Source organism: endosymbiont of Galathealinum brachiosum, assembly GCA_003349885.1.
Classification (GTDB): domain Bacteria; phylum Pseudomonadota; class Gammaproteobacteria; order SZUA-229; family SZUA-229; genus SZUA-229.
The window spans coordinates 184,489-242,159 of the sequence record QFXC01000007.1 but is presented as its reverse complement, the minus strand read 5'-3'; the positions used below and the strand labels follow the sequence as shown (position 1 = coordinate 242,159).

The window sequence follows — 57,671 nt, the reverse complement described above, 5'->3', positions numbered from 1 at the left end:
ACAGCATAATGACAGCAATAGGTCGTTGAATTGACCAGTTGGCGAGACCGCCTGTGCGTTGTAATTTACTCATGATTTATTAGAGATGATTTTTACACTCATGTCATCTTTCAGTCCAAAAAAACCTTTACTGATAATTTGTTGTTTATCGATAAGGCCATCAAGCACCTCAATTGATTCGTCCTGCTGTATACCTGTTGTAATATTAATGCGTTTAGCCCTGTTCTGGGTAAAAGCATAAACATAAGCTCCCTGTTTATCATGTCTTACAGCAGTATATGGAATCATCAGGCGGGATCTGCTCATCGTGTGAATGCTAACACGACAGAACTGACCTGCAATTGCACCATCGGGTACAGGGTTTAAAATAACTTCTACTGTACCCCTGCGAGTGTCTTTGTTAATTATGGGGTGGATACGTTTTATTTTTCCGTTAAATGACTGTTCACCTAAAGCGTCAATTGTTATATCAACCTGATTGCCAACCTCTATTAACGGTAGAAGTAATTCGCTTAAATTGATTTCTGCTTTCAGGCTGGATGTATCAATCAGTGTGAGCAAGTGGTTATGTAAAGGAATAACATCACCTGGTTCAACTAAACGTTCTGAGATAATGCCTGATAATGGAGCTTTGATTCGGCTATGTGATAATTCTGTCTGTTTTAAGCGTAAATTGGCAACAGCAATATCATTCAGCGTTTGTGCCTGAGCGACTTCACTTTCTGATGCCAGTTTACGTGGAGCCAGATCTTTAAGGCGACGATAATCAACTTTTGCCTGATTGAGTGTTGCTTCCGCTTTCTCAACTTCAGCTTTGAGTAAACTATCTTCCAGTTGAACTAATAACTGGCCCTTTTTAATGATATCACCAGGATAAGCAGGTAAAGCCGTTAATAAACCCGGCACCTGATTTATAATTCGTACTTTACGTATAGCCTGTAGAGTGCCTGTAATGGTTTGTTTAACTGCAATAGTCTGAATACTGGCAGATACTGTTTCTATCAGGTGTACCGGGGCTTTGCGTGAAGGTCTTTGCGAAGAAGAATCGCTGCAGGCTATTAATGTAAAACAAAAGCAGGTTAACCACAATGTTCGAGTAATTGATATAAACGAGTGAGAAATCAAGGGAATACCTTTAGAGAGCAATGTATGTTGATTATATCATCTGAGGCTGGTAGTAAAAGAGCTCATAATCGATAAAAAATAACTTAATTTCAGCTGTCAATTTTTACTCATGAGTAAAAATTTGCTATTTATGACTGATAATTTTTCAGCCATTGAATAAACTCATCCTGTGGCATTGGTTTTGCCAGAAAATATCCCTGGGCAATATCACAACCTAATTCTTTTAATGAGTTGTAAGTTTCTTCATTTTCGATGCCTTCAGCGACAACTTTAATATCAAAACCATGTGCCATTTCAATTACAGTTTTTACAATATGCTGATCCATTTCATTGTCTAGCATATAACGTATAAATGACTGATCAATTTTTAGTTCATTTGCGGGGATGTATTTAAAATAGGCCATTGATGAATAACCTGTACCAAAATCATCTATTGATATATTCAAGCCGAATGATCTTAGCTCATCGAGTGTGATAAAACTGGTATCCATGTCTTCCATCAATGCACTTTCTGTTACTTCAAGTGTTAACTGCTCTGGTTTGGCTCCCCAGATACTCAGAGCACTTCTTACAGAATGAACCAGTTCAGGGTCACTTAAAACTTTTGCGGATAGATTAACCGAGACCTGCAGGGGTGGAAGTGTTTCTGGCCAGTCTTTTATTAATCGAAGGGCAGCATTAATTGTCCACCAGGTTATGCTATGAATTTGTCCGCTTTCTTCAGCGATGGGAATAAACAGGTCTGGTCTTATCCTGCCTTTTTCGCGATTGTTCCAGCGAATTAATGCTTCTGCACCAAATAGCTTGCCTGTTTGCAGGTTTACCTGTGGCTGGAAAAAAAGTTCGAATTCGTCACGTTCCTGAGCGTTGCGAAGTTCATCTTCTATATCCCAGTTATAAAAATCTACCTGTTGTGATTTTTTCTTATAAATTGAATATGACTTAGCGCTACTTCTAGCGTCTAATAGTGCAAGTTCAGCTTTTTGAATTAACCCCTGAATATCAATTGCATGATCAGGGAACAGGGCTATTCCCATATCAGCAATGACTTTGTGGTTGCTATCACCAAAGCTAAAAGGAGTGTTAAGGCAACTAAGTAATTTATTCGCGGCTAATGTGACATGCCCTTCATTTAGAATTTCAGGCAATACCATTATAAATTCAGAGTTACCGACACGCGCTATATAATCCTGTTCACGAGAAAGTTTTTTTAATCGGTGTACAAATTCTTCAAGTAGGATATCTGCAGACTGGTAACCGTAGATAACATTAATCTGTCTGAAGTGATTAATATTAATAAGCAGGATGGCAAGTTTTTTGCCTTCAGACAGGTGATCATTAATAAAATGCTCAAGATCTTTTAACAGGGAATTTCTGTCGGCAACATATGCGGGTGTGTCATTCATACAAAGGTGTGTTCCTAAAGATAAAACTGTTCCGGGTCTATGCCGTACATTCCCGGTTCAATGCTTTTTACAATTTCCAGTGTGTTACCATCATCATCGTTTTCTTTAGTGTATAGATCAATAGTATCAAAATGATTGTAATAATCTTTGTTTTCATCCAGCAATAACATTATTTTAGGTCTGAGACGCCATACTCTGTGTTGAGCAATAATCACGCCCACTGTGCCGTTGCTTAATTCAACAATGGTTCCGACAGGGTAAATTCCAACAACCTGTATAAACTGTTCAATTAACTCAGCCTGAAAATCAATGTCGCGCCATTCATAGAATTTTTTAATTGCATCGTGTGGTGACATGGCAGAAGCAAATGGGCGCTCTGATATAATGGCATCATAACAATCCACAATGCCTGCTATTTTACCAAATATAGGTATCTTGTTTCCACTTAGGCCATTAGGGTAACCACTGCCATTGTGCCGCTCATGGTGAGTATTTACCATTTCAATAATATCTTTATTGATGTCATTTATAGTGCTTATGATATCTGCACTGTGTTTAACATGTAATTTTACTAACTTGAACTCATACTGATTAAATCGTTTGGTATTGTTGATTAATTTATCAGGTAGTTTCATTTTGCCTACATCAAATAGTAGGGCGCCTATAGCCAGAGATTGCAGATCTTTTTTTGGCATACCCAGATGACGGCCAAATGCAACTGCCCAGACAGAACAGCTAACTGAATGGTTATAAATGTAGTTATTTTTATATTTCATTCGAGTTAACCAGGAAAAAGCATCAGGGTTACGAATAACACTATCAACCATTGGGGTAATGGCTTTTTTTAGAGCGGGTAGATCCAGACTTTTGTTGTTGGTGATATCAACCATAATGTTTTCAGCAACATTTGATAACATGTTATGGCTTTCACGAGCGGTTTCCAGCTCATCATTTAAATCTGTTTTTTCCTCATAATGTTTGGGTTTCATATTGATGAGAGATTCTTTTCTCTCATCATCTGATAAGTCTTTCGGGTGTTTTAATTTTTCAACCGTATCAGCGGCAACGCTTAATTCGACATCAACAAACACGTATTTACAATATTTGAATAATTCATCTACATCATCAAGTGAATTTATAATAAAACCCTGTAACTGGTACGGGGTTTCAGTCCATGGTCTGTCAAGGTGGGCTACGTACATGCCTGGCTCAAGATCGCCAATTCTGACTTTTATTTCTTTTATTGACATTAATAGATGTGCCCTTATTAAATAACCTGCTGTGCAGGCCCGGATTACTAATTAAACCCAAAAATTTTTATTCTATATTGAATATAGCAGAATATAACCATAATGGGTCTGTTCAGCTGGGTAATGTACGTGCTTAATCCCTTTGATATTAGGTATATTAGCCCATTGGCTGCGAAGAGAATCTGTTATTAGTTATGTCCTTTAAGTATAATGTGATCCAATTATTCTAACCTTCAAGATTCCCCCTAAATTATATGCATACAATTCATCGTGCAACCGAGGCGCCTCATACTGAGCGTACTGACCTTATTAACCTTAAACGGATGTTACCCTTCTTATGGAGCTATAAGGGAAGAGTGCTTGTAGCGCTTGTTTCGTTGATGTTAGCCAAAGTAGCAACAGTCAGTATTCCGCTTGTATTAAAAGATATAGTTGATGCTTTGAATGTATCTGTGAGCAGCATTAGCTCTATCCCTCAACAACTCCCCATAGAACTGCCTCTTATTTTGTTACTTGGTTATGGTGCCTTACGTTTAATGAATGTGTTATTCAATGAACTGCGGGATGCTATTTTCGCCCGGGTGAGATATCGGGCAATGAGAGATATTTCAAAAAAAGTAGTAACACATTTATATGATCTGTCGCTTAGTTTTCATCTGGAGCGTAAAACAGGTGGTATTTCCCGTGACCTCGATCGGGGTGCTCGTAGCCTGTCTTCAATTTTAAATTACCTGACCTTTAATATTATTCCGACTCTTGCCGAGTTTGTACTGGTTGCCGTTATTTTATTTAGTCAATATGATGCTGAATTTGCGTTAATTACATTTGGTACGGTGGTTATATACCTTGCTTATACAATGGCGCTAACTGAGTGGCGTATGCATTTTCGTCATGAAATGAATGCTCATGATTCAGAAGCTAATTCACGGGCAATAGACGGTTTGATAAATTATGAAACGGTTAAGTATTTCAATAATGAAGAATACGAAGTAAATCGTTATAACGATACATTAGAAAAATGGGAAGAATCTGCTGTTAAAAGTACCAGTTCGATGGCGCTTTTAAATTTTGGTCAGGGTTCAATTATTGCTGTTGGTGTCACGCTGGTTATGGTGTTTGCAGCTAAGGGCGTTGTCGCTGGAGAAATGACAATCGGTGATCTGGTGCTGGTAAACGCCATGATGTTGCAGTTATTTATACCATTAGGTTTTCTCGGCATAATTTATCGCTCGATGAAACATTCACTTGCTGATATGGATTTGATGTTTAAATTGCTTGATAACAGGCCACAAATTCAGGATGCAGATGATTCAAAAGATCTACTTGTTGATCAGGCAAATATAACATTTAACAATATTAATTTTTCATACAATAAAGAAAGACAGATATTGCATGATGTGAGTTTTGATATACCCAGTGGGCACAAAGTTGCCGTGGTAGGTCCGTCCGGTGCGGGTAAATCAACACTGGCCCGATTACTGTTTCGTTTTTATGATACGAATCAGGGTGAAATTCAGATAGATGGACAGAATATACAGGATGTTAGCCAGGCTAGTTTACGTAAGAATATAGGAATTGTGCCACAGGATACCGTGTTATTTAACGAAAGTGTTTTTCACAATATTCAATATGCTCGCCCCGACTCAACAATGGGCGAAGTGAGAAGTGCCGCGAAAATTGCGAATATAGATGAGTTCATAGAATCTTTGCCAGATGGCTATGACACTATTGTTGGTGAACGTGGGTTAAAGCTCTCCGGTGGTGAAAAACAACGTATTGCTATTGCTAGAGTTATTCTTAAAAATCCGAGAATTTTGATATTTGATGAGGCAACATCATCATTAGATTCGCATTCGGAACAGACTATTCTTAAATCATTAAAAAAGGTGGCAGAAGAGCATACGACTTTAGTTATCGCTCATCGCTTGTCAACTATTGTCGATGCGAATAATATTATTGTTTTGCAGCAAGGCAGAATAGAAGAGCAGGGAACGCATCAGCAGTTACTGGATAAAAATGGTTTATATGCAAGTTTGTGGAAAATGCAGCAGGATGAAGAAGCTGCGCTTTGATGTAATAGATAAATGCACACACATATACGCCTGCTTTGACTGAGGATGGACCGCTGCTTTTTGCGCTCCGTCCCCTGTTGTAATGCCATCAAGAACTTTACGAAGTCTGATGCCTGCACTGTCAGTGTATAGCGGTATGGGTTAAGAGGGGGTGGGCGCAAAAAAAAACGCGACCTTTCTCCAGAGGGGGGATGTTTCGCAGCAGCGTTTACATTTACTCTGCTTAACAGGGAAAAGTTATTCTCTAAGAGTATCATTCCACTTTTGTTTAAGTGCCTCATCATAATATTGAGAGATATCAGGTGCTGCAGGTCTGATGTTAAAGTAGTGAATTATTTTTTCAGCCAGTGCATCGCTATCACCCGCTTTGTAACGAAATTCTTCAGCATATTGTTCCTGATAACATAAATCATCCGGTACAGCCGGTATGGCACCTGCACTAACCGCTTCGAGCATCGATAACCCCTGAAATTCATGTATCGCGGTACTGACAACAATTGAAGATAGTTGTAGATATTTCTGGTAATTTAGTTTTGACACTTTCTCGTTAATAATAATCTGATCATTAAACTCATTTTCTATCTGCATTAAATAAGATGGTTTTTTTTCAGCTCGAACACCTAGTAATGCGAGTTGAAAATCAATATTCAGCTTTTTTAATTTGACCAGTGCATCGGCGAACACCTGCGGAGCTTTATCGTATTCCCAGCGGTGGTTCCATAAAATAAGTTGTGGATTTTTTTCACCCTGAGATTCAATTCTTTTTATTGCAACCGGCAAAACTTCAGTTTTAATGCTTAGTCGGCTGGTAATATTACCGGGTACTTCATCAGGTAATCGTTTTAAAAGTTGATCGACACCTTTTAAAAAAGAATCACGGTTATAAGCTGAATTAAACAGAAGTTTACTGGCGGCTAATGCACCATATAACTGTACCATTTGCGGGTCTACAGACTGATGTTGTTGTTTGCTTATAGGGTAAGCAAACTGATTCTCGTGAAAATAATAAAGGCAGGGGGTATTAGCCAGCTGAGGGTGAAGCCCTTTGAGTGTGGCTAGATCAACCATTGATGTAGCCAGTATTAAATCAGGTTGTTCTGCCGGTATCTTGTCTATCCAGGATAAAGGGTTGCCGCGAATTCTCCAACGAAAATGACGACCGCTTAATTCGAGCTTAAACCAGTCAAAATTTCTAAAAGATGCTATTAACCCGTCTGCCCAGGCTGCATGACTATCAGATCGGTAGGCTGAGAGTAGCCAGATTACTTTTTTTTTGTCCACAATTTGCCTGTATTAAGTGCTGTAAATACCCTGAAATCTGGTTTGGGGCTGATAATTAGTCATTATACATGTGATATTTTGCAGATGATTAATAGATGTAATCCCGTTAATTGTGAATATCATCAAATGATGAAACTGATGAAATTGACAAAAATGACGATTTGTACTATAACCTTGTATATTGTGAGTATATACTGAGATAATTATGTCAGGCAAAGAAAAAAATTATTACACCAGCCGAGAGGCTGCAGAGTTGTTGGGTGTAGCGGTGAGCACTATTCAGTTATGGACCAGCAATGGTTCCTTAAGTGCGTGGACAACTGATGGTGGGCACAGGCGAATAGCTCGAATATCTGTAGAAGAGATGTTAAATGAACAGAAGGCTGCTACAGCGGGAAAGAGTGCACCAGAGCACAAATTGTCGGTTGTAATTGTTGAGGATAATGAGCAACAGCTTCGTTTATATATTAAACAGTTTGAATCATGGGGCATTAATGCGCAGGTAGTTACTGCCAGAGATGGTTACCAGGGACTAGTTAAAATAGGGAATACCATTCCCGATATTATTATTACTGATTTAAAAATGCCTAATATGGATGGGTTTCAGATGGTAAGGGCTCTACAGGTAATGCCGGAATTACAGGATAGTTTGATTATTGTCATCACTGGTCTTAGAGGCGATGAGGTTGAGGAAAAAGGAGGGTTACCAGAAAGTGTACATCAGTTAACTAAGCCTGTTCCTTATAAAGAGCTGGAAGCTCTTGTACGTGAAAAATTAAAGTAAAGGTTGCTTAAGTCGATGAATATAGAAACTGTTAAAGAACAGCAAGATGTTCAGTATATTTATCTAACAGGGAGTGATGAGTTAATTATAGAAAATATTATTAAACTGCTTCAGCAGGATAATTTTATTGTGAATGTGTTTTCTAATTTAAGTGAGATGAAACAGGCATGTGAATATAAAATGCCAGCCTGTCTTGTTATAGAAAAGGACTTTAAAGAAGATAAAGAAATTTTGAATGAAATTTCAGGAATAAATAATCGATTTAAATCCTGTCTTCCAATTGTATTAATTTCACAGAACAATACTATGAAAACTCGTTTGGCATCTGCTAGAGCGGGTGTAAGCCGATTTTTCTGTAAGCCATTAGATTGTGAAAAATTTCTTCTAACCATAATAGAGTTAACTGATCAGTTAAATGTTAATCCTTATCGTGTGTTGTGTATTGATGATAATGAACTCATGCTCGAGTTTTATGAATCGGTATTAAAAGAAGCCAACATTGAATGTGAAATGCTTAGTAAACCGTTACAGGCGTTAGATGTTTTAGAAAAATTTAATCCAGATATTATTGTTATGGATATCCAGATGCCAGAGTGTTTGGGGTCTGAGTTAGCTCAGGTGATACGTCAGGATGATACATGGGCACAAATGCCAATTATCTTTTTGTCTTCTGAAGTTGATCTGGGAAATCAACTGGCTGCAATGAATCTCGGGGGGGATTTTTTTCTATCAAAACCAGTATCTGTTGATCATTTTCTTGCTGCTGTTAATGCCAGAGTAAAAAGAGCAAGGCAAATTTATCAGTTAAATAAAAATCTACAGCATGTTCTTAGAGAAAATAAATTTCAGCTAGCAACAATGGACGAGCATGACATTGTTAGCTGCACTGATGTGACGGGAAAAATAACCAATGTAAATGATCTTTTCTGTGAAATTAGTGGTTATAGTCGTGAAGAATTACTTGGGCAGAATCATCGATTGCTTAAATCAGGCTTACATCCTGATTCGTTTTATAAGGAAATGTGGAAGACAGTTTCTGAAGGTGAAATCTGGCGTGGCACTATCTGCAATCATAAGAAAAATGGTGAAGAATACTGGGTGGACTCAACGATCGTTCCGTTTCTTGATAATAAAGGAAAACCCTATAAGTATGTTTCTGCCCGTACAAATGTTACAGAGTTAAGAAAAAGCGAAGAGAGACTGAATCGTAGTCAGCAGTTTTCAAAAATTGGCACCTGGGACTGGGATATAACAACGGGTGAACTTTTTTGGTCAGATCTTATCTGGCCTTTATTTGGTTATGAAAAAGAATTAATTGAAACAACGTATGAAAATTTTTTGGCGGCAGTTCATCCGGATGACCGTCAAAATGTAATAGATGCGGTGAACAACTGTGTAGAGAAGGGATCAGAGTATAACATTGAACATAGAGTGATATGGGCAGATGGCAGTGAACGATGGGTGCAGGAAAGTGGTGATGTCGTTCGTAGTGTCGATGGTAAGCCATTACATATGCTGGGTGTTGTACAGGATATTAATACTCGAAAAAAAGCTGAATTAGATTTACAGGAGCGTGAAAAGCAACTGCGTGAGGCTCAGTCGATAGCACGTATTGGAAACTGGAAAGCGAATGTTATTAGTGGTGAATTGGTCTGGTCAGATGAAATTTATCGTATTTTTGGTTATGAGCCCGGCAGTATAAAACCCAGTGTTGAAGCATTTAAAAAAGCGGTGCATCCCGATGATCTTGCAAAGCTTGAAGAAAGTGAAAAGCAGGCACAACAGACCGGACTTCATGATGTGATTCATAGAATTATACTCAGTGATGATTCAGTTCGTTATGTTCATGAACTGGCACAGGCTGAAACTGATGAGGCGGGTAATTTAATCAATCTGACGGGTACAGTGCAGGATATAACTGACAGAATTGAATCAGAAGAAAAACTTCATGAAACAGAAGAGCGATTTGCTTTTGCGGTTGAAGGAGCGGGTGATGGAGTCTGGGACTGGGATATGCAGAGTAATAGTATGCAGTTTTCAGAAACCTATATGAAAATGATTGGATACACAAAAAATGAGTTAGCGCATAAATTAGATACCTGGGTAAAGATGGTGCATCCTGATGATATGGCGCGGATACAGAAAAGTTTGCAGGACTATCTGCAGGGCAGGTCAGAAAATTATAGTGTTGAATTAAGGTTACAGTGTAAGCAAGGTAATTATATATGGGTACTATGTCGTGGAACCGTTGTTTCACGTGATCAGGGCAATAGGCCATTAAGAATGATTGGTATACATAGTGATATAACAGAAAGGGTAGAACTGCTCGATAAGTTAAGTTTGCAAAAAAGTCTGGTAGACAGGCTTCATCATTCTGCAACCAGTTTTGTAGAAAAGTCTGATTTTAGAAAAACAATGAATGGCATGCTTAATACCCTGTTATTACTAACTGAAAGTGATTATGGATTTATTGCAGAAGTGCTGACAGATGATAAAGGGCAGTATTTAAAAACGCATGCAATAACAAATATTGCATGGAATGATGAAACGCAGCTACTTTATGAAAACAGCATAGAGGATGGGATTGAATTTAGAAATCTGAATAATTTGTTTGGTCATATACTTATTTCACGTGAAGTTGTTATTAGTAATGACCCTGCTAATGATTCCCGATCTACAGGTTTACCAGAAGGTCATCCGGTAATGAGTAGCTTTATGGGAGTACCTGTATTTTATGGTAATGAGCTAATTGGTGTATATGCAATAGCTAATCGTGAAAATGGTTATGATAAAGAAATACAGAGTTTCTTGCGTCCTTTTGATATTACCTATGGAGCAATTATTCACTCTAAAAGAATGATGGAGTTAGAGAGCGAAAATCGAAAAGTAATTATTGATGCTAAAGAAGAAGCAGAAAATGCTAATCGAGCAAAGTCTCAGTTTCTTTCGAGTATGAGTCATGAATTACGAACACCTTTAAATGCGATTATGGGTTTTAGTCAATTGTTAAAAATGGAGCAGTTGAATGAATCACAGAATGAAAATGTGAACGAAATAACGAAAGCTGGTGGTCATTTACTTGAACTTATTAATGAAGTTTTAGATTTGTCGAAGATAGAGGCAGGTCGAATAGAACTTTCGATGGATAGTATCATTATTGAAGAAGCTATAAGTGAATCGTTTCAGTTAATAACACCACTGGCACAAAAACGAGGCATAGAAATAAGTATAGAACATAATGGAACTGAAATTTCATTTGATCAGATGATTAATTTACAACATGCAGTTCGAGCAGATCACAGCAGGCTTAGACAGGTTTTACTTAATTTATTAAGTAATGCGGTTAAATATAATAATGAAAATGGAAAAATAATTATTAACTATGAAAATAGTGAAAGCAACCTGATCCGCGTCAGTATTACTGATACGGGGTATGGCCTATCGACGGATCAGCAGGGACAGTTGTTTAAAGCATTTAATCGTTTGGGTGCAGAGCAGACTGAAGTGGAAGGTTCCGGGATTGGTCTGGTTATTACAAAAAATATTATCGAACTTATGGGCGGTAATATTGGCATGAGCAGTGCGGAGGGTTCCGGTAGTACTTTCTGGGTAGAATTAAAGAGTGATGAATTGAAAATAAATGTAGATGACTTGCAGGATGATTCAAAGCTACTAAAGAATGAGGTTGAGAATATTATGAAACATAAATATACAGTGTTATATATTGAAGATAATCCGGCAAACTTAAGACTGGTAAATCAATTATTAAGTCGACGATCAAATATACATATGTGGAGTGCTCCTGAGCCATTGCTGGGTCTTGAGCTTGCAGCGGAGCATAAGCCTGATTTGATTTTACTGGATATAAACCTGCCTGGTATGGATGGATATGAAGTCCTTAAGCAGTTGAAGTTAAGAGAGATCACGCGAAATATACCCGTTATAGCGATTAGCGCTAATGCAATGCCAAGAGATATTGAAAAAGGTGCAAAAGCAGGTTTTGATGATTATATAACAAAACCAATTAATGTGACGACTCTTCTTGAAACGGTGGATAAAAAATTATCGGAAACGATAAATGATTAAGATGTTTAAAGATGTAGAAGGTATGAAATACTTTGTATCGTATATATATCGATACATTAAGACGTTATTGTTGATTTTAATGTTTATGTTTGTCAGTTCAGGCTCTATCTCAGCGGAAGAGTTTTTAAGTGATAGTGAGAAAAAATGGATTATTGATAACCCGGAAATTAAATTTACGGGAGACCCGAACTGGTTACCTTATGAGGCTTTTAATGCAGATGGCAACTATGTTGGAATTGTGGCTGATCATTTAAAAATCATAGAAAATAAGACAGGTTTAAGATTTAAATCAATATCTGTAAATACCTGGTCAAGTTCATTGCAAATTGCTATGAAAGGTGAGGTGTCTGTTATATCAGGTGATATAGCTGATGTGAATTTAAATAAAAATTTTAATCCAGTTGAGAGTTATAGTCGTAATCCTGTTGTTATCATAATGGGTTCACATCAAAATTATATTGAAAATCTGAATGAGATAAAAAACAAAAAAATTGTACTTATAAAGGATTATGGTTATACATCTTTGATTTTAAATCAATACCCGGAATTTAAATTTATAGAAGTAGAAAATATTCAACAGGGATTGTCAGGTATTGCAGAAGGCAGGTTTGATGCAATGCTCGCAACGATGGCGTTAGCGAGTTATAACATCGCAGAAATGGGTTTACATAATGTTAAAGTCGTTGGAAAAACACCAATTGTTATGGATCTTACTTTGTTTGTTGATAAGAATGAGCCCGTTTTATATTCCATAATTGAAAAGTCTTTAAAAACGATTACTGAAAAAGAATCGTATGCCATATTAGAAAACTGGATAAAGGATAAGTATATAGAAAAAACTGATTACCAGTACATTGTTAGAATCATAATATTTTTCGTAATTATTGTAGCTATCTTTTTTTATTGGAATCGTCGATTGACTCAAGAAATTAGTTTAAGGCTTGAGATTGAAAAAAACCTTAAAGAAAGTGAAAGGTTTTTAAAAAGATCGCAGGAAATTTCCCATATTGGAAACTGGAAGTTAAATATTGAAACAAATCAGGTTTGGGCTTCAGATGAGTTGAAAAATATTATTGGTTTTGATGGGGAAAATCTAACTGTTGAAGCGTTTATAGATGTTATTCATCCTGATGATAAAGATCTGGTAATAAGTTCGTTCAATAGAGGTAAGAGTGGTGAGAACAGGGATGTAGAGTATAGGTGTGTGGTAGGTGGAAATATCAAATGGTTGCATGGTGTAGGTGGTGCAACCTTAGATGATTCTGGAAAAGTGACCGAGGTTTATGGAACGATCCAGGATGTAACTAAACAGAAAATTGTTGAGAATGAAGCGGTAGAAAGTCGGTCTAGATTTGAAGCCATGTTTAAGTCAATACCGGATGCGATAGTTTTTATTGATCAGAATAGAAGCATGAAAATGTTTAATAGTGCGGCGTTAGAAATGTTTGGCTATCAAGAGGATGAAATAGTTGGTGAAAAATTTGAAATTCTTTATACGATAAATGATGATATTAAAGATACAAATAAAAACAAATTCGATACGAATTTTAATTTTATTCCACTTCCTTACGAAATAACATACAAACGTAAAAATGGTAACGTATTTCAAGGTGAAACCGTTGCAACATCGGTCGCTTCTTCTGCAGGTGATGTTCTGGGGCATCTTGCAATTGTTCGCGATATATCAGAACGAGGGCATGTTGAAGCGATATTAAGGTCTCTTGCCGCAGGAGTCTCAGGTCTTGAATTTGATTCATTTATAGATGATGTACTAGATCGGTTAACAGAGCTATATTCATGTAAATATGCATTTATTGGTCTATTAACTGAGGATGGTAATCATGTAAAAACATTAGCAGTAAAAATAGATGGTAAACGTGTTGAAAATTTCGAATATGAATTGAAAAATACACCTTGTAAGGATGTTCTAAATAGAAAAAAAGAATTAATATCGCGTGATGCAGCAACTTTGTATCCAGAAGATAAAATGTTGGTTGAAATGGGAATAGAAAGTTATTTTGGATCGCCGCTTGTAACACTTGACGGTTCATTGCTAGGTATTCTGACGGTGATGGATGTCAATGAAATGGAAATAGATGAATGGACTGAGCCCGTGCTGGGAGTATTTTCTACAAGAGTGTCACTGGAGCTAGAAAGGGATATAGCCAATCAGGAACTTAGTCAACATAGAGATCATCTCGAAGAACTAGTGACACAACGTACTATTGACTTGAGTTCGGCAAGAGATGAGGCAGAGCAGGCTAATGTATCTAAGTCAGATTTCTTATCCAGAATGAGCCATGAATTACGGACTCCATTGAATGCGATTCTTGGCTTTGGTCAGATGCTAGAGCTTGATGTTGAAGGGTTTAGTGATATACAGAAAGATAATGTTAATGAAATTCTAGATGCTGGTAATCATCTTCTAATGTTAATTAATGAAGTGCTTGATCTAGCAAAAATAGAGTCAGGTAAGCTTGATATTGATATAACTAAGGTATCAGTTAATGATGTAATTGATCAATGTATATCACTAACGGGTCCACAGGCTGACACTCGTGAAATTGAAATTATTGATCAATACAGCTCTAATAATTTAATTGTATTCGCAGATTCAATACGCCTAAAGCAAATATTAATTAATCTAATATCAAATGCAGTTAAATATAATAATGAGAAAGGCCTTATTAGGGTTAAGGCCTTCGTAACTGATAAAGATGTTGCCCGAATCTGTATATCAGATACAGGAAATGGATTGTCAGAAGAAGAAATTGATAAGTTGTTTACACCGTTTGAAAGACTAAATGCGGTAAACAATGTTGAAGGTACTGGAATTGGTCTCGTTATTTGTAAGCGTTTAATAGAATTAATGAATGGCAAGATTGGAATAGAAAGTATTAATGGCAAGGGAAGTACGTTCTGGATAGAGCTTAAATTAGTTAATGATGATTAATATAGTTATTGAAATTAATCAGATACAGGTGTTTGTGCGTGAAGTATATAAAAAAATTTATAGTAATTATTTTAATTTTTACTGGATTCATGCAGTCGTTAATGGCTGATGAATATACAGTAGCTGTTAGAGCGCATTATGGTGTTGATTATGCAATTAAACGTTGGCAACCCACGATTGATGTTCTTAATAAAGAAATACCTCAACATTATTTTAATTTATTACCTGTTTTAGATCTTCAAGAAATATCAGTGATCGCAGGAAAAGGTGAGTTTGATTTTTTATTAACAAATCCCTCCTCATATGTTGAGGTAAAGAATTTGTATGGTGCTAGAGCACTTGTAACTTTGAACAGAAAACGTGGACATACATCTCAGGACAGGTTTGGATCTGTTATTTTTACTCATGTCAGTAATAAAGATATATTGAATATTCAAGATCTGGAAGATAAAACGTTGATAGCTGTATCGAATAAGGCCTTTGGTGGCTGGCGTGTTGCTTTATTAGAAATGCTAGAGCTAGGCTTTGATGCACAGTCAGATGTGAAGGAGATAATGTTTACTAAAAGCAAAACCCATAGAGAAGTTGTTAGTACTGTTTATTCTGGTGGAGCTGATGCGGGAGTGGTGCGCACGGGGTGGTTAGAGCAGATGGAAGCTGATGGTAATCTGGATATGCGTTATATACGAGTTCTTAATAATCAATATATATTTGATTTTCCATTTTTTTTAAGTACAAGATTGTATCCAGAATGGCCTTTTTCTGTTTTAAAACATGTGCCTGATAAAGATGCAAACCTGGTTTCGGATACATTGCTAAAAATTAGAAAGGAAAGTGTCGCTGCTAAAAGTGCAGTTTACATAGGATGGGTTAAATCCAGAGATTATAGTTCTGTACAAAATTTGATGATAAAACTCAAGAATCGATAATGTGCTGATAAGTTAAGAGGTATATGGTGAAATTGACAATTGTACATAAGCTGATAATAGGCGCAATTATGCTTGTGTTAATCAGTAGCTATACTGTAGGTAGTTTGTTTTATAACAAAACAAAAGAGTTATTGGTACAACAGACTATACAGAATATAGAAGGTGAAACACTAAGTGTCGGTGCAAGCATTATAGCGCATATTGATGCCTTGCAGAATGACGTCTCTTTTTTATTGAAGACGCCTCCGATACAGGGGATGTTACGTGCTGGTAAAGCAATTGATAAATATGATGAGCAGGGTAAGTCAAGTTATCAGTTATGGGAACAGCGATTAGAAACGATTTTCGAAACCATGTTAAGTAGTAAAAGAACATATTTAAGAATAAGATTTATCGATAAAAATGGAGTTGAACAAATTGTAGTAGTTCGAAGAGCTGGAGAAATAATAACGTTAGAAGCAGATAAGCATCAGGATAAATCTAGCCGTGATTATGTTATAGAAACGCTTAAACTTAAGCCAGATTCAATTTACTTGTCAGAATTTAATTTAAATAGGGAAAATGGCGTAGTCGAAGTTCCATACCGTGAAGTAATTCGTAGTGCGACACCTGTTTATGATATTCAGTCAGGTGAGATTGAGGGCTTAATCGTTATTACAGCAGAAGTTGGGTTTGAACTTCGAGAAATACAGGAGAAAATTCAGGGGAAAGATAATAAAATTTATATAACAAATGACCAGGGTGGATATTTATTACACCCGGACTCCAGAAAATCATATGGCTTTAGCATGGGGAAAAGATACAGAATACAGGAAGAGTTTCCACAGTTGTCTCATCTGTATTTGCCAGACAATAAAGATAAAGGACTTGTGTTATTGCCAGGTGATACCGGCGGTAAAAATGTCATGAATGTTGTTAAAATGCCTTTTGATCCTGTGCATCCAGAACGATTTATTATTGTAGGCATTACAGAACCATATTCAATTGTTTTTAATAAAGTTAATACGGTATTGAATGAAGTGGTGATGTTAGCTTTATTAATGTCAAGCGTAATTATAATCTTCGCCATAATATGGTCTTATCGTCTTACTTACCCTATAAAGCAAATCACAAAGGTGATGGATGATTATACGAATAAACGAGTGAGCAGAGTTGTTTTGCCAGTTCATCAGACAGATGAAATCGGCATACTTGCACAAAGTTATCAATCAATGATTGCCCAGGTAAAAGATGTGCAATCGAATCTTGAAATTAAAGTTAAAGAAAGGACAAATGATTTGCTTGTTGCTCGAGACGAGGCTGAACATGCTAATGCAGCCAAGTCAGAATTTTTGTCACGTATGAGTCATGAATTACGGACACCTATGAATGCAATTCTTGGCTTTGCACAAATGCTACAGCTTGATATGGAAGGATTTAATAGATATCAGAAAGGCAATGTTAAAGAAATCCTGGATGCTGGTCAACATCTACTCGATCTTATAAATGAGGTTCTCGATCTTGCGAGAATTGAATCTGGTAAGTTAGATATTCAATTAGAAAAAGTGTATGTTGATGATGTTTTAGAGCAATGTTTAAAACTAGTTTCAGTAAATGCTGATGAACGACAGATAAAGATAATTGACAGCATAAAAGGTAAGGGTTATAGCGTACAGGCAGATTATACTCGTCTTAAGCAGGTGATATTGAATTTGCTCTCTAATGCGGTTAAGTATAATGCCGAAGAGGGAGAAATTATGATTGAGTCAAAAATTTTGTCATGTGATTTTCTTCGTATATGTATAACTGATTCTGGTGAATGTTTAACAGATGATAAAATATCTCGGTTATTTACACCGTTTGATCGGCTTAATGTCGAACAGAATGTTGAAGGTACAGGCATCGGTCTTGTAATTACCAAACACCTGGTTGAAGCAATGGGTGGAAATATAGGCGTTGAGTGTAATAAGGGTGTAGGAAGTACATTCTGGTTTGACTTAAAGTTATATGAGGTTATAGAAAGTGTTTAAGCTATATGAATTTATAATTGGTGCATGATATGAAGCTTGATATTAAATTATGTAAACTAACTGAAAAACCTATATGTTTTCTGTTAGTCATGCTGTTTTTTTCTTCTTCATTGATTTCAGGTGAATTAACTAAAACAGTACAAAGTGATGCAGTTGAAAGAGATAGTGTGAAAGTCGCTTTGTCAGCCGCTTTTGTATCGGAGGCTGGTATAGGTGTCTACGAAGAGTTAGTGAATTACATTAGTGTAAAACTAGATCGTAAAGTGGATTTGATATCAGGGTTTTCATATACAACTATTAATAATATGTTTGATTCAGGAATGATTGATTTTGCTTTTGTTTGTGGTCTACCACTAATTTTAAATCAACAAAATAGCGATTCAAAGATGGAGTTATTACTTGCACCTGTTATGAAGAATTCTAAATATAATGATAAACCTGTTTATTATTCATATGTAATTGTAAACAAAAAAAGTAAATATAAAACGTTTTCTGATTTAAAAGGAAGCCGTTTGGTGTTCAACGATGAAATATCTAACTCTGGATACAATATGCTCAGGTCTCATCTTATCGATCTGGGGGAAATGTCTGGTTATTTTAGTGATGTAGTTCGCTCTGGATCTCATGAAGAATCAATTCGTATGGTGGCTTTAGGTGAAGCTGATGTTAGTGCTGTCGATTCACTGGTTTATGATTTTGAAATAGAAAAAAATAATGTGTATGTTAAAAAATTAAATGTTATCGAAACTCTTGGCCCTGCAGGTATACCGCCTGTTGTTGTGTCTTCTGTTATAGATTTAAATGTTAGAGAAGAAATGATAAAGGTTCTTCTTGAGATGAAGGAAGATCCTGTTGGTAAGGCGATTCTTGATAAGGCACTTGTTGATAGATTTATACTTGTCGATAATAAAAATTATGACTCAATTCGCGATATGTATAATAAGGCTAAAATGTCCGGTTATTTGAGAATCAAATAATGGAAGAGATGTTTTCTGGTGGTTCTAAACAAACATTAAAACGTAATCTTATGTTACGGTTTGTTTTTTTATTATCTGTTTTGATGTTGATGTTAGTTATTGCTTATTACTTATCCTCGAAAGTGATTTATTCAATGCAATATAATAATATTTTACTTAACGCGTCGGCACAACAAAAGACGTTAATACGGCAGTACACCAGTGAGGTTAATCAGGCGTTGTTAGGTATTGCGACAAATAACTACCAACTAGCACTGTCAGAAAAACATAAAAGTGATGAAACCATTAAAGTGTTTGAATATATGCTTAATTCACTTATTGATGGTGGTCATGTTATTGTTCAGAATAGTGATGATTACGGAAGTTTCATCAGTTTTATTCCTGCTTCTAATGTTGCTGATTTTAAATACCAGAATAATGAGGAAATGCTTGAACATCTATCACATGTTAAAAGTGAGTGGAATGAGTTAAAACGTCTGTCTTTATTGAGTTTGAGATCAGATTCAGATGAAGTATCAAAAAGTCCTTATGTTATAGAATTACTAAACCAGTCATCCAAAGCAGTAGATGAAATGGATCATGTTGTTTTATTGCTGCAATCTATAAATAGTGATGAATTCAAAAAAACTAATACAAAATTAAGAATTATTATTGTTTTAAGTGTATTTGTGTTTTTGATAATTGTATATTTTGTATATATAAAAATAGTTATTCCTCTGGATAAGACAATTGGTTATTTACGTGATACATCAGATACTTTGCAGTTAGAAAAGCAGCAGGCTGATAAGGCTAATCAGGCAAAATCAGAATTTCTTTCCAGAATGAGTCATGAATTACGTACACCTCTTAATGCTATTTTAGGATTTGCACAAATTCTTGAACTTGATGATAAAGAACTTAATGATATTCAAAGGGGTAACATAAAGGAAATTCTGGGTGCCGGAGATCATTTGTTAGTGCTAATAAATGATGTATTAGATCTTGTTAAAATAGAGTCTGGAGAGCTTGAAATTGCCCGTGAAGAAGTGAATATAAATAAGATTATAAAAGATAGCCTTTCTCTAATACAACCATTAATATTAAATTCAAAACTTAAAATAGTAAATAATATTATTGGTCAAAATCATATTGTTATGGCTGATTATATGAGGCTTAAGCAGGTTTTTATTAATATTCTGGCTAATGCAGTTAAATACAATAGTGAATATGGCTCTATACTACTTATTAGTGAAGTAATTGATAATAAATCATTAAGAATAGGTATAACCGATTCAGGTAAAGGTTTGTGTAAGGAAGATATAAATAAATTATTTACCCCCTTTGAGAGATTAAATGGCACACATAACGTTGAAGGTACCGGTATTGGTCTGGTTATTAGTAAGTATCTGGTGGAGTCAATGGGTGGATCTATAGGTGTAAAAAGTGTACCTGGAAATGGTTGCACATTCTGGGTTGAACTTGCTCTGTCAGAAAATCAGGATTGAGGTTTAGATAATGAATACAATAATTAATGATATTAAGTTTGCCAGTATTCTTGTTGTTGATGACGAATACGCTAATGTCAGACTTATAGAAAAAATTCTATTAGCTGAAGGGTATTGTAATGTTGTTTGCACTCAGGATTCTACTGAAGCCTTGCCGCTTTACAAAGAGCACAATAGTGACCTGATATTACTCGATCTCAATATGCCTAAAATTTCTGGTTATGAAGTAATGCAGCAGTTAAATGACCTTAAAGGTAAAGATATACCACCGATATTAATTCTGACTGCCCAGCATGCACAGGATTTTCGTCAACAGGCATTGGATAGCGGTGCTCGAGATTATGTAACTAAGCCTTTTGATATAAATGAGTTGTTATCTCGTGTGCGTAATTTATTAGAAGTTCAGCAGGCGCAAGAATATATGCGTAGCCAGAACGATATTCTTGAACAAAAGGTTCATAAGCGCACACTGGATTTGCAGAAAACACGTTTACAGGTTGTACGTTACCTGGGGCGTGCTGCTGAATATCGCGATAATGAAACAGGTTTACATATTATTCGAATGAGTAAAATGGCTACATTACTCGCTAAAGCCGCTGGAATGTCTGACACTGACTGTGATTTACTATTAAATGCTTCACCAATGCATGATATTGGCAAGATAGGTATTCCTGATGATATTTTATTAAAGCCGGGTAAGCTTGATGCAGATGAATGGGCAATAATGCAGACACATGCTCAGATTGGTGCAGATATACTAGAAGGTGATGATTCTAAATTAATGATAATGGCACGTGAAATAGCACTTTACCATCATGAAAAATGGAATGGTCAGGGGTATCCAAATAGCCTTCAGGGTAAATCAATTCCGTTTGTTGCTCGCGTTACGTCTATAGCAGATGTGTTTGATGCGTTGACATCGGTACGTCCGTATAAGAAAGCGTGGACTGTATCAGATGCAATGGACTTAATAAAAGAAGAAAGTGGTAAGCACTTTGATCCTGAACTGGTAGATGTTTTTATAACTATTTTACCAGAAATTGTTGAAATCAAGGATGAATATGCTGAGCCAGTTTCGGAAGCATTATAAATAATGAGTACATATGAATAAAATACTCGTAGTTGATGATATAAAAACAAACCGTAAGTTGCTAAGGCAAATGCTACAGACACTAAAGGTCTATACCGTATGTGAAGCAATTAATGGAAAAGATGCAATCGCTGTTTATGAAAGTGAGAAACCTGATTTAATATTAATGGATATAAATATGCCTGAGATGAATGGATACGAATCTGCATCTCATATAAAAAGCATGTCGGGTGATAACTATACGCCTATTATTTTTGTTACGGCTCTTGATACTGAAATCACCCATATAAATGCGCTCATTTCTGGCGGAGATGATTTTATTGGTAAACCGTTTAATGTTGATGTTCTCGAATCTAAAATTAAAGCGCATTTGCGTATAAGGGAGTTAAATAAACAATTAAATGAAAGAAATGCACAGTTACTTCATGAGCAGGATTTAATTGAGCATTTTTTTGAGAGTGCATTAAAGAAAAGTTTCCTGGATGAAAGTATTGTTAAATATCATATGTCATCTATGTCTACTTTTAATGGAGATTTATTGTTAGTAGAACGCGGTCCAAATGGAGGATTTTATCTGCTTATGGGCGATTTTACCGGGCATGGGTTGACTGCGGCTATGGGCACTTTACCTACGGCTATGATATTTTTTAAAATGGCTAAAAAGGGTTTATCAGTAAGTGAGATATCACGTGAGCTGAATTGTCAGCTTAATTTGTTAATGCCAACAGGCATGTTTTTAGCCGCTACATTACTTGAACTGAACCCTCATGGTGACATTATGTCTTTATGGACGGGGGGGATGCCTGAAAGTTACTGGTTTGATCAGAATGGTGAAATTAAAGGAACGATAAAATCACAGCATATGCCATTAGGTATATTAAAAGATACTAGTTTTGATGATGCAACGACGGTTTATAATATGATAAAAGGGGACAAAATATACTTATACAGTGACGGTATCACAGAAGCTAATAGTCCTGAAGGTGAAATGTTTGGTAGTGATCGGCTTAATGAAGTTATGGTTAATAATTCAGTTAACCGTTTCGATGCAATTTTACAGGAACTGCAGTCTTTTACAGATAGTCATGATCAAAATGATGATATAACACTGGTTGAAATGACCTGTGACGAAGTACCAGCAGCAGATGATAATTAAATTATTTCAATATATTTAAATCAGGCTTTGTCTGATTTTTTTATTTTTCATCAGAGGTATTTAGCATAGGTGACAGCTCAGTCATTAATGCTAATTAAAATACCCTGATTCTGATTCTGATTTTGTTAGTGAAAAAAGTTGTGGCTCAGGCGTTTGATTCCTGAGCATGTATAGTTTGCGCAATTTCTTTACAGTCATCACTCATTAGATACAAATATGCGGGCATTACTTCATCAGTTAACGGCATAGTGTTAGGGTCTTCGCCTGGAAATGCTCGAACGCGCATCTGAGTTCTTACCGGGCCGGGATTAATTGCGTTTACCTGAACAGCGTTTTCCTCCGTATCAAGTTCATCACCGAGTATTTTCATAAAGCTGGTGATAGCGTCTTTAGAGATACCATAAGCTCCCCAGTAAGCATGTGATTTATCATCTGTAGTGAATATAATTTTTGAGCCTTGAGTCTCGCGTAAAAGCGGTAGTAATGCACGGGTCATTACAAAAGGAGCATTCAGATTTACCTGCATTACCTTGTACCAGACTTCTATATCATGCTGTTGAATGGGAGTGGTTACACCCAGTATGGCCGCGTTATGTAATAAACCGTGTAAACCACCAAACTGTTCTTTTAGTGTTTCAGCCAGCTCTTCATAGTCTTTAGGCGTGGCACCCTCCAGATTTAAAGGGTAAATAGCAGGTTCAGGGTGGCCTGCGTTAATAATATCATCATAGGTCTTTTCAAGTTTCTTTATGGTGCGCCCTAGCAATACAACGGTGGCACCATGCGCAGCATAAGCTTTGGCAGCGGCCTGACCGAGTCCATCTCCGGCACCGGTGACGAGTATTATCTTATCTTTTAGAAAATCTTGTTGTGCCTGATATTGCATAGTGATCTCATTGTTAATTTAAGTTGGATAAAAGTAATTGTGCACATTTTACACCAGAGCGGAGTGCTCCTTCGAGTGTTGAAGGCAATCCCGGCTGATTATTTTCCTCTATATAGACATAATCACCACATAATTTGAGATTATTCAAACCTGTATTGATATTGGGGCGGTCTTTATCAATATCAGGGTGGCACTGAAAGGTCGCACGCTTTTCAGTTATTAATTGGCTATGAAGTAACTCTGGCAGGTTTTCAATTATATTGCCTAATTCGTTATAAACCGTTTCTACCAGTTCATCAACAGGCATTTTAAGGTGCTTTCCCTGAGCGCTGAATACCACTGCAAGCACATCATTATGACCACTTAACGTGCGCTCAAATACCCACTCACTGATACCGTTAATTACTCCCAGCATAGGATATGGTAGAGGGACAGGCCGTTCAAAGTGCAGATATAATGTAGATACTGGCTCATACTCAAGCCGGCTAATCTGTGCATTTAGCTTTTCACAGCCGGGTTGCTTATGCAGTAATTTTGCCGAGGCGACTGGTGGTGTTGCTAGTATGATCTGATCAAAACTCATGGTTTCATTATTTATTAAAATAGACTTAATTCGAGAACCTTCACTTTGCAATTGCTGAACCTTGCTTCGAGTTCTGATTTCACCACCCTGTTTCAATATATACTCTTTAGCTAAAGCAGGAAATACCCGACCTAAATCAGTTGTCGGTATTAATAGATCTGTAAAATTTGCCGGTGCATTAAAGGTTTGTTGTAAAACGTTTTGAAATGCTTTTGCTGAAGCCTGATGAGGGTGAGTTGTTAATGCTGCCAGGCAAACGGGTTCAAGTAAATTTTTGCAGTAACTAACGGGTAGTTTAGCCTGGCTTAACCACTCACTTACGCTGATGTCTGTTTTTATTTCTGTGTTCAGTAATCGGTTAAAACGCAGTAGTAATAATAGTTTTTCTTTTATAGACAGGCTGGGTGTATTTAATACGCCAAATAATAAATGCAATGGAGCAGGGTAGGTAGGTAGTTGTAAATCAAAAGCGGTGTTACCGGTTTGTGCGTCCATCATTAACATTCGATGGGGAAGTTGTTTAAATAGTTTGGTTACATCGGCATCAATAGTTTTAAGGCATTCCAGCATTTTCTGGTAGGCGCCAATCATTAAATGCTGCCCATTATCCAGTGCCATGCCATTCCACTCAATGCTGCGTGCTCGTCCACCTAAATGAGGTGCAGATTCAAATAGAGTTACTTTATGTCCGTGTTTGCATAGCTCTACTGCAGCAGCAAGACCGGCCCAGCCACCACCGATAATGGCAATATTCTGTTTTGATGGCATCAGGCTTTACGTTGATGTTTTTTGTGGCGTTTTTTTTCACGCCGAGATGCTCGCCAGGCTAACCAGAGTTTACGTGATGGTGTAAGCTTTATTCGATGTTCCAGTACGCGATAACCATCGTTTTCAATTTCTTCCAGTAAAGATAAATAAATTTCTGCCATTATCAAACCAGTGCGTTGAGAGTAGCGGTCTTCTTCCGGTAATTCACTAAATGCTTTTAAATAAAATTCACGTGCTCGATCTGCCTGAAACTGAAATAGTTCTTTTACATTATCGCTGGTAACAGGCTGGATTAAATTCTGTTTTGTTACACCAAATTTTTCCAGTTCATCCAGGGGTAAGTAAACTCTTCCTCGTTCAGCATCTTCACGTACATCACGCAATATATTGGTAAGCTGAAAAGCCATGCCTAAATCATGGGCGTATTTAAGAGTATTTCTGTTGTTAAAACCAAAAATTTCAGCTGATAACAAACCTACAACGCTAGCAGCTCGGTAACAGTATAGAGATAAGTCTTTAAATGTGGCGTAATTATGGGTATCCAGATCCATTTCCATACCATCAATAATTTCCAGCAGGTATTCTTCTGCCAGATTGAAATCGTTTAGTAGGTCCTGTAAAGCCAGAGTTACCGGATGAGTCGCATTTCCCCTGTAGAGTTTAGCGACTTCATCGCGCCACCAGTTAAGGGTTTGTCGTGCTATATCTTCATCATTTGTCTCATCCACCACATCATCCACTTCACGACAAAAAGCGTAGAGAGCGGTAATAGCTCGACGTTTAAGCTCTGGTAAAAAACGAAAGCTGGAGTAGAAACTGGAGCCACTTGAAGCGGCTTTGTTCTGACAGTATTGATCTGGTGTCATATTCGGATGGTTATTTATCTGGAAACTGGATTTTGACGTAAAGTGCAGAAGAAGGCAAAGGCGTATGTTGAAATAAATAAACAAAATTCCGCTATAGCGAGGGTTTTGCCGTGGATAATGGATAAATTTCTTTTAAGCTTTCCCTCCACCCTAATGCTCCCTAGTTGTTCAGGTCTCCAGTATCTTCTGGTAAACGCATGGATACTAGCAGAGTTAGAATAACTACAATGCCCCCCAATGATGTCATGGTCGTAACTGGGCTTATACTAGCTCCTGCAATCACCGCATAGATACCGGAAGCTATTAACATGGCAAAATTTTCAAAAAAATTCTGTACCGCAACAGCCCCTCCTGCCCCAATAGAGCGGTGTCCTATTTCCTGCAAAGCAGCATTAATGGGTACAACAAAAAGTCCACCACACATTCCAGCTAGAAATAACATGGATCTAACGGCCCATATATTGTCCATAAATGAGAGCAGAATGATAACCAGGCCCATTGCGTAAGCAGCGAGCCTTGCTCGGCGAAGGTATGCAATGGGAATAAGTTTAGGTGCCAGTATTGAGCCAACAGCAATACCAATAGCGACGAACATGGTTAGCAGAGCAATATCTGTTGTGTTGTAAATAAACAGAACAACAGGCGCCCAGGCAATTAGTAATACGCGTAAAACAGTAGCCGCAGCCCAGAATAGACTAACGCCCAGAGTCGCAAAACGTGCTCTTGGTGTTTCTAGTAGGCCACGCATTTGAGAGTAAAATGTTTTTAGTGGATTTTTAGATGACGCGCCTACAATAAGTTTATGCTGGATGGTCCAGGCTATCATTGCTGAGAAGAAATACAGCACGATGACCATAATAAGTGCAACTGAAATAGAATGTTCAGCAAGTGCAGCACCGACCAGTGTGCCACTTAAAATTGCCAGAATAGTTGAACCTTCTATCCAGCCATTTGCTTTAACCAGTTTATTTTCCTCCACTAGTTCAGGCAAAATGCCGTATTTAGCAGGGCTATACATAGCAGCACCCAAACCGATAACTGCATATGACAGCATGGGTTCAATATGTAGTAACAGCAAACTTGCACCAGCGGCCTTAACCAGGTTAGAAAACAGCATAACACCACGTTTTGGGCGAGCATCAGCAAAACTACCCACCCAGGGGGCAAAGATAACATAGGCCACTAGAAATGATGCCTGCAGTGCAGGGATATACCAGTCACCTATTTCAATTTGTTGCATGATCATGGTAATGGCTGTAAACAGCACGGCATTATCTGCAAAGGCTGTGAGAAACTGTGTGCTGAGTACTTTGTAAATGTCTTTTTTCATGAATGTGTTTATCTTAGCTTCTGAGTATCAAAAAAGAGTTTTATGCGAAATAAGATGTATTTAAAAGCAAATATTATGTCATCTCAGAAAGCTATTAACTGGTGGCTAGTTAATTACCCTATGTTTGAAAAGTTAGAATGTTTTTCATAAGAAGTAAAGACAGAAAAATTTGATAGTTGAGTATGGTTTTTTTCTATTGATGAAGAATATATTTTCCTGTATCAAAATAGATGTTTTATATGGAGGGATATTACTTTTTTGTGTTAATTGATTTTGATTTCAGTGCCATTCATAATATCAGGTTAATTTAAAATAGCAGTATTTATTTCGTCCTGATCTTTTCGCTTCATACATAGCAGTATCCGCCTGATTAATTAGCTCTTTAGTATCCTTTATTTCATTATTGTAAAAGGTGATACCTATGCTGGCACTAATATTTAGCATCTTCTCGCCATATGTGATCGGATCGGAAATAACACGTAGTAATTTTTCTGTTAATTGAGTGATGTTTTCTCTGTTTTTTATATCAAGCACTAACATACCGAACTCATCTCCTCCAAATCGAGCAACTGTATCCAGCTCCCGAATCGTAGACTGCATTCGTTGTGCAACAGTTTTAAGTACCAGGTCACCAGCTTCATGCCCGTATTTATCATTGATCGGTTTAAAATTATCGAGATCTATAAAGAGTACGGCAAATAGTGCATTGCTGCGTCTGGCCTGTTTAAATGATTCCTGAATTCGATCGTTAAAAAGAATTCGGTTAGGTAACAAGGTCAGATGGTCGTAATGTGCGCGATGACTAAGCTCTAATTGTTTTTGGTGTTGATGAGTGATATCAATACCTGTACCAGTTAGAAACTTAACCTGTCCATTTTTTTCAGATGTTTTACTGAATTTCCATTCAATGTGAATTTCTGTGTCATTCAGGTTCAGCAGTGTTTTACAGTCTTTGCATATAAGGTTTTCAGAAAATGATTCAAAATTACTTTCCACATCAGATAGAGTGATCGATTTCAGTTTTTGTCCACCACAGTCTATATCCAGAATTGAAGTAATATGTTTTTCTGTTAGTTCGTCTAAGGTGTTTCCCAATGTTGTAGCACATGTCTGATTCACCAGCATGATGTAACCATATCTATCGAGTACAATAACCATATTGCTGGCAGTATTGATAATCGACATAAAAAAATCATGCTCATGGCGAAGAAAATCTTTTTCTCGATTAATTATATTAATCTTATGGAGGATTTTTTTTCTATAGAAAAGGTAAATCATTCCACCAATGAGGGATACGGAAATAACCATCAGGCCAATGGTATAATACATCGTATAACGTTGGTTTATTATTAACTGTTTAATATCGAGTGAAATAGTCAGGCTGCCAAATTCATTGCTATCTTTAGTTATTTTTCTAAAAAAAACTCGACTGTCTTTCTGTTTAGGATTGCCTTTTTCAAATAGAATTTTTCCGTCAGTATCTTTTATGGAGAGAAAAATGACATTATGATCTGTCAGCATTGTCTCTTTACCTAATTCTAAAATTAGTTCGTTTTCAAAGTGCTTAAGGTAATAACCGGTAGATGATGCAAGAAAATCTAGTTTGGCAACGGCTTTATTTTCAAGTGTTTCAGTCAGGTGTTTTGTATGGTCGTGATAAAACCAGAAATTCATTGACCCGATAACACCTATCAGGATGATTGCGATGTAGAAGATAAACTGCGATGTGAGGTCTATTTTTTTTATCATTATTTATGAATTTCTGGAGGTAAAAAATCATGCGCTGTTACCAGTTCGCGCCACGTATCACTTCTGGAAAAATCAATGGCGGCTTTTACAACAGGGTGATTCATGTTTTTAGTGTCATAGACAAGGCCTAAACTGAGGCCGCTGTTGAAATCATCGACTTTTAATAAGTAGGAAGTATCAAAATTAGATTGAGCTCCAAAGCCTATAGCATAGTCACCGCTGGTTGACTTGATGAAATTGACGAGTTGATGGTCACGCGTGAGTATCTGATCAAATGCAACTTGATTTAAAAAGGGATGGTCATGTTTTAAGGCGCTGTAAGCTGCTTCAGTAGGCTCTCTGCCGGCAAGTATGATTTCTGAATTGTTTCCGCCTAATTGACCCCAGTTAGTGGTTTTACGACTATAGATGCTTTTTAGTTGTTTCAGGGTAATGTGATTAACACCTGTGTTTTTGCCTGTTACAAATGACAGGGGGATACGGGCAATTATGATTTCGTGCTTATTTAGCTCTTTTTCTTTTTTATTTAGTGGTCGACCTGTACGTCCAAAGAGGTATTCTCCTGATGCTTTGATACCACCTGCATGTTTGATCGAGCGTGATTCAACGATAAACGAATAATTTTGAGCTACAGGTTTTAATGAAAAATGCTTGAAAAATAGTTCAGCAACAGTGGTTGATGGACCTGCCCCCATTACAGGGTGGGTTTCATTCGCATAGCTGTTGCTTAGCATGCTTGAAAACAGAAAAAATATACTCGAAATATAGAATTTACGGTATTGATGACGTGGAATACTATGATGATGCATATAAGTAAAAATAATAACTCGTTAGTTTCTTTAGAAGGACGGTGTGTATTCAGTTAGTAGGTGAGATGTTAGGTTATTTCTATAGTCTAACTAGAAGCTCTTTCTATATGGGGATTATATAGAAAATTGCGAAATATCAATAATGATTTTTGCTTTAATTTAATTTGTATCAGAATAAATTAAATTAGACTGTTTTATGTATTATATATCACTTATTGAAGTAGATGTATTTGGTACTATCCAACGTATTATTATGTGGGTGCTGTATTAAGGCTCACGTGGGCAAAGTTAAATTCTAATAAATATAGAACGTTAAGGGACTTTTTAAAATGTTTAAACCAGTATTATTTACAGCGTTTGTATTAACGCTTGCATCCCCTGTGGCTGTTAATGCGTCAACCTATGCAATATCAACAACCTCAATTGATAACTTTACAGTATCAGGTGGTACGGTATCAGGCTGGACATTTAGTCAGAATATTGCAATTGACGGAACAACCGTCTTAGCGAATGGTGATTCATTAAATGCGCCGGGTTCATGTATCAATTGCTCATATGAGGATAGCTTTTTATCTCATGGGCAGACCTCAGGTTATACATACAGTGATTCAATAATAACAAGTACCGATTTAAATGGTGCTGGTGGTTCTGCAGCTGCAATAGCTGAAATATATTCGGATAGTGGTACTGGTGGTAGCGCAATGTCCAGCAATTCTATGACGGGCATGCTTAATGTAGCAAGTGCTGGCACGGTTATGTTTGATTTTGACGTTAATTATTATCTGGATATTTTAACGTCTAACCAGGATACAGGGTTGGCTAATTTTAGTTTTGATCTGGGTTTGTATGAATCTGGTAGTGGTATAAACCTGTTAGATAGTTATGCCGCAGCGAGTATGTTTGTTGGTGTTGGCCCGAATGATGGTTCTGCAACATTAAATACGAGTGATAATGTAAGTATTGCTCTGGCTGCCGGTCTTTATAATATAGACATTAATATGACACAAAATGTAGCAACGAGTATTACCCCTGTTCCTGTACCAGCTGCTTTATGGTTGTTTGGCTCTGGTTTGTTAGGTTTATTTGGTTTTGCTAGACGTAAAACAGCTTAAAGTTTAAATTAGTGATTATATTAAAGGCGGCTTTTTAGCCGTCTTTTTTATTGTCTCCAATTTCTGCTTTAGGGTGTAATTACTCATCAGTATCAGGTTATATGATTGTTTTTCTGTAAAAAACTGTCGGGCATGGTCTGGACATTTTTACGCTTTTTCTATAAAAACAATGTCCACTTTTGTCCGCAAATAATAATTCAATAAATTGTATCGCATGAATCGATAGCAGAACTTGAAAATATTCTGTTGGGTAGCAGGAAGTAGCTATAAGCTGAATTTTACTTATTTCTATGGAATCAAACATAATTTCTTCAAAGCAGTAATTTCCTAAAATATATATTGTTTATGTCGTACTCTTTTACAGTAATTAATCATCAATACCATTGTCCTTGCATATTATTAAACAAAAACAGTAGGTTATAAGATGGGTATGAATATTGCTTGCTTATTTTTTATTAATAAAAACTAATAAAATGTATAAAGGAAAATGATAAATGAAATTTTGGAAACTAGCATCAGCAACTACAGCTTTAATATTATCAACTAATGTAAGTGCAGCTCTTATTACATTTGATGACGCAGTTACAGGATCTACCACTTATTCCTATGATTCAGATAGTGATGGTAATAGTGATGTCGTGTTTTCTACAACTGATATTACTGGATTTAATGTAATTGGACCTGGGCCTGCGCAACTGTATATAAATGAACCTGGTCTTGAAGGATCTACACTTCTCAATCCAGACATCAGAGTTGATTTTTTAAGTGGAGCTACTGGATCTTTAAATTTTAGTTTTGCTGTTAGTGAATTTAACAATTTTGACCCAACAATGCCATCATCACTAGACGCGTGGGGTGCGATTTCAGTATATGATACTAACAACAATCTTCTAACGACTGGATTCCAAAATGCAATATTCACTCAAATGCCAGTTGATGAGTTCGGCATGCCTATAAATGAGTTCGGCGTACCAGAAAGTATTTTTGCTGAAGGGATTGTAAACGTATCATTTTCAGGTGAGGCTGCATATGCTCTATTAGACTTTAATACAAGTGATATGGGTGGTCAGCGTTATATTATTGACAACTTTGAAGGAACCTTCGGTGCAGTAAGTACTGTGCCAGTGCCTGCAGCTGTTTGGTTATTTGGTTCTGGTTTAGTTGGATTGGTAGGTTTTGCAAGACGTAAGAAAGCATAAAAGTTAAATCCATTTTGATTTTAGAAAGCCTGCTAATTTTTAGTGGGCTTTTTTGTTTTACAAACGACTGCTTTTAATGGTTTTTAGAAAATAGAAATAAATGTCTAAATGACTGGATTTAGAGAATAGATGTTGCATTGACCGGTTAAATCCGCAGGTGTTAGCAGAACTTAAGAAAATTTATTTTCTCTTCCCTAAACCGATTGTTATATTAATCAATTTTTTTTATAAAAGACTGAAATTTCTCCAGTTCCCAGGGGCGAAGTGCTAGCATAAAACCGATATTATGACGTTTATCTAAAGGTAATGCTGAATCCTGACGATGCAGTTCAGAAAATTCATTCGATAGTGTAGTAATCTTTTTCATCAGTACCTGTATCGATGACTCACTTAATAAACCAAATAGAAACTTTCGTTTTTCACAGTCGCCATTAAAGGTGGATTTTAAAAACTGTGCCTGTATCTGTTTTTCAAAAAACTGCTCTATCGGGCCATTTTTTAACCAGCTGAAGCCATCATCTATGCGTAATTTAATTCTATTGTTTGGTAACAAATCGATGATTTTTAGCTTATCGAGTTTAGCTAAATACTGAATGCATTCGGTTTCAGAAATTTCATAATTTGTGATCATGTCGTTAAAACTTAATCGGTTGCGAACGCTGACAGCAATCAATAGTAGTTTTTCATTGGCGACCAGTTCTTTTTCCTGTTCCCGACTCAGTTGGTTAATGTATTGTTGTGATTTTTTATACAACTGGGACAGGTAGGTAAATTTTCTGCGAATCCGCTTTCTTCAGCATTTTCAGCTCAGCCAGGGAAACACTTAAAGAGCTTTTTTGCATTTGCTTTTATAGTAATACCATTTTCAACCAGCTTATTGACCTTCAGGCATTTCTTTATTCGTATCAGCAACCGCAATACTGGTTGCTTCACAGATTTGTTGAGGTGTCTGAGTTGCGAGTTGACCGAGCCGCGTCGGCCATGTGCCTTATATTAGTAATTTGCTTGGGAGGCTGATAATGTCATAGTCAAAGTAATTACGTTGAGTTTAAGAGTGGGATTAGTCATCATCTATTTCTGATATTTCTTGTGTATAGAACTTTTATTATTTTAAAAAAAAGCCACCCATGTGGGTGGCTTTTTATCTAGTCATACCAAATATCAAAATTTCTTAATACTTGGTCTACGGCTGTTTAACGTAATTACCGTTCCAGATTTCACCATCTAGTGTTGCTGTATTGCTAATACTTAAATCTGATGGTGTCGACCATTCTGCATCTTCTGCGTAATGAACCATACCACTTGCAGTTACAGCTGTTACTTCCATAAATACACCAGCAACATTAACTGTAAGAAGGTTATTAGCTACAGACCATGTAAATGAACCACTGCCATTTACTAAAGGAACACCATCTGCTGTTTCGGAGTATGTACCAGTACTTCCATCGCCATTAAACACCATTGTTACTACTATTAGTGCACCTGTACTGCCATCAGTCCATGTATCAGTCCATGTACCAATAATATCAGCAGTTGTTGTCGGCGATGCTCCACCACAATCAGCTACTACAGTCAGGAAATCATCATAACTGTTAAACGATGAAGGTTCATCAGCAACATCATCCCAGGGTGTAGAATAACCACAGGTCAGTGATGTAGAAGAACCACCACCCACAGGAATAATAATTTCTGAGAATGTGGAATTATTTTCATTAGTGAAAGCACGAACCATCAGTCCACCAGTTGAAGTATCTACACCGTAAGCCGCCATGACATCAAAGAATGTGCCTACATTAGGTACTGTGTAATTAACCGTCAGGTAACCACGAGAATCAATCGACCAGGTCAATGGAATAGCCGTATTACCACCATCATTCGTGAATGAACCAGTAGATCCATCCAGATTAAATGTAGTTACTTCATTAGTTGCAGCAACAAAGGTATAAGAGTTACCCGCAAGATCGTTAGCAACCATAGGGGTAACTGTGCCACAGGCATCCATAATGGTTTCAAACTCTGCCAGAGTAGTTACACCAGTTGGATCACATGCAATGCCTGAACCATCCTGTGCTGCTGGACCGGCAATGTTATACGCATAATCTTTAGAATGAGACTGACCATTCACTTCATCCTGGGCATAAATGCGAACTCTTAGCTCATAGGCAGTATCAGTCTGCAATAAAGCTGATGTATCAAGAGAAGCAGCTGAGTAAGTTACTGATGTCGCCGTAGAGCCAAACATCCAGTCCCAGACTTCAACTTGATCACCCGCCGAGTCTGTAATTCTTACCAGAACTTCTTCAATACGTGTACCTGCAGACAGATCCCAGCCAATGGTTAAATTATTACCAGTGCTATAACCCTGAATTGCAGATTGAGTTGCTGATGTTGCCGTAGGCATTTTATTTGAACTATCTGACCATGTAGTTGGGTTAGGTAAAAACGCCAGTGTATCTGTGTAAGTAGCAACAGGTATACCCACTACCGCAGGAGAGGCTGGTGTTGAAATATCCAGATCAGCTGTGTATAAGGCGTATTCAATAATATCACCTACTGCAAATATTGATGGATCAGTACCACCTGTGTTATTTGCTAGCTCTCTGTAATCACCTTGAAAGCCTTGATTAGCTTCGTTATACACCTGAACGTTACCAGCTGTACTACCTGCTGGTGTGCCCAGATAAATAATGGCTTTTTGCGCCTGAGTGTTAGCATCCAGAATTCTTACTGTACCAGAGGCAATCACTGTACCACCTGGATTAACCGTTGGGTCTTCATCCCAGTACTGAGTGTTAATACCACAAGTCCAGCCATTAGGGTTATCAGCTACAAAACCATCATAGTCATTACAGTGGAAAGAGAAGTAAGTCTCTACAATTCTCTGATCACCACGGAACTGCCAGCCCAGAGTTGCATCTTTAGCCACAAACCATGTTTCAGGCTCTGGTTCCAGAACTCCATTGGCACCCCAGCTAAATGTTACCTCAGCCGTACCTGCAATTGAATCCAGGTTGGAGACAACAATGCCGCTGAATATTGAACCAATCATTTCGGGATCAGTTGTAATTTCAGTTAAGAATAATGATTTATTATAACCATCTTCCAGGAAGTCAGTTGCAAAGGTATTCTCAACCGCAGTCAGTGTACTACCTGTTGGCAGGCCGGTTGCGTAAGCTGCAGAAAATGCATCAAACAGAGCTGCTATTTGCTGGGTATCTGTTGCTGTGGTTTGCAAAGCGACAGGATCTGTAACTGTCAAGGTCTCAGTATTATCTGTAGTATCAGTTACATCATCAGTAATTGATGTATTTTCAACAAGGTTAGTGATAGTTACAATATTTGCTGATGTTTGTTCTACTCTAACAATATCAAGAGCGGCATCTAAACCAGAGTGATCTGCACTAAAAGTAGTTCTTAGTAGATCGATGGCTGTACCTACACCTACAGCATTAAATACATCCTGTAATTTAGCCTGCAATTCTGCTTCCTGTTCTTCAATAATTGTTTCATCCAGTGGATTAATCTGTTGTGCCTGGTCAAAGAAAGTTTCAGCAATCTGACCGGCCACATTAGCAATAATCAGGTCAGTAAATGGCGTAATATTTACCGTACCACCAACATCAGACTCAATAGCGTAAGAGTGCAGTTTATATTGACGGCCACCTACAGAGCCCTGGGCACGTAAACGATAAGGAGCAGTTAAGCCTGTTACATCGACATCATAACTACCGTCTGCTTCAATAAGGGCTGAATTAGTATTACCTAAAGCTCCTTTAATTATAACGGTACCTATTATCGGTGCACCTGCTGCTGCTACACCACTCAATGTAGTTGATGGGGGCGGAGGAGTACTGCTACTGCTTCCGCTACAACCAATAATTATAGAACTTAGAAGCAGTGTTGATGCAATACCTGCTTTACTTAACAAAGATGACACTCTCGATTTCATATTACGTTCCCTTAGTTATTCGAAAATTATTACTTCACAAATACAGCCTTTCTATTTTCAGGAGTGGCCAGTATTTGCAAATTATAGACAAATATTAAAGGCACATGTCTTTTATGAGGGATATTAAAATTTTTCTTGGTGATATTTGTCACATAAGAAAAGAGACTGATAAAAAATATACTCCATAACCATAACGCACCACGTAGGCCGCTGGAGTTAGCATATTTAGGAGCCACTAGCTTTGTATTTACCGTATCTGAAAAAATATACTGATTTCATATTTTCGGCACATTTTTATACTGTCGATTTATATTTGACATGCCTCCCTTACATTCCCATTAACTATGAAGTCAGAATCAAGAATATTAATCACATGAGATAAACTTCTGGATATACGTACTTCGTAATTTTGCAAACAGGTTTCAGTCTGCTCATTTCCCCGCTCTGCTAGCAGTACAATGTCCTGAACATTTAATTTGTAATTAGTTGCTTGTTTATAATTCTTTAATTTTTTACATATATAAACAAAAAAGTATACAAGTGCAGGTTTTGGAATATCTGATATTTTATCAAATATATCAGGTACAGTTTTTTAGTTATCTGATAGCTCAAGCCAATCAACATACTTAGTGTTTGGAAATAAGTTGAATACAGATTGGTTAATTGAATTGGTCTGGAATGACCTTGGATAAGCGAAAGTATCATCAACAGATACCAGAGTAGGAGAGGTTAGTTACACATCGTAAGCATTGGGTGGTGCTTATCGTGTTTACGGATATCAAAGGAATGGAACTGACTTTAATGTTTATTTAAATGCATGTGTGAGTAAAATTGATACGGATACTTTTTACCAATTACGCGTAATAATGAAACAGCTATTTATATTGGTGAAAATGCAGAATGTTTTTTTGACAAAGTCATTATCCCTAAAATTAAACTTAGAAAGTTTTGTTGAAGACGAGGCTTCATTATCAGTAAATATTGTTGAGAGACAAGATGAAGCATGGGTTGACTTCTTTGTGCGTGCTGGTGAAAAAATTAATAATGTTCACGTTTGGTTCAAGGGGTTAGTTGAATTTAAATAGTTTGATTTTATTGTTTAGTAAGTATTTATCTTAACCAGTCATGAGCGATGCTTTTTTAAAAAAGGCTGAAACTTTTCAAGCTCCCATGGGCGAAGTGCCAGCATAAAACCTACATTATGACGTTTATCTAAAGGTAGTGAAGAGTCCTGGCGATGCAGTTCAGAAAACTCATTTGATAATGTGCCGATTCTTTTCATCAGTATCTGTATTGATGATTCGCTTAGTAAACCAAATAGAAACTTTCGTTTTTCACAGTCACCGTTAAAGGTAGATTTTAAAAATTGTGTCTGTATCTGTTTTTCAAAAAACTGCTCTATCGGGCCATTTTTTAACCAGCTGAAGCCGTCATCTATGCGTAATTTAATTCTATTGTTTGGTAACAGATCGATAATTTTCAACTTGTCGAGTTTGGCTAAATATTGAATACACTCAGGCTCAGAAATTTTATAATTTGAAATCATATCGTTAAAGCTTAAGCGGTTGCGAACACTGACAGCAATTAATAGTAGTTTTTCATTGGCGACCAGTTCTTTTTCCTGTTCCCGGCTCAGTTGATTAATGTGTTGTCGTGATTCTTCATATAGTTGAAACAGGTCGGTTAATTCCATTTGCATTAACTGGCAAACTTCTTCCAGTCTATCCAGACTGAAACGTTTGCTGGCAAACATTCTTTTGATATTGGCTTCACTCATATCCAGTTTATCGGCTACCAGGGCATAGGTTAACTGGTTGGCTTTTAGAGACTTTTTAAGGGTTTCTATTAATGCGTTGGTCTGTGTCATGTGTGGGCCTTGTTTGTGGTCGTCAGCTAAAGCTGGCACTTATTTCAACGATTATTCAGTATGGGGAAACTATGTTTAGTATTAAATATATAGACTATTGGTTTATAAATAAATACCTATTGTTGTAATAGTTTATTTTAAGTGTCCCATGTCCGACACTGATTACATTATTAACAAAGGAGGACATATCATGAAACAGCTGAAAACACGTCTAAATATAGGTGTAATATCACTGATTTTTAACCTGCTCTTTAGCAGTTTTAGTTTTGCAGCGGGCTTGCTAACCCCGGCAAGCGGTAATTTGCCAGCACTACAAATCAAGCATCATGATGTAAATGTAATAATTGAAGATGGTTATGCGATTACTGAAGTTGAGCAGGTTTTTCATAACCCGAATGCGCAGGATCTTGAAGCGATTTATTCTTTTCCTGTTCCTGAAAAAGCGGCGGTTGCAGAGTTTACTATCTGGATAGACGGTAAACCGGTTACCGGGGAGGTGCTGGAAAAGCAGCAGGCACGTCAGGTTTATGAGCAGGAAAAATCATCAGGTCGCGAAACCGGTCTGGCCGAAAAAGATGCTTATAAAACATTTGATATTCATGTGAGTCCGGTTCGTGCTGGGCAGGATACTCGGGTTCGTTTTGTTTACTTGCAGCCCGCTCATATGGATACAGGGATTGGTCGATATGTGTATCCGCTTGAGGAAGGCGGGGTTGATGAGCAGAAGCTGGCTTTCTGGACAGCTAACACTGAAGTTATGGAATCATTTTCTTTTAAGCTAACCCTTAAATCAGGATACCCGGTTGAAGCGTTGCGTTTTCCAAATCAACCTTCAGTTATCCCTCAGAAAAATGCAAATGGTGACTGGGTTGTGCAGCTGGAAAATAGTAATAGTGGGATTCAGGAAGGACAAAAAGCAGTTAATCAGGCCGTTTTTAATCTGGATAAAGATCTACTGGTTTACTGGAGACATAAAGAAGGATTGCCTGGTAGTGTAGACATGGTGACTTATAAATCTGCGAATGAAAAACGCGGTACTTTTATGCTTACTCTCACACCCGGTGACGACTTGAAACCGGTAACAGAAGGCAGTGACTGGGTGTTTGTTCTGGATATTTCCGGATCAATGCAGGGTAAGTATGCAACCCTTGCAAATGCAGTACAGAAAGCACTGGGTAAAATGCGAAATAATGATCGTTTCCGTATTATTCTGTTTAATAATAATGCGCGCGAGATTACTTCTGGTTATATCAATGCAACACCAGAAAATATTAAACATTATAGTGATGAAGTGGCTCGGGTAAGCCCGGGAAATGGTACTAATTTGTACAATGGACTGGCCAGTGCACTAAAGAGTATTGATGCTGATAGAAGCAGTGCCATTGTTCTGGTTACGGATGGTGTTGCTAACGTGGGTGAAACACATCAGCGTAAGTTTATTGAGTTGCTTAAGACTAAAGATATTCGCCTGTTTACTTTTATTATGGGTAATAGTGCAAACAAACCGCTGCTGCAGACAATGACAAAAGTGTCTAATGGTTTTGCGCTGAGTATTTCTAATAGTGATGACATTGTGGGTAAAGTTCTTCAGGCTAGCAGTAAAATGACCCATGAAAATCTACACGGAGTAAAACTGTCAATAAAAGGTGTAAAAACGTCTGATCTAACGCCAACAATGATTGGCAGTTTGTATCGAGGTCAGCAGTTGATAGTGTTTGGCCATTATTTTGGTGATGGTGTTGCAGATATAAAACTGACAGGAAAAATATCAGGCATTGAAAAAGAATATCAAACGCAAATTTCTTTTCCATCACTGGACAAGCGTAACCCGGAAATAGAAAGGCTATGGGCTTATGCGTCAATTGAATCCATGATGGAAGAAATTAATAACTTCGGTGAGAAGGCTGATATAAAACAGGCGGTAACAGATATTGCTCTGGAGTATGGCCTGGTGAGTGATTACACCTCAATGATAGTGCTACGTGATGATATGTATAATACTTATGGTATTAAACGCTCTAATCAACAGCGTTTGAAAACAGAGCATGCGGCTCAGCAGCAACGAGCACAGCAGCCAACGGTTTCGCACCGGGTAGACAATAATAAACCGATGTTTAAGTCACCTCGTCCGAGCTTTGGTGGTAGGGGTGGAGGAGCAATGAATATCTGGATGTTGTTATTGCTATTTCCCGTATTGATGTTGCGAAAGCTGAAATAAAAAATCGAGTGAGGCGAGCCGTGATAGTAAGGCTCGCTTCACTATTACTTATAAATATTTGAGTTATTTGTCGTTATCCTGACTAACCGTGTTTTTGGTAGACTCTGTTGCTTTGTTATTTTCATCACTGCTTAAAGGCTGTGCACGAACCGCAGCAATGACTTCATCTGTAATATCAATTTCAGGATTAAACCAGATCATTGAATTACTAGAAATTGATACGATGTCAGCACCCCGTTCACGCGCAATTTTCTCTGCAACAGGTTGTATGTTTTTTCTCAGCTGTAGAATTAAAGCGGCACGATACTGTTGTGACTTTTGTGACGCTAAAGTTTTTGCCTGCTGCATTTTCTGATTAGCTTGTATAGTTAACTGTTGGATATTTCGATTGTCTTCAGCTGTTGGTTTTTTGCCTAGTTTTTTCTTTTCTTCTGCAAGCTGTTCATTTAATTGTGTAGATATATTTTGTAGCTGAGCCGTTAACTCGCTATTTGCTTTTTCTACCTGTTGTTTAATTGTCTCTGCCTGACCTGTTGCTTTAGCTATAACATCCAGGTCAAGTACAACCGTGTTTGATGCAGCCTGGAACTGTTCACAGCCTGTAAGAAATAAAAGTAAAAGAAGAGAAGAAGTTAGTTTTTTAAACATGGTGGTTAAAGTCCCTGATTAGATGTTTTATTGATGTGGAAATATATGGACGCGACTATAACATGGCATTAATCATTTTTTAGATGGGTGTTGATAGTAATTTATAGTCATTATTACTTAAGCATATAAGCTTGAGTGATTATTAGGCAGTGCTATTAGAGATTATGATATACAGAAAAAACAATAAAGCCTTGATTATAATAGTTTTATTTAGCTCTAAGTGCTTTCCAGAAAATAACAAACCAGTCCTGAAAATTAAGTCGTGGTCGGCTGAATACATCATCTGTCTGTTTATCAAGCTTTAATAAAATATTTGAACCAGCGGCAATAATTAAACGAATCTCAAAACCAAAACGGCCTTTTAGTGTTTTGCCCAGAGGAGCGCCACCCTGTAATAATTTGTGAGCTCGTTCATATTGCTTACGCATTAATAAAATCATCGGGCCATCAGTCAGGCTATTTTTAAAATAGGTGTCATTGACAAAAGAAGCGCGTATTTCGTCCTGAGGAATATAGATACGTCCCAGTTCGTTATAATCCTGTGCCATATCCTGATAAAAATTGATTAACTGTAAAGAGGTGCATATCGCATCAGACTGTCCAAGGCTCTTTCGGTCTGTCAGGCCATATAGATGTAACATTAACCGTCCAACCGGGTTGGCTGATCGGCGACAGTATTGCATTAGTTCACCAAAATCAGCATAACGATTTGTGGTTACATCCTGTTTAAATGCATTGATTAAATCGAGAAACAGTTCTTTGGGTAATGAAAAATTCTTCACGCAGTCAGCAAGTGCGATAAAGACAGGGTCATCACCTGGTTTGTCTTCAAACAGGTCTTCAACCTGCTGTGCCAGCTTATCAAGCTCGTTTAATCTCTCTTCATCTGTTAAGCCGCCTTCATCTGCGAAATCATCAGCACGTCGGGCAAAGGCATAAATTGCAGCTGTTGGCAGACGCATTCTTTTGGGTAACACCCAGGATGCCACAGGAAAATTTTCATAATGATTTTTAGATATATTGAGGCAATGCTTATAGGCTTGTTTAGTATTCATGTGTAGAGATATATTTAAATCTGACTGGATATGAATCTGGATAGTATAATCAAGTTATGAAGTATGCAAACCTGGAATGGCGTGATGGTCAGCCTTATAACCCTGAATTTGATGATGTTTATTTTTCAATTGATAATGGAATTGAGGAAACTGAGCATGTGTTTATTCAGCATAATCAGCTGTTACAGCGCTTTACACAGATTGGTACCCCTCATTTTGTTATTACTGAAACCGGTTTTGGTTCGGGCCTCAACTTTCTGGTTACGGTTAAACACTGGCTTGAATTAAGTGAGCCATCATGCACACTGCATTTTTATTCGGTAGAAAATTCACCTTTTAGTCTTCAGGATCTTATTCAGGCGCACAATTCATGGCCAGAACTGGCTGAACTAGCCGAAGAATTACAGCAGCACTACTGCGCCGCGAGTTATGGTTTTCATTCATTCGATTTGTTTAACGGCAGAGTGAAATTAGTTTTAATGATTGGGGATGTAGAAACCATGCTTCCCCGGATGCAGGCAAAGGTAGATGCCTGGTTTCTTGATGGTTTTGCGCCAGGCCGTAATCCGGATATGTGGAGTGAAACCGTTTTTTCACATATTAAGCGATTAAGTAAAAAGGGAACGACTTTCAGTACGTATACTGCTGCCGGGTTTGTCAGGCGCGGTTTAATAGAAGTCGGTTTTGATGTGGAGAAGGTGAGCGGTACGGGTAATAAGCGTCATATGATAACGGGTAGATTGAATAGTGAAAATACTCTTGCTTATCAATCCCCGCAGCCCTGGTATGAGAATAAATTATCAGAGTCAGTTAATAAACAGGTCACAATAATCGGTGCAGGGCTTGCGGGTATCAGTAGTGCATGGGCATTAGTTAAAAGAGGGTTTAAGGTTGAAATTATAGAAAAGGGCGGTCAGGCAGGAGCACAGGCATCAGGTAATCCGCAGGGTATGTTAATGCCCCGTTTAAGTTTACAGGATTCAGCAGAAGCGGAATTTTATATATCGGCCTACTTTTATGCATTACGCTGTTTACAGTTATTAGACATAGAACAAAATTGCTGGAAGCAAACAGGTGGAATTCAATTAGCTTGCAGTGAACGATTTAAAAAACAGATAGAAAATTTTCCGCAAGATAGTTTACTGGCACAGGTTTTAGATGCAGAGGAGGCAAGTGAGGTAAGTGGACTTAAAATTGAGAATAAAGCCCATTATTTTCCTCGGGCCGCCTGTGTTTATCCGAAAAAGATTTTACAGATAATGATTGATGAAATGGGTGATGCATTAACTATTACGTATAATACTGATGTCAAATCAATTCATTATGAAAATCAACATTGGTCATTAGTGAACAAGAAGGGTGAAGTCGTTAATCAGGCAGCAAACCTTATTCTGGCTAATGCCTGGCAGGTGAAGCTGTTTGAGCAGTTAGATCATTTAAATTTACAACCTGCTCGTGGGCAGATAAGTTTATATAAGGCAAATCAACAAAGTAGAAAATTGAAATTACCTTTGTCTTTTGAGGGGTACCTGATGCCGGAAAGTGATAATCAGCATGTGTCTGGTGCCAGCTTTGTTGTTGATGACAGTGAAACGGATATACGAACTGAAGAGTTTCAGGCTAATTTGTCTGATATAAATCTCTGGTTTAAGGATTTGTTTGTCGAAGATGATATCAATGGTGGCAGGGCATCAGTCAGGGCGGTCACATCAGACAGGGTGCCCGTTGTTGGGCGTGTTGCTGATAAATGTCGGCTTGTTAGTGATTATGCTGATTTACACAAGGGTAAACCCGTGAATAAATACCCTTTATCAAAAATGTTACCGGGTTTGTATGTGAATACAGGACATGGTGCCAGGGGATTTACCAGTGCTTTTTTATCATCGGAACTGCTTGCAGCAATGATATGTGAAGAATCCTTGCCTGTATCAAACAGGGTGAGTTATGCTCTGCACTCATCAAGGTTTTTAATTCGATCCCTAAAAAAGAGAAGGGTGTAATGCGTTATAGTTTTGTTTTTCTTTGTTTAATGACAGTGTCTTTTTCTTCATTCGCAAAATGTGATGATGAAGCCAAAGCGGGTGTGAACTGGACAGGCTGTGATAAAAGTAGCTTAGACTTGTCTGGTGTTGATTTGCAGGGTGCTATTTTACGCCGCGTGAATTTTACCAACAGTAATTTATCGAAAGCTCGCCTACAGGCAGCTGACCTGAGTTTTTCCAGACTGGAAAATACTAAATTTGTTAATGCACGAATGGAGCGTGTTCGGTTGAATAATGCAAAAATAAATGAGGCAGATTTTTCATCGGCTGTGATTGATAATGCTCGATTTAGTCGAGCGGTAATCAAGCAGACTGTATTCAATTTAGCAAAATTAAATAAAGCTGATTTTTATGAAGCCAGAGTTGAAACGAGTCAGTTTGAAAACACAGAAATAGCTAAGGCAAATTTCAGTCGAGCCATGCTGGTTTCAGCTAATTTTAAGAATGTGGCCGGTATTGAGGCTAATTTTTCACAGGCAAATTTAGAAAATGCAGATTTTACAGCTGCGAATTTAACTTCAGCTAAATTCGTTGAGGCTAATTTATTAAATGTTAAATTTAATCAGGCGACTTTAAATGCTGCATCAATTCAGGGTGCAGTGATAGATGGGGCGGTTTTTACAGATGCTAAATTGAGCAGTACTACCTGGGTTAAATATAAGCGTTGTAGAAATGGTTCTGTTGGGATTTGTGATTAGTCATCTGGCTTTGAATAAATGGTTATTAGTGAGTTTTTATAAGTTTATCATAGAGCCATGAAGTGTGTTGAGGCCTTATTTATTCATACGTAGCCGTCTGAAAATATAATAACCAACACTTTTCTCTGTGCCTTTGTGGCAAGTTCTTTTTTACAGTAACCCAATAATGCGTTTAAATTGATTAATTCGTTTAAGATTAGCCCCCATATCACTATGCCCCACTCGAGATGCTGAGCGAATATGTATTAGCTTTTTTTCGTTATCAATACGAATTTCGAAATCATCTACATAACGAAAAATACTGGAAGTATAGGTTGCATAAATATAGTCGGCTTGTTGATTGATAATAATGCCACCAGTATCCTGAATCGTATTCTCAATGGCATTAATTAAAATCGCTGTGCTTTTTTCTGTGAATTTTATTGCGTCAGTAAAGTGTAACTTATCTTCAACAAATTCAGTGCATATACAATTAGGTTTTTCAGAGCAATGTTTAAGTTTTGAATCGACCAGACCCGGGGCAGTTCCATTTTGAGACTTGTATCCTAAATAGAAGAAGTAGAATAATCCCGCGACTATGGTAGTTATAATAATTATTAGCATTATTTTCATCTGGATGAATATACCTTTTGTTTGATCGTGATATAAAGATTGCTCCTACAGATACAGGGTATAGGGGCTGAATTTGAAATGCGATTTATTTCAGTTTGTTTTTTTACAAACTGAGTTAGGATAACAGTTTGATTCGCTGAGATTCTGTAAATTTTGTTCAGTACTCATGTTTCTTATTGCTCGTATGTGTCCAGGATATTCCGGATATCAATATTTCAGATGAATTTTACCTTATTTGATAAAAGATCGAGAGTCTATTTAAGAAAGAGATACGAGTTTTAATGTGTAGCTTAGAATTCCCAGACTAGTCCGGTTAATATTTCACGCCCACGGTTAGCAACGCCTTCTGTTAATACAGCATTTGCTGCCGGTGTTAAATAATCTTCGTCTAACAGGTTCTTTGCCTGAATGTAAAATTTCCATTCCGGTGTGAAATTGTAGTTTATTTTTGCAAATAATTGCCAATAATCATCCAGAGTTATGAGGTTATCATCACTACCTCCAGTCGCCATTTCTCGTTTGCCACTATAAGTGGTAATCAAATTAATATTTAACTTTTGGTTTTGATAATTAATCATGAATGAAGCAAGTTGACTGGACTCATGAAAAGACAGGTCGGGTAATTCGTTAAAGTTGGTATAAGTGCCGCGTAATAACCAGTGTGGATTGAATTCATGGGAAAATTCAAATTCAAATCCTTCAGTGCCATCCTGATCTACATTTTCGTATTGTAATTGCCCGTTTCCGATATTAGTTTGTACGATAGAATCTTCAAAATGGTTTTCAAAAATACTAAGTGCTAAACCCGTTTGTGGCCACTGAGCGACCCAGACCAGTTCTGTGCTTGTAACTGACTCGGCATTTAAATTCGGGTTGCCTAATAGTCGTGCATTATTCTGTAAATTTAATTCACTTTCTGAAGGTGCCCGAAAAGCTTCACCATAAAGTAGTTTCAGAGTATGGTTCTGATTAAGGTTTTGCACAATGCTAATTCGAGGGCTTAAATGAGAGTCAATATCAGAAAAATCATCATAACGCAGCCCTAGTGTCAGCTGTGCCTGATCAAATAACTGATGCTGAAGTTGCGTATAAAGCCCGATAATGTCACGACTGGAACTGGCCTGAACAGTAGTTGTTGGTTGTAATGTACCGTAATAGGTTACCGGGTTGATGCCGTTTGCCAGTTCCCCTATATCAAAGTTGTTATCAGCAATCGATTCAGGAATATTTAAATGTCTCAGTTCAGCGCCAAATTGAAGACTGTTTTTCTCATTAATCTCCCAGTTGTTATGTAGTAATGCACGGGTTTCAGTGAAGTTGTCAAAAGCAGGACTGACGAGTAAAGGGTCATTACTTAATGGTGCGCTCTCAGGTGGGTTGCCATCATTAAAAAAACCGGCGGGTGTGATTTGAGCCGAAATATTAAGTTCCGACCTGCTATAACTTAGGCGGGCGTAAGAAGTCACTGATTGCCAGTTAAAATCATGTTGTAGAGAAATAGAGCTGAGCATGGCATCTCGTTCATTAAAATCATTAGAAATACCATCGGCTTCATAAAAATTTTCACTGTTAAACTGGTTGTGTTGAATATTTAGCTGCGTATCCTGCCAGCGAACTTTGATATTCAAGTTTGCCAGTTTTCGTGGGTCATCTGTATCGATACGGTTGGTGCTAAATGTATCCTGCAGGTTAAATTCATCACCATTGTCCGTGTCAATATGAGCAAATACATCAACGACCGCATCACCCATATTGTTAGATGACTGTAAGTAAATTTGTTTACGATCAAAACTACCCAGACTGGCACTTAACTCATTTTCATTTGAACGGCTGATAATATTAATAACACCCATCATGGCATTAGAGCCATATATGGATGAACCGGAACCCCGTATAAACTCTATACGCTCAATATTAATAAGCGGGTATTTGGGTATTATTTCAGCGCTACCGCTGGTTCCAGGGTCCTGTAAACGTTGTCCATCTACCATTACCAGAATTTCTGCTGAAGGCTGAGCGATGCGCCTGCCACGTGAGGAGAAAGGGAATATCAATGATGAAAATGACGAGCGTGCAGATTGAAAACCGGGAACCAGATTCATGAGTTCGTCCAGTGTATCCAGGCCCATGCGACTAATCTCTGTCTGAGTAAATACAGTGACTGATGAAGGCACTGTTTTAATGTTTTCTGTTGTCAGGGTTGAGCCGGTAATTTCTACCTGTAATAACTCTTCAAGTGACATAGAAAGAAAGTCTTCATTTTGCGTGTCTGCATAAATGACAGGCGAGACTAACAGAGGGAGGAATTTTAAAGCTTTACGCATTTATTTACTCATAGATATTGAGAGTTATGTCTTAATACTAGCAGTAATATCCGCTTTTGCTTTAAGGTTTTTGTATGTGTTTTGTTATGATTCTATCTAAATGATTTGCAAATTCTTTTCTGTCATTCTGGCTTAATGCGGGTGGTCCTCCCGTATCAACTCCGCTGGAGCGTAACGTATCCATAAAATCACGCATATTTAAGCGTGATTTTATATTGGCTTTTGTATAAAGCTCGCCGCGTGGGCTGAGGCAGGTTGCTCCTTTCTCTATTGCTTCATCTGCAAGGGGAATATCACTGGTAATAACCAGATCACCTGAGTTGAGTCTGGACACTATTTCATCATCAGCAACATCAAAGCCATGGGATACCTGTAAAAAATTAATAACTTTAGAAGACGGAATACGCATGGCGTGATTGGCTACCAGTGTCATTGGTATTTTAGTGCGCTCTGCGGCTTTAAATAAAATTTCTTTTATAACGACCGGACAGGCATCCGCATCAACCCAGATTTTCATAATTGTAATATTCCGTTTTTATAATGCTTTACGCATTAAGCGTTCATCATAACCATGAATGATTTCTTTATTGATTATTACCAGCGGTGTGCCACGGCCGCCGAGCAGATAAAACATTTTCATGTGTTTTTCAGAGCGCTCAATATCGTATTCAGTATAGGGTAAGTTATGTTTATTAAAAAACTCTTTGGCTATGTAACAGTATGGGCAGTTTTGAGTGCTGTACATAATGATTTCAGGCGGATTTGCTTTCGTCAGTACCAGTGGTTCATCAGAAATCATCTGTCTGGAAAAATGTTGTACAAGAAAGAATCCCGCTATAAATAGGGTAAAGATAATAATAGCGGGTTGTTTGTAAAAAGCGGTTCTGTTTTTTTTGCTAGTCATGGTATTGTTTAATGACTTTTCATAGCGGCTTCATATTTGGCTTCAACTTCATTGATTTTATCAGCAGCAATAAAATCTTTCCATTTTTCCTGTGGAATGTTCGACATAGCGGTTGCTACATAGTCTGCACATTGTGGACATTTGAAGAAAAAAGTATGCTTATTCTGGCAGGTAAATGTATCTATTGTGTAGTCGTCTAACTCAAGATCACAATTGCATTTTTTGCAAAATCTTGGAAATTCGTAATCTGCATGATCCATAATCAGTTTTCTCGTCAGGGGATAAGAGTATCTATATTACTAATGTATCAAAAAACAGACGGTAAATAACCCGAATTATTGTCCGAACAGGCCAATATTAACCATCTCGCCCATCAACACGGGCGCTCAGGTAGATAGGCGCGTATTTGATAAACCAGACAGACAGGCTGATTAACCATAACGCTGCAGCCACGAGGTTTAAATTATTACTTATCAGAGCATTGTCAAATTGAAGATCTGAAAATATACGCATGATGGCGGCTAATTGCAGGCCAAGGAACAGGTACCAGCTAGTATTGTCCAGAATTAGCATTCGACCAGAGTGTCCCATGGTTACACGGGATGCCATTGCTATTAATAAGGATGCAAAGAAACCTATGGTAATAGCATGTAGTGGTGATCTTCCAAGAATGTATTGCCCGGTGAACTGTAACAGCAGACTTTGAATACTGAATAACACCATACCTATGAATAACCAGAAAAAAGCCATATGTAAAACAGCCAGTAAACGGTCTTTAAAGCTATTGTGTAACTGCCAGCGTACAGTATGCAGTAAAGCAATAGCAGCTAATGGAATATCGCTTAAAAATAACCATTCGGGCTGGTTGAGTACAGTTAATACAAAGTGAGTGACACAACCGGTTATAAATAACCACAAACTATAAGCTGGCTGAAATATTGTGTAGTTAGCAATAATATTACTACTGAAAAAAGGCAGCATGCGGTGGCTAACGGTAAACAGTAGAGGTAGTAGAAATAACCAGATTCCGATGGTGAGAGCAAGCTCCATAAACTGCCAGTCATCACTGTATAACCACCAGCCATAACTGGCTATGCCAAATGCACCGGATGTAAGTGCAGCAAGCACAACTTTTTCATAACGTTTGTTTTGTGCGGGGGCATGTTTAAAACTTTGATAAAGTATTGCAGTGCCGTAAACCCAGCCGAATAAAAATATACCTAAACCTGAAAATACAAATGATTTATTAAAAAACAGACTGGTCTCGAAAATAATCAGACCGGCATTGAGCACAATAAAGGTTTGGATATAGTGCTCTTTGTTTATTAAAGCTGCATTCATCCAGCGAGGGAAAACAGTCATTAAAAAACCAAAGATGAAAAAAATAAACAACCCATACATCATTACAAAACCATGGGCCCAGGTTGAGGGAATAACGGTATTGAGAGGTGTCCAGAGTTCTGTATAACGACCGATTAATTCAATAGACCATAAAAGTAATGGCAGAATAAGCTGTATTGCACCGCTAAAGAAAAATAAACGGTGAGGTGCAGCGTTAAAGGTATTCCAGAATGTTTTCATAGATGGTTTCAAATTATAAAAATGAATTATATAGGTTGTTGTTCAGATGTTGCTTAACGAAGGTCAATTTATCAAGAAAGTGCTTAACGTCCATCACAGCGGGTCGGGCTCTGGTTTTAGTCCCCTGTTTAATTTAGTCTATAAGGCGACCAATTCCCCCCAGTATAGAGCCTTCGCCTTTATCGCTGCCGCCATGAGACGGTGCATTTTCAAGTACACGATCGGCCAGGCGGGAAAAAGGAAGGCTTTGTATCCATACCGAGCCTGTTCCTCTTAAGGTGGCTAAAAACATGCCTTCACCGCCAAAGAACATGCTCTTAAGTCCTTTGGTCATCTCTATGTTGTAATCAATACCATCACTAAATGCCACAAGACAACCTGTATCTAATCTCAGAGTTTGATTATTGAGTTCTTTTTTTACTACCGTGCCACCAGCGTGGATAAAAGCCATGCCATCACCCTGTAATTTTTCCAGAATAAAACCTTCACCACCAAAAAAACCGGCTCCCAGTTTACGGTTAAATGCGATATCAATTTTGGTGCCCAGAGCGGCGGCCAGAAAAGAATCTTTCTGGCATAACAGGCCACTACCAAGCTGGGCTAAATTGATAGCAATAATACTGCCGGGAAAGGGTGATGCAAATGACACATGTTTTTTGCCTGAGCCGGTATTGGTGAAATGAGTCATAAATAATGATTCACCTGAAATAACGCGTTTTCCTGCGCTGAATAATTTTCCCATAAAACCCTGATCTGGTTCTGAGCCATCGCCCATTTTTGCTTCAAAGGTGATGTCTTCTTCCATATAAGTCATGGCACCTGCTTCTGCAATAACCGTTTCATTCGGGTCGAGCTCTACTTCGACCATTTGCATATCGTGACCAATAATTTTGTAATCTACTTCATGACATAACATGTAATTTCGTTTCCATTTTATTAAATGCTTTTAATTTCACTGAAGTCAGTGAATGCTGAGCAGGGTGTATTTATATATTGATTTCGTCTAAAGCTTCCTGAGCGATTTCTTTAACTTCGTCATCTGCATCATCTAATAATGGACGTAAAAATTTTATAGCATCAGGGTGATGACTTAAACCAAGGTAATAACAGGCATCATTGCGTACCCGGGCAAGTGGATTCTGGCAATATTCTCCCAGTGTTTCAATTGTATTAATCAGTATTTCACTGCCTTCCAGTTGCTCGATTATGGCTCCAACGCCGATACGTGCAGATAAACCTGAGCTTTCACTTGCCATGATTTCAAACAGGGTTTTCATATGATCGGGTTTTTCTTCAACCAGTTGTTGTACTTTTGAGATTTCACCGCCTGTCATAAGTTCCTCAAAATATGCACTCATGTCTTCAGGGTTTGATGATTTATCTATCCACTGGATAATTTCAGTTTTTGATTTAAGGCCAACCAGTTCGTATTCACCGATTTTAAGCCAGGGTACCGAGCGTACATTAAGTGCCTGTGCCCGTTCAGGATCCTGAGTAATATTGATTATTTCCAATTGGGCTATTTTGCCTTCTTTAATCAGTTCAGACAGGCTTTGTAACATGCTGGGGCAGTGCTGGCAGCCAGTTGCGATAAGTAATAGGGCTGAGGGAGCCTGACTCATAGGGTTTCCTGACAGTTATAAATGAGATGTATTGTATCAGGCGATAGTCTGCATGAGGTGGAAAATTAAAATATGTTAATATAGCGTCAATATTTGAATAATCAGGTCTGAAAATCAGGTCTAAGAATCTAGAGTTTTGAATTATGAGTACTTTGGTAGCAGTGGTGAATGGTGATTCCGAGATTGAATTTGATCGTAGTAAACCATTAGCTGAGCAACAGCTGGTCTATCTGGATAAAATGGATGAAAAAATGGATATGGGTATTCCAGGTGGTCAGGGCAATATATTTGCACCGGATCAGGAGCAAAAGGCTCTGTTTGTAGCAAACCAGCTAATGATGGCGATTGAATCTAATAATGAGCAGTTAATATTTGCGAGTCTGGCCTATCTTGCAAATCGTTTGCCTGACCTCAAGCAGGTAACTGCTAAAGATAAAGATGGTAAACAGCAAATTTCGTTAATTTATGATCGTGAATATACACCTCCGCAAGAAATCAATTTTGTAAAACCTGAAAATTTGAATAGCTAAAAAGCGAATGCAAAATACTCAGATAGTCGTACTTGGGGCCAGTAATAAAGCACATCGCTATTCGTATAAAGCGATTAAAATGTTACTGGAGTATGGTCATCATGTATTACCGGTGCATCCCAAAATTGAAAATATAGAAGGTCTGGTCGTTAAACATCATTTGAGTCAGATTTTATCTCCGGTTGATACACTTACTCTTTACATCGGGCCGAAGCGAATAAGCCCGTTAATCGATGATATTGTAAAACTTAACCCTTCCCGGGTTATTCTGAATCCGGGTACTGAAAGTGACGAATTGGAACTGGCGCTTTTGCATCACGAAATTCCCTTTGTTAAAGACTGTACTTTGCTAATGCTGGAGCATGGACGTTTTTGAGGTGGATGTTAAGTTCAAATAATTACGAGTCTGCAAATAGCCATAAGCCGACATGGGGTAACAGGTAAAATTATCATTTTAACATCTGGTTAAACATAGATTTAAATTTTGAAATACATTTTTTATACTAAATTATAATATTTAGTCTTGAGCTATTTTATGAGTAATTAGATGACGTATAAGTTAATAAAAATTATTCAGGCTGTGAAAAATAATGAAGGCCTTCTGCTGAGGTAAGTTCAATAGAGCCTCTTGAAAGCTTTATACAATTTTGTTTTTCGAATTCTTTTAGAATTCGGCTAATCACTTCTCGAGTAGTACCAAGTTCAAATGCAAGATTTTGATGAGTAATTTTTAATACGGATTCCTGATGTCTTGCAAATAGACGACCTAATAAACATGCAAGGCGTATATTTAACTGATTAAATGCTGTTTCCTGAATCAAATAAGTTGTTTCATAGAGTCGATCTGTTAAGAATGATATAACATAGTCACGAAATGGCCCAACATCGTTCATCATTGATTTAAAATCAAGTGAATTAATAACTAGTGTTTCTACATAGGTTTCAGTTTTGGCCGCTGCGTTAAAGGATTTGTTTTTGAGTAAATTATTGAGGTTGAGCAAGCATAGTTCGCCAGCCTGTACACGATAAAGAGTAATTTCTCTTCCGTCATCTGCTGTTTGATAAATTCTAATAGTGCCCTCAAGAAAGAGCATAAAATTTTGGCAGTCAGTATTCTGGCTTGAAAGTGCAGTGTTCGGGGCTGTCTTGAGTAGACGGGCATTCTCTATGATTTTAACCCAGTTCTTGTCCTTTATATCGGCAAGCTGAGGGTAGAGTGATTCAATTTTCTGGAAACGACAGGTTTTTAAAATCTCATTTTGAGATTTACCAGACTTATGTAATTGCATGTAAATACCTAAAATTTAATAATTATTGCGCATTCCCTAATAGCGTTATTATAAAGGTTTTTGGTATTAGATTGTATGTGACGAAAGGCACGTAATAATTCATGTATTTGACCAGATGTCTTTATTATAAAAATAAAGATGAAAGTAGTTGCTTCTTCTAGCTAGCTAGTTAATAAATATGATGACCTCTTCTAATTACATAGCTTGAGTCTGAATCGATTGTAGCTCTGCTTCAGGGTGTAAGCTGACTTCTAATAATTACGCTATTACATATTGAAGTTTATTTTTTTAATTTGTCAACTCATGCTTTTAAAGCATGAGTTTCTTTATGGCTTCGTGTACATATCAAGAGGAGGGAAATTGTATCGATCAAAATCAGCTTAAATGTAACAAAAAAGTAAGATTCCCTTAATTAAACCTACATATTCTCACGTGATAATTTGTCAGACGTAGATGTTATGGACGATGAAGCTTAAATTATTATGTGAGGTATATATGAAAAATTACATTGTTTGCAAATTTGGATTGATATTTTGGACAGGCTACTTAATGCTAATTAGCGGATTTATAGGTTGGCAGTTTCTTTTGTAGGTTGTTCTTCGTCTCCTTCGGGGAAATGTAAATTGCGTAAGAATGATTATTTTACGTAAGAAGATGGGAGCAGGTGATCTCGCTTTAGAGCTCCGTCCGCTGTTGTGATGCCAGCAAGAGTTTTACTGAGTTGGCTATCTACGGTCAGTTTTTGGTGGTATGGGTTGAGAGGACAGAGCGCCAGAAGGCGGCGGTCTTTCCCCGATGGATATGTGCCAGAACAGTGGAACTACCCAACAGTACAATTAAATCAGTTCTATATTAATCAAAATTTCCAACGCTTCGTATTTCACGTCTTATACTCATACTAAAGCAATTGATAAAGGATCGTCATGAGATACGTAAGTTTCTTTGCAGATGTGGGTATTAATGATATTGATCAGGTGGGTGGTAAAAATGCCTCACTGGGTGAAATGTATCGAAACCTGTCTAGTCAGGGCATAAAAGTTCCCAATGGGTTTGCAACTACTTCAAAGGCATACCACCATTATATGGTGCAAAATGGTCTGGTTGAAAAAGTGCGTCACGCACTGGAAGACCTGGATACCAGCGACGTTAATGCCCTTGCCCGTATCGGGCGTCAAATTCGTAGCTGGATTTTACATGCCGAAATGCCTGAAGACCTGGCTGAAGAGATTGTTATTGCGTATGAAAAGCTGGGAGAAGAGTATGGTGAGTACCCGGATGTAGCGGTACGGAGCTCTGCAACTGCAGAGGATTTACCTGGCGCCTCATTTGCCGGGCAGCAGGAAACCTATCTTAATATATCGGGTCGTCGAAACCTGCTCTTAACCTGTAAACGAGTATATGCATCACTCTTTACTGATCGTGCTATTTCCTACCGGGTAGATAAGGGCTTTGGGCATATGGATGTAGCCCTGTCTATTGGGGTGCAGAAAATGGTACGTGCTGATACCGGCTCTTCAGGTGTTATGTTTACCATTGATACGGAAACCGGTTTCAGAGATGTTATTTTAATAAATGCAGCCTGGGGTTTAGGTGAAAATGTAGTACAGGGGTCGGTTAATCCTGATGAGTTTTATGTGTTTAAGTCTACGCTAGATGAGCATCAGCCCATTCTGCGGCGTTATCTTGGTAAAAAAGATGTCAAAATGATTTATAGTCATGACACAACTGCGGGTTTATCTACACGTAATATTGAGGTTTCAACAGAAGAACAAAATCAGTTTTGTATTACAGATGAAGATATTTTAAAACTTGCCCGTTATGCAATGTGCATTGAAAAACATTATGCCCGTCCGATGGATATTGAGTGGGCAAAAGATGGCGAAAGTGGCGAGCTGTTTATTTTGCAGGCACGCCCCGAAACGGTACATGCGGATGAAAATAAGCATTATCAAATTCATTTCAAAATAGAACAGGATGAAATACCAGATCCTCTGGTAGTGGGTAAGAGTGTAGGTAAAAGAATTTCATCAGGTAAAGCCTGTGTGATTTTAGATGCCAGTGAAATGGATAAATTAAAACCCGGTGAAGTGCTGGTTACTGATATCACCGACCCGGACTGGGAGCCGGTAATGAAAATTGCCTCGGCAATTGTGACGAACCGAGGGGGGCGAACCTGTCATGCCGCAATAATTGCTCGTGAACTGGGGGTGCCTGCGGTGGTTGGTTGTGGTGAGGCCACGCGTAAAATTAAAACAGGCAATGAAGTGACCGTGTCATGCGCTGAAGGTGATACGGGTTTTATTTATCCGGGGCTACTGGAATTTAGTGAAAATAAGCTCGACGTATCATCGCTTAAAAAACCGCACACGCATATTATGTTGAATCTTGCGAATCCTGAACTGGCATTTGAAACATCTCGTTTACCGGTTGATGGTGTAGGGCTGGCGCGTCTTGAATTTATAATCAATACCAGTATTCGTATTCATCCCCGGGCGCTTCTTGAGCATGACTCTTTACCGTTAGATATTAAGCAAAAAGTGACAGAGCTAATTGCTGGCTATAAGAGTCCGGTTGATTATTATGAAAAGAAACTGGCAGAAGGCATTGGCATGATTGCCGCTGCATTTTATCCCCGGCAGGTCATTGTGCGATTATCAGATTTTAAATCGAATGAATATGCATCATTGATTGGTGGTAGCCTGTTTGAGCCAGATGAAGAAAATCCGATGATTGGTTTTCGCGGGGCATATCGTTATCCGTCAGAAGAATTTCGTGACTGCTTTGAGCTTGAGTGTAAAGCACTAAAAATAGTACGAGAACAGATGGGGTTAGATAATGTAGATATTATGATTCCTTTTGTACGTAGCGTGGGTGAAGGTAAAAATATATTAAAGTTATTATCTGAATTTGGCCTGAATCGAGGTGATCTTGGTCTTAAGATATATCTAATGTGTGAAATCCCTGCTAATGCATTATTAGCAGATCAGTTTTTAGCTCATTTTGATGGGTTCTCGATTGGTTCAAATGACTTAACCCAGTTAACCTTAGGCGTTGATCGTGACTCGGGTTTATTGACCGGGTTTGATGAAAGAAATGAGGCTGTAAAAGTCATGATGAAAATGGCGATAGATGCCTGTAAAGATAATAACAAGTATGTAGGGATCTGTGGGCAGGCCCCATCAGACTTCCCTGAAATTACTCGGTGGCTGGTAAAGCAGGGTATTTCGTCGATTTCATTAAATCCTGATAGTGTTCTTGATATGAAGCAACAAATTCTGCAAGTTGAAGCTCAATTAATAAAATAATCGTGATAACATCAAGTTTGTTAGCCTGTTTAGCGGATGATAAATACATTAATAAAAACGGATACAAATGATATTTCGTAATTGTTAATAATGAAATTCAGGTTAATATAATTTTGGTTTGTTTAACTGGCCTGTTAGAACCTGTTTATAGAATTAAGGGTGTGTCGTTATTTACAGGTGCCCTGATAAAATAATATAAAATGAAAAGTACCTTCGGAGCTGTTTTTTGCATCAAGCTTTACTGTCATTATTTAAATCCATGTTAGGAAGTTTGAGAGACCTGTTACCCATTATTCTGGTAATTGGTTTTTTTCAGGCGTTTGTATTACAGCAGCCCATTCCTGGGTTTATGGATATTATTATCGGAACGCTTTTTATCGTTCTGGGTTTAACTTTTTTTATCTATGGCCTGGAGATGGGGCTGTTTCCTATCGGTGAGAGCATGGCTAATGCCTTTGCTCGAAAGGGCAGTGTTGTCTGGTTATTAATTTTTGCTTTTTGCCTTGGATTTGGAACCACTGTTGCTGAGCCTGCGTTAATTGCGGTAGCCAAAGAAGCTTCTGAGATAGCTGCGGTTGGAGGAATGATATTACATACACCTGAATCGATGAGAAGTTATGCTGATGGTTTGCGATTTACCGTGGCTTTTTCAGTTGGTCTGGCAATCGTTATTGGGGTTTTGCGAATTCTTAAAGGCTGGTCTATTCAATACATGATTATGGGTGGTTATATTCTTGTTGTGATTATGACCGCTCTTGCGCCTAAGGAAATTATTGGTATTGCTTACGATTCAGGTGGTGTTACTACATCAACTATTACCGTACCACTGGTGACTGCACTTGGTGTGGGTCTGGCATCATCTATTAAAGGCCGAAATCCGATGACAGATGGTTTTGGTTTAATAGCTTTTGCTTCTTTAACACCAATGATATTTGTAATGGCTTATGGGATGATCATCTAATGGAATTGTTAATGAGAATTTTACAGATGATATTTGATACATCGGTTGATGTATTACCTATTGTCAGTATTATTTTTGGATTTCAATTTTTAGTTATTCGTAGACCTGTTCCAAACCTTAAACGGGTAATCATTGGCTTTGCTTATGTGTTAGTTGGCTTGT

The 57,671-nt window shown here is 37.7% G+C and carries 44 protein-coding genes and 3 pseudogenes (2 of these 47 only partly in view); 21 read left to right on the top strand and 26 right to left on the bottom strand.

Annotated features, from left to right (window positions below; translation table 11 throughout):
• The 4 genes from DIZ80_03740 to DIZ80_03725 all read right to left on the bottom strand — a co-directional run.
• Positions 1–73 carry the start of an AcrB/AcrD/AcrF family protein gene (locus tag DIZ80_03740; GenBank protein ID RDH84590.1) on the bottom strand. 3,023 nt of this gene lie to the left of the window's left edge, so only the first 73 of its 3,096 coding nucleotides appear in the window; it begins with the start codon at positions 71–73; its stop codon lies off the left edge, out of view.
• Entirely contained in the window at positions 70–1,146 is a 1,077-nt protein-coding gene (locus DIZ80_03735) for an efflux transporter periplasmic adaptor subunit (protein ID RDH84589.1), read from the bottom strand. The genes DIZ80_03740 and DIZ80_03735 overlap by 4 nt, the downstream gene beginning before the upstream one ends.
• A gap of 107 nt (positions 1,147–1,253) precedes the next feature.
• Complete coding sequence (locus DIZ80_03730; protein ID RDH84588.1) at positions 1,254–2,531, bottom strand: bifunctional diguanylate cyclase/phosphodiesterase; 1,278 nt, start codon at positions 2,529–2,531, stop codon at positions 1,254–1,256.
• A gap of 14 nt (positions 2,532–2,545) precedes the next feature.
• Positions 2,546–3,781: a hypothetical protein gene (locus DIZ80_03725; GenBank protein RDH84587.1), complete on the bottom strand. Its 1,236-nt coding sequence runs from the start codon at positions 3,779–3,781 to the stop codon at positions 2,546–2,548.
• A gap of 254 nt (positions 3,782–4,035) precedes the next feature.
• Between DIZ80_03725 and DIZ80_03720 the strand changes: the two genes are divergently transcribed.
• Positions 4,036–5,853, top strand: a complete 1,818-nt coding sequence (locus DIZ80_03720; protein ID RDH84586.1) for a metal ABC transporter permease — start codon at positions 4,036–4,038, stop codon at positions 5,851–5,853.
• A gap of 237 nt (positions 5,854–6,090) precedes the next feature.
• Here DIZ80_03720 and DIZ80_03715 read toward each other — a convergent pair whose 3' ends face one another.
• On the bottom strand, positions 6,091–7,137 hold the full coding sequence (locus DIZ80_03715; protein ID RDH84585.1) for a DUF3524 domain-containing protein: 1,047 nt from the start codon (positions 7,135–7,137) through the stop codon (positions 6,091–6,093).
• A gap of 202 nt (positions 7,138–7,339) precedes the next feature.
• Here DIZ80_03715 and DIZ80_03710 point away from each other — a divergent pair, with 202 nt between their 5' ends.
• From DIZ80_03710 to DIZ80_03670, 9 genes are all read left to right on the top strand, one after another.
• Positions 7,340–7,918 carry an excisionase gene (locus DIZ80_03710; protein ID RDH84584.1) on the top strand — a complete coding sequence of 193 codons (579 nt, stop codon included), beginning with the start codon at positions 7,340–7,342 and terminating at the stop codon, positions 7,916–7,918.
• Positions 7,919–7,933: 15 nt separating this feature from the next.
• Entirely contained in the window at positions 7,934–12,004 is a 4,071-nt protein-coding gene (locus DIZ80_03705) for a hypothetical protein (GenBank protein ID RDH84583.1), read from the top strand.
• Positions 11,997–14,957: a hypothetical protein gene (locus tag DIZ80_03700; GenBank protein ID RDH84582.1), complete on the top strand. Its 2,961-nt coding sequence runs from the start codon at positions 11,997–11,999 to the stop codon at positions 14,955–14,957. The genes DIZ80_03705 and DIZ80_03700 overlap by 8 nt, the downstream gene beginning before the upstream one ends.
• Before the next feature lie 89 nt (positions 14,958–15,046).
• Complete coding sequence (locus tag DIZ80_03695) at positions 15,047–15,886, top strand: hypothetical protein (protein ID RDH84581.1); 840 nt, start codon at positions 15,047–15,049, stop codon at positions 15,884–15,886.
• A 23-nt stretch (positions 15,887–15,909) separates the two neighbouring features.
• Positions 15,910–17,895, top strand: coding sequence for a hypothetical protein (locus DIZ80_03690; protein ID RDH84580.1), 1,986 nt, complete (start codon positions 15,910–15,912; stop codon positions 17,893–17,895).
• A 29-nt stretch (positions 17,896–17,924) separates the two neighbouring features.
• Positions 17,925–18,872 (top strand): hypothetical protein, encoded by a 948-nt coding sequence (locus DIZ80_03685; protein ID RDH84579.1) that lies wholly within the window; start codon positions 17,925–17,927, stop codon positions 18,870–18,872.
• Entirely contained in the window at positions 18,872–20,356 is a 1,485-nt protein-coding gene (locus DIZ80_03680; protein RDH84578.1) for a hypothetical protein, read from the top strand. Before DIZ80_03685 ends, DIZ80_03680 begins: the two co-directional genes overlap by 1 nt.
• Before the next feature lie 10 nt (positions 20,357–20,366).
• Entirely contained in the window at positions 20,367–21,446 is a 1,080-nt protein-coding gene (locus tag DIZ80_03675; GenBank protein ID RDH84577.1) for a two-component system response regulator, read from the top strand.
• A 13-nt stretch (positions 21,447–21,459) separates the two neighbouring features.
• Positions 21,460–22,602: a hypothetical protein gene (locus tag DIZ80_03670; GenBank protein RDH84576.1), complete on the top strand. Its 1,143-nt coding sequence runs from the start codon at positions 21,460–21,462 to the stop codon at positions 22,600–22,602.
• A gap of 145 nt (positions 22,603–22,747) precedes the next feature.
• Here DIZ80_03670 and DIZ80_03665 read toward each other — a convergent pair whose 3' ends face one another.
• The 6 genes from DIZ80_03665 to DIZ80_03640 form a co-directional block, all read right to left on the bottom strand.
• Positions 22,748–23,488, bottom strand: a complete 741-nt coding sequence (locus tag DIZ80_03665) for a YciK family oxidoreductase (GenBank protein ID RDH84575.1) — start codon at positions 23,486–23,488, stop codon at positions 22,748–22,750.
• A 13-nt stretch (positions 23,489–23,501) separates the two neighbouring features.
• Complete coding sequence (locus tag DIZ80_03660; GenBank protein ID RDH84574.1) at positions 23,502–24,839, bottom strand: hypothetical protein; 1,338 nt, start codon at positions 24,837–24,839, stop codon at positions 23,502–23,504.
• The gene (gene hpnD / locus DIZ80_03655) at positions 24,839–25,705 is read right to left on the bottom strand and encodes a squalene synthase HpnD (protein RDH84573.1); all 867 of its coding nucleotides are present in this window, start codon (positions 25,703–25,705) and stop codon (positions 24,839–24,841) included. Before hpnD ends, DIZ80_03660 begins: the two co-directional genes overlap by 1 nt.
• A 160-nt stretch (positions 25,706–25,865) precedes the next feature.
• The gene (locus DIZ80_03650; protein RDH84572.1) at positions 25,866–27,035 is read right to left on the bottom strand and encodes a lysophospholipid transporter LplT; all 1,170 of its coding nucleotides are present in this window, start codon (positions 27,033–27,035) and stop codon (positions 25,866–25,868) included.
• 297 nt (positions 27,036–27,332) lie between these two features.
• On the bottom strand, positions 27,333–28,784 hold the full coding sequence (locus tag DIZ80_03645) for a hypothetical protein (GenBank protein RDH84571.1): 1,452 nt from the start codon (positions 28,782–28,784) through the stop codon (positions 27,333–27,335).
• The gene (locus DIZ80_03640) at positions 28,784–29,593 is read right to left on the bottom strand and encodes a hypothetical protein (protein ID RDH84570.1); all 810 of its coding nucleotides are present in this window, start codon (positions 29,591–29,593) and stop codon (positions 28,784–28,786) included. The genes DIZ80_03645 and DIZ80_03640 overlap by 1 nt, the downstream gene beginning before the upstream one ends.
• A 1,031-nt stretch (positions 29,594–30,624) precedes the next feature.
• Here DIZ80_03640 and DIZ80_03635 point away from each other — a divergent pair.
• Together DIZ80_03635 and DIZ80_03630 are read left to right on the top strand one after the other, a co-directional pair.
• Positions 30,625–30,705 (top strand): annotated as a pseudogene (locus DIZ80_03635) (VPLPA-CTERM sorting domain-containing protein).
• Between the two features lie 1,112 nt (positions 30,706–31,817).
• Positions 31,818–31,904, top strand: a pseudogene (locus tag DIZ80_03630) (VPLPA-CTERM sorting domain-containing protein).
• Between the two features lie 211 nt (positions 31,905–32,115).
• Here the strand turns inward: DIZ80_03630 and DIZ80_03625 are convergent.
• From DIZ80_03625 to DIZ80_03615, 3 genes and pseudogenes are all read right to left on the bottom strand, one after another.
• Positions 32,116–32,658 carry a transcriptional regulator gene (locus tag DIZ80_03625; protein ID RDH84569.1) on the bottom strand — a complete coding sequence of 181 codons (543 nt, stop codon included), beginning with the start codon at positions 32,656–32,658 and terminating at the stop codon, positions 32,116–32,118.
• Between the two features lie 429 nt (positions 32,659–33,087).
• The gene (locus tag DIZ80_03620; protein ID RDH84568.1) at positions 33,088–35,853 is read right to left on the bottom strand and encodes a hypothetical protein; all 2,766 of its coding nucleotides are present in this window, start codon (positions 35,851–35,853) and stop codon (positions 33,088–33,090) included.
• A gap of 29 nt (positions 35,854–35,882) precedes the next feature.
• A pseudogene (locus DIZ80_03615) lies at positions 35,883–36,430 on the bottom strand (hypothetical protein).
• Between the two features lie 172 nt (positions 36,431–36,602).
• On the opposite strand from DIZ80_03615, the gene DIZ80_03610 reads away from it, so the two are divergent.
• On the top strand, positions 36,603–36,938 hold the full coding sequence (locus DIZ80_03610) for a hypothetical protein (protein RDH84567.1): 336 nt from the start codon (positions 36,603–36,605) through the stop codon (positions 36,936–36,938).
• Between the two features lie 38 nt (positions 36,939–36,976).
• Here the strand turns inward: DIZ80_03610 and DIZ80_03605 are convergent, their stop codons facing one another.
• Positions 36,977–37,720 (bottom strand): XRE family transcriptional regulator, encoded by a 744-nt coding sequence (locus DIZ80_03605; GenBank protein RDH84566.1) that lies wholly within the window; start codon positions 37,718–37,720, stop codon positions 36,977–36,979.
• 190 nt (positions 37,721–37,910) lie between these two features.
• Between DIZ80_03605 and DIZ80_03600 the strand changes: the two genes are divergently transcribed.
• Positions 37,911–39,938: a hypothetical protein gene (locus DIZ80_03600; GenBank protein ID RDH84565.1), complete on the top strand. Its 2,028-nt coding sequence runs from the start codon at positions 37,911–37,913 to the stop codon at positions 39,936–39,938.
• A 63-nt stretch (positions 39,939–40,001) separates the two neighbouring features.
• Here the strand turns inward: DIZ80_03600 and DIZ80_03595 are convergent, their stop codons facing one another.
• Together DIZ80_03595 and hpnC are read right to left on the bottom strand one after the other, a co-directional pair.
• A complete protein-coding gene (locus DIZ80_03595) occupies positions 40,002–40,586 on the bottom strand; it encodes a hypothetical protein (GenBank protein RDH84564.1) in 585 nt (194 codons plus the stop codon).
• A gap of 206 nt (positions 40,587–40,792) precedes the next feature.
• Positions 40,793–41,641: a squalene synthase HpnC gene (gene hpnC, locus DIZ80_03590; GenBank protein ID RDH84563.1), complete on the bottom strand. Its 849-nt coding sequence runs from the start codon at positions 41,639–41,641 to the stop codon at positions 40,793–40,795.
• A gap of 56 nt (positions 41,642–41,697) precedes the next feature.
• On the opposite strand from hpnC, the gene DIZ80_03585 reads away from it, so the two are divergent.
• Together DIZ80_03585 and DIZ80_03580 are read left to right on the top strand one after the other, a co-directional pair.
• Complete coding sequence (locus DIZ80_03585) at positions 41,698–43,641, top strand: bifunctional tRNA (5-methylaminomethyl-2-thiouridine)(34)-methyltransferase MnmD/FAD-dependent 5-carboxymethylaminomethyl-2-thiouridine(34) oxidoreductase MnmC (protein RDH84562.1); 1,944 nt, start codon at positions 41,698–41,700, stop codon at positions 43,639–43,641.
• On the top strand, positions 43,641–44,381 hold the full coding sequence (locus DIZ80_03580) for a hypothetical protein (protein RDH84561.1): 741 nt from the start codon (positions 43,641–43,643) through the stop codon (positions 44,379–44,381). The genes DIZ80_03585 and DIZ80_03580 overlap by 1 nt, the downstream gene beginning before the upstream one ends.
• Before the next feature lie 150 nt (positions 44,382–44,531).
• Here the strand turns inward: DIZ80_03580 and DIZ80_03575 are convergent, their stop codons facing one another.
• The 8 genes from DIZ80_03575 to DIZ80_03540 all read right to left on the bottom strand — a co-directional run bounded on the left by DIZ80_03575 (position 44,532) and on the right by DIZ80_03540 (position 51,424).
• Positions 44,532–44,993, bottom strand: a complete 462-nt coding sequence (locus tag DIZ80_03575; GenBank protein RDH84560.1) for a DUF1499 domain-containing protein — start codon at positions 44,991–44,993, stop codon at positions 44,532–44,534.
• 290 nt (positions 44,994–45,283) lie between these two features.
• Entirely contained in the window at positions 45,284–47,317 is a 2,034-nt protein-coding gene (locus DIZ80_03570) for a hypothetical protein (GenBank protein RDH84559.1), read from the bottom strand.
• Positions 47,318–47,378: 61 nt separating this feature from the next.
• Positions 47,379–47,834: a YaiI/YqxD family protein gene (locus DIZ80_03565; GenBank protein RDH84558.1), complete on the bottom strand. Its 456-nt coding sequence runs from the start codon at positions 47,832–47,834 to the stop codon at positions 47,379–47,381.
• An 18-nt stretch (positions 47,835–47,852) separates the two neighbouring features.
• Positions 47,853–48,221: a hypothetical protein gene (locus tag DIZ80_03560; GenBank protein RDH84557.1), complete on the bottom strand. Its 369-nt coding sequence runs from the start codon at positions 48,219–48,221 to the stop codon at positions 47,853–47,855.
• 8 nt (positions 48,222–48,229) lie between these two features.
• Entirely contained in the window at positions 48,230–48,481 is a 252-nt protein-coding gene (locus DIZ80_03555; GenBank protein RDH84556.1) for a hypothetical protein, read from the bottom strand.
• Positions 48,482–48,578: 97 nt separating this feature from the next.
• Positions 48,579–49,802 (bottom strand): NnrS family protein, encoded by a 1,224-nt coding sequence (locus tag DIZ80_03550; GenBank protein RDH84555.1) that lies wholly within the window; start codon positions 49,800–49,802, stop codon positions 48,579–48,581.
• Between the two features lie 133 nt (positions 49,803–49,935).
• Positions 49,936–50,718, bottom strand: coding sequence for a TIGR00266 family protein (locus DIZ80_03545; GenBank protein ID RDH84554.1), 783 nt, complete (start codon positions 50,716–50,718; stop codon positions 49,936–49,938).
• A 70-nt stretch (positions 50,719–50,788) separates the two neighbouring features.
• Positions 50,789–51,424, bottom strand: a complete 636-nt coding sequence (locus DIZ80_03540) for a hypothetical protein (protein RDH84553.1) — start codon at positions 51,422–51,424, stop codon at positions 50,789–50,791.
• Between the two features lie 143 nt (positions 51,425–51,567).
• Here DIZ80_03540 and DIZ80_03535 point away from each other — a divergent pair, with 143 nt between their 5' ends.
• Both DIZ80_03535 and DIZ80_03530 read left to right on the top strand, forming a co-directional pair.
• A complete protein-coding gene (locus DIZ80_03535) occupies positions 51,568–51,954 on the top strand; it encodes a hypothetical protein (protein RDH84552.1) in 387 nt (128 codons plus the stop codon).
• A 7-nt stretch (positions 51,955–51,961) separates the two neighbouring features.
• A complete protein-coding gene (locus DIZ80_03530; protein ID RDH84551.1) occupies positions 51,962–52,330 on the top strand; it encodes a CoA-binding protein in 369 nt (122 codons plus the stop codon).
• A 193-nt stretch (positions 52,331–52,523) separates the two neighbouring features.
• Here DIZ80_03530 and DIZ80_03525 read toward each other — a convergent pair whose 3' ends face one another.
• Positions 52,524–53,243 carry a hypothetical protein gene (locus DIZ80_03525; protein RDH84550.1) on the bottom strand — a complete coding sequence of 240 codons (720 nt, stop codon included), beginning with the start codon at positions 53,241–53,243 and terminating at the stop codon, positions 52,524–52,526.
• Between the two features lie 923 nt (positions 53,244–54,166).
• Between DIZ80_03525 and DIZ80_03520 the strand changes: the two genes are divergently transcribed.
• The 3 genes from DIZ80_03520 to DIZ80_03510 all read left to right on the top strand — a co-directional run.
• Positions 54,167–56,548 carry a phosphoenolpyruvate synthase gene (locus DIZ80_03520; protein RDH84549.1) on the top strand — a complete coding sequence of 794 codons (2,382 nt, stop codon included), beginning with the start codon at positions 54,167–54,169 and terminating at the stop codon, positions 56,546–56,548.
• Between the two features lie 259 nt (positions 56,549–56,807).
• Positions 56,808–57,509 (top strand): DUF1538 domain-containing protein, encoded by a 702-nt coding sequence (locus DIZ80_03515; GenBank protein RDH85027.1) that lies wholly within the window; start codon positions 56,808–56,810, stop codon positions 57,507–57,509.
• Positions 57,509–57,671 carry the start of a DUF1538 domain-containing protein gene (locus tag DIZ80_03510; GenBank protein RDH84548.1) on the top strand. It continues 608 nt past the right edge of the window, so only the first 163 of its 771 coding nucleotides appear in the window; its start codon is at positions 57,509–57,511; its stop codon lies off the right edge, out of view. Before DIZ80_03515 ends, DIZ80_03510 begins: the two co-directional genes overlap by 1 nt.

Bases quoted from the DNA above. Each gene is read 5' to 3' on its own strand.
- DIZ80_03730 (RDH84588.1), bottom strand. From the start codon at position 2,531: ATGAATGACACACCCGCATATGTTGCCGACAGAAATTCCCTGTTAAAA.
- DIZ80_03725 (RDH84587.1), bottom strand. From the start codon at position 3,781: ATGTCAATAAAAGAAATAAAAGTCAGAATTGGCGATCTTGAGCCAGGC.
- DIZ80_03720 (RDH84586.1), top strand. From the start codon at position 4,036: ATGCATACAATTCATCGTGCAACCGAGGCGCCTCATACTGAGCGTACT.
- DIZ80_03710 (RDH84584.1), top strand. From the start codon at position 7,340: ATGTCAGGCAAAGAAAAAAATTATTACACCAGCCGAGAGGCTGCAGAG.
- DIZ80_03705 (RDH84583.1), top strand. From the start codon at position 7,934: ATGAATATAGAAACTGTTAAAGAACAGCAAGATGTTCAGTATATTTAT.
- DIZ80_03700 (RDH84582.1), top strand. From the start codon at position 11,997: ATGATTAAGATGTTTAAAGATGTAGAAGGTATGAAATACTTTGTATCG.
- DIZ80_03695 (RDH84581.1), top strand. From the start codon at position 15,047: ATGCAGTCGTTAATGGCTGATGAATATACAGTAGCTGTTAGAGCGCAT.
- DIZ80_03690 (RDH84580.1), top strand. From the start codon at position 15,910: ATGGTGAAATTGACAATTGTACATAAGCTGATAATAGGCGCAATTATG.
- DIZ80_03685 (RDH84579.1), top strand. From the start codon at position 17,925: ATGAAGCTTGATATTAAATTATGTAAACTAACTGAAAAACCTATATGT.
- DIZ80_03680 (RDH84578.1), top strand. From the start codon at position 18,872: ATGGAAGAGATGTTTTCTGGTGGTTCTAAACAAACATTAAAACGTAAT.
- DIZ80_03675 (RDH84577.1), top strand. From the start codon at position 20,367: ATGAATACAATAATTAATGATATTAAGTTTGCCAGTATTCTTGTTGTT.
- DIZ80_03670 (RDH84576.1), top strand. From the start codon at position 21,460: ATGAATAAAATACTCGTAGTTGATGATATAAAAACAAACCGTAAGTTG.
- DIZ80_03665 (RDH84575.1), bottom strand. From the start codon at position 23,488: ATGCAATATCAGGCACAACAAGATTTTCTAAAAGATAAGATAATACTC.
- DIZ80_03660 (RDH84574.1), bottom strand. From the start codon at position 24,839: ATGCCATCAAAACAGAATATTGCCATTATCGGTGGTGGCTGGGCCGGT.
- hpnD (RDH84573.1), bottom strand. From the start codon at position 25,705: ATGACACCAGATCAATACTGTCAGAACAAAGCCGCTTCAAGTGGCTCC.
- DIZ80_03650 (RDH84572.1), bottom strand. From the start codon at position 27,035: ATGAAAAAAGACATTTACAAAGTACTCAGCACACAGTTTCTCACAGCC.
- DIZ80_03645 (RDH84571.1), bottom strand. From the start codon at position 28,784: ATGATAAAAAAAATAGACCTCACATCGCAGTTTATCTTCTACATCGCA.
- DIZ80_03640 (RDH84570.1), bottom strand. From the start codon at position 29,593: ATGCATCATCATAGTATTCCACGTCATCAATACCGTAAATTCTATATT.
- DIZ80_03620 (RDH84568.1), bottom strand. From the start codon at position 35,853: ATGAAATCGAGAGTGTCATCTTTGTTAAGTAAAGCAGGTATTGCATCA.
- DIZ80_03605 (RDH84566.1), bottom strand. From the start codon at position 37,720: ATGACACAGACCAACGCATTAATAGAAACCCTTAAAAAGTCTCTAAAA.
- DIZ80_03600 (RDH84565.1), top strand. From the start codon at position 37,911: ATGAAACAGCTGAAAACACGTCTAAATATAGGTGTAATATCACTGATT.
- DIZ80_03595 (RDH84564.1), bottom strand. From the start codon at position 40,586: ATGTTTAAAAAACTAACTTCTTCTCTTCTTTTACTTTTATTTCTTACA.
- hpnC (RDH84563.1), bottom strand. From the start codon at position 41,641: ATGAATACTAAACAAGCCTATAAGCATTGCCTCAATATATCTAAAAAT.
- DIZ80_03585 (RDH84562.1), top strand. From the start codon at position 41,698: ATGAAGTATGCAAACCTGGAATGGCGTGATGGTCAGCCTTATAACCCT.
- DIZ80_03580 (RDH84561.1), top strand. From the start codon at position 43,641: ATGCGTTATAGTTTTGTTTTTCTTTGTTTAATGACAGTGTCTTTTTCT.
- DIZ80_03575 (RDH84560.1), bottom strand. From the start codon at position 44,993: ATGAAAATAATGCTAATAATTATTATAACTACCATAGTCGCGGGATTA.
- DIZ80_03570 (RDH84559.1), bottom strand. From the start codon at position 47,317: ATGCGTAAAGCTTTAAAATTCCTCCCTCTGTTAGTCTCGCCTGTCATT.
- DIZ80_03565 (RDH84558.1), bottom strand. From the start codon at position 47,834: ATGAAAATCTGGGTTGATGCGGATGCCTGTCCGGTCGTTATAAAAGAA.
- DIZ80_03560 (RDH84557.1), bottom strand. From the start codon at position 48,221: ATGACTAGCAAAAAAAACAGAACCGCTTTTTACAAACAACCCGCTATT.
- DIZ80_03555 (RDH84556.1), bottom strand. From the start codon at position 48,481: ATGGATCATGCAGATTACGAATTTCCAAGATTTTGCAAAAAATGCAAT.
- DIZ80_03550 (RDH84555.1), bottom strand. From the start codon at position 49,802: ATGAAAACATTCTGGAATACCTTTAACGCTGCACCTCACCGTTTATTT.
- DIZ80_03545 (RDH84554.1), bottom strand. From the start codon at position 50,718: ATGTTATGTCATGAAGTAGATTACAAAATTATTGGTCACGATATGCAA.
- DIZ80_03540 (RDH84553.1), bottom strand. From the start codon at position 51,424: ATGAGTCAGGCTCCCTCAGCCCTATTACTTATCGCAACTGGCTGCCAG.
- DIZ80_03535 (RDH84552.1), top strand. From the start codon at position 51,568: ATGAGTACTTTGGTAGCAGTGGTGAATGGTGATTCCGAGATTGAATTT.
- DIZ80_03530 (RDH84551.1), top strand. From the start codon at position 51,962: ATGCAAAATACTCAGATAGTCGTACTTGGGGCCAGTAATAAAGCACAT.
- DIZ80_03525 (RDH84550.1), bottom strand. From the start codon at position 53,243: ATGCAATTACATAAGTCTGGTAAATCTCAAAATGAGATTTTAAAAACC.
- DIZ80_03520 (RDH84549.1), top strand. From the start codon at position 54,167: ATGAGATACGTAAGTTTCTTTGCAGATGTGGGTATTAATGATATTGAT.
- DIZ80_03515 (RDH85027.1), top strand. From the start codon at position 56,808: ATGTTAGGAAGTTTGAGAGACCTGTTACCCATTATTCTGGTAATTGGT.